Annotated in this window: 32 protein-coding genes (1 of these 32 cut by a window edge); 11 read left to right on the plus strand and 21 right to left on the minus strand. The window is 72.3% G+C overall.

Going from position 1 to position 41,326, the window contains the following annotated elements:
• From ACGFXC_RS26310 to ACGFXC_RS26340, 7 genes are all read right to left on the minus strand, one after another.
• A protein-coding gene (locus tag ACGFXC_RS26310; protein ID WP_393716686.1) for an ABC transporter ATP-binding protein crosses the window boundary here: on the minus strand, positions 1-656 show its 5' portion. Its footprint begins 391 nt before the window's first position; the window shows 656 of its 1,047 coding nt (coding positions 1-656); the start codon lies at positions 654-656; the stop codon falls past the left edge of the window.
• Positions 649-1,704, minus strand: coding sequence for an ABC transporter ATP-binding protein (locus ACGFXC_RS26315; protein ID WP_393716688.1), 1,056 nt, complete (start codon positions 1,702-1,704; stop codon positions 649-651). The genes ACGFXC_RS26310 and ACGFXC_RS26315 overlap by 8 nt, the downstream gene beginning before the upstream one ends.
• Before the next feature lie 13 nt (positions 1,705-1,717).
• A complete protein-coding gene (locus ACGFXC_RS26320) occupies positions 1,718-2,680 on the minus strand; it encodes an ABC transporter permease (RefSeq protein WP_393716690.1) in 963 nt (320 codons plus the stop codon).
• A complete protein-coding gene (locus tag ACGFXC_RS26325) occupies positions 2,673-3,617 on the minus strand; it encodes an ABC transporter permease (protein ID WP_393716692.1) in 945 nt (314 codons plus the stop codon). Before ACGFXC_RS26325 ends, ACGFXC_RS26320 begins: the two co-directional genes overlap by 8 nt.
• A gap of 96 nt (positions 3,618-3,713) precedes the next feature.
• Complete coding sequence (locus tag ACGFXC_RS26330; protein WP_393716694.1) at positions 3,714-5,336, minus strand: ABC transporter substrate-binding protein; 1,623 nt, start codon at positions 5,334-5,336, stop codon at positions 3,714-3,716.
• Between the two features lie 451 nt (positions 5,337-5,787).
• Positions 5,788-7,692: a translational GTPase TypA gene (gene typA / locus ACGFXC_RS26335; RefSeq protein WP_393716696.1), complete on the minus strand. Its 1,905-nt coding sequence runs from the start codon at positions 7,690-7,692 to the stop codon at positions 5,788-5,790.
• A 345-nt stretch (positions 7,693-8,037) separates the two neighbouring features.
• The gene (locus tag ACGFXC_RS26340; RefSeq protein WP_393716697.1) at positions 8,038-10,446 is read right to left on the minus strand and encodes an ABC transporter family substrate-binding protein; all 2,409 of its coding nucleotides are present in this window, start codon (positions 10,444-10,446) and stop codon (positions 8,038-8,040) included.
• 354 nt (positions 10,447-10,800) lie between these two features.
• Between ACGFXC_RS26340 and ACGFXC_RS26345 the strand changes: the two genes are divergently transcribed.
• The 7 genes from ACGFXC_RS26345 (at position 10,801) to ACGFXC_RS26375 (ending at position 21,669) form a co-directional block, all read left to right on the plus strand.
• The gene (locus ACGFXC_RS26345; protein ID WP_393716699.1) at positions 10,801-11,019 is read left to right on the plus strand and encodes a hypothetical protein; all 219 of its coding nucleotides are present in this window, start codon (positions 10,801-10,803) and stop codon (positions 11,017-11,019) included.
• 93 nt (positions 11,020-11,112) lie between these two features.
• Positions 11,113-11,937, plus strand: a complete 825-nt coding sequence (locus ACGFXC_RS26350; RefSeq protein WP_393716701.1) for a hypothetical protein — start codon at positions 11,113-11,115, stop codon at positions 11,935-11,937.
• Between the two features lies 1 nt (position 11,938).
• A complete protein-coding gene (locus ACGFXC_RS26355) occupies positions 11,939-13,843 on the plus strand; it encodes a fumarate reductase/succinate dehydrogenase flavoprotein subunit (RefSeq protein WP_393716702.1) in 1,905 nt (634 codons plus the stop codon).
• Positions 13,840-14,616 carry a succinate dehydrogenase/fumarate reductase iron-sulfur subunit gene (locus ACGFXC_RS26360; RefSeq protein WP_393716704.1) on the plus strand — a complete coding sequence of 259 codons (777 nt, stop codon included), beginning with the start codon at positions 13,840-13,842 and terminating at the stop codon, positions 14,614-14,616. Before ACGFXC_RS26355 ends, ACGFXC_RS26360 begins: the two co-directional genes overlap by 4 nt.
• A 44-nt stretch (positions 14,617-14,660) precedes the next feature.
• On the plus strand, positions 14,661-18,638 hold the full coding sequence (locus ACGFXC_RS26365) for a protein kinase (protein WP_393716706.1): 3,978 nt from the start codon (positions 14,661-14,663) through the stop codon (positions 18,636-18,638).
• Positions 18,639-18,797: 159 nt separating this feature from the next.
• A complete protein-coding gene (locus ACGFXC_RS26370; RefSeq protein ID WP_393716760.1) occupies positions 18,798-20,867 on the plus strand; it encodes a TPM domain-containing protein in 2,070 nt (689 codons plus the stop codon).
• A 73-nt stretch (positions 20,868-20,940) separates the two neighbouring features.
• On the plus strand, positions 20,941-21,669 hold the full coding sequence (locus ACGFXC_RS26375) for a PspA/IM30 family protein (protein WP_393716708.1): 729 nt from the start codon (positions 20,941-20,943) through the stop codon (positions 21,667-21,669).
• Positions 21,670-21,718: 49 nt separating this feature from the next.
• Here the strand turns inward: ACGFXC_RS26375 and ACGFXC_RS26380 are convergent, their stop codons facing one another.
• From ACGFXC_RS26380 to ACGFXC_RS26415, 8 genes are all read right to left on the minus strand, one after another.
• The gene (locus tag ACGFXC_RS26380) at positions 21,719-24,307 is read right to left on the minus strand and encodes a SpoIIE family protein phosphatase (RefSeq protein WP_393716762.1); all 2,589 of its coding nucleotides are present in this window, start codon (positions 24,305-24,307) and stop codon (positions 21,719-21,721) included.
• Between the two features lie 210 nt (positions 24,308-24,517).
• A complete protein-coding gene (locus ACGFXC_RS26385; RefSeq protein WP_393716764.1) occupies positions 24,518-24,946 on the minus strand; it encodes an ATP-binding protein in 429 nt (142 codons plus the stop codon).
• A gap of 165 nt (positions 24,947-25,111) precedes the next feature.
• Positions 25,112-25,522 carry a (deoxy)nucleoside triphosphate pyrophosphohydrolase gene (locus tag ACGFXC_RS26390; RefSeq protein WP_393716710.1) on the minus strand — a complete coding sequence of 137 codons (411 nt, stop codon included), beginning with the start codon at positions 25,520-25,522 and terminating at the stop codon, positions 25,112-25,114.
• 27 nt (positions 25,523-25,549) lie between these two features.
• Complete coding sequence (locus ACGFXC_RS26395) at positions 25,550-25,744, minus strand: SPOR domain-containing protein (protein WP_266574127.1); 195 nt, start codon at positions 25,742-25,744, stop codon at positions 25,550-25,552.
• Between the two features lie 160 nt (positions 25,745-25,904).
• Positions 25,905-27,590, minus strand: coding sequence for a purine-cytosine permease family protein (locus ACGFXC_RS26400; RefSeq protein ID WP_393716712.1), 1,686 nt, complete (start codon positions 27,588-27,590; stop codon positions 25,905-25,907).
• A 159-nt stretch (positions 27,591-27,749) separates the two neighbouring features.
• A complete protein-coding gene (locus ACGFXC_RS26405) occupies positions 27,750-28,502 on the minus strand; it encodes a GntR family transcriptional regulator (RefSeq protein WP_393716714.1) in 753 nt (250 codons plus the stop codon).
• A 137-nt stretch (positions 28,503-28,639) separates the two neighbouring features.
• Positions 28,640-29,842 (minus strand): DUF4190 domain-containing protein, encoded by a 1,203-nt coding sequence (locus tag ACGFXC_RS26410; protein WP_393716716.1) that lies wholly within the window; start codon positions 29,840-29,842, stop codon positions 28,640-28,642.
• 210 nt (positions 29,843-30,052) lie between these two features.
• On the minus strand, positions 30,053-31,627 hold the full coding sequence (locus ACGFXC_RS26415) for a S8 family serine peptidase (RefSeq protein WP_393716718.1): 1,575 nt from the start codon (positions 31,625-31,627) through the stop codon (positions 30,053-30,055).
• Between the two features lie 292 nt (positions 31,628-31,919).
• Here ACGFXC_RS26415 and ACGFXC_RS26420 point away from each other — a divergent pair, with 292 nt between their 5' ends.
• The gene (locus ACGFXC_RS26420; protein ID WP_393716720.1) at positions 31,920-33,029 is read left to right on the plus strand and encodes a threonine synthase; all 1,110 of its coding nucleotides are present in this window, start codon (positions 31,920-31,922) and stop codon (positions 33,027-33,029) included.
• Between the two features lie 89 nt (positions 33,030-33,118).
• The gene (locus ACGFXC_RS26425; protein WP_393716722.1) at positions 33,119-34,054 is read left to right on the plus strand and encodes an EamA family transporter; all 936 of its coding nucleotides are present in this window, start codon (positions 33,119-33,121) and stop codon (positions 34,052-34,054) included.
• A gap of 52 nt (positions 34,055-34,106) precedes the next feature.
• On the opposite strand, the gene ACGFXC_RS26430 is transcribed toward ACGFXC_RS26425, so the two are convergent.
• From ACGFXC_RS26430 to ACGFXC_RS26440, 3 genes are all read right to left on the minus strand, one after another.
• A complete protein-coding gene (locus ACGFXC_RS26430) occupies positions 34,107-34,883 on the minus strand; it encodes a trypsin-like serine peptidase (protein WP_393716724.1) in 777 nt (258 codons plus the stop codon).
• Positions 34,884-34,891: 8 nt separating this feature from the next.
• On the minus strand, positions 34,892-35,998 hold the full coding sequence (locus ACGFXC_RS26435; protein WP_393716726.1) for an alpha/beta hydrolase: 1,107 nt from the start codon (positions 35,996-35,998) through the stop codon (positions 34,892-34,894).
• A gap of 173 nt (positions 35,999-36,171) precedes the next feature.
• On the minus strand, positions 36,172-37,317 hold the full coding sequence (locus ACGFXC_RS26440) for an alpha/beta hydrolase (protein WP_393716728.1): 1,146 nt from the start codon (positions 37,315-37,317) through the stop codon (positions 36,172-36,174).
• Positions 37,318-37,470: 153 nt separating this feature from the next.
• Between ACGFXC_RS26440 and ACGFXC_RS26445 the strand changes: the two genes are divergently transcribed.
• A complete protein-coding gene (locus ACGFXC_RS26445) occupies positions 37,471-38,124 on the plus strand; it encodes a hypothetical protein (RefSeq protein ID WP_393716730.1) in 654 nt (217 codons plus the stop codon).
• A gap of 532 nt (positions 38,125-38,656) precedes the next feature.
• On the opposite strand, the gene ACGFXC_RS26450 is transcribed toward ACGFXC_RS26445, so the two are convergent.
• The 3 genes from ACGFXC_RS26450 to ychF form a co-directional block, all read right to left on the minus strand.
• A complete protein-coding gene (locus ACGFXC_RS26450) occupies positions 38,657-39,070 on the minus strand; it encodes a PIN domain-containing protein (protein WP_037661709.1) in 414 nt (137 codons plus the stop codon).
• Positions 39,052-39,336, minus strand: coding sequence for a hypothetical protein (locus tag ACGFXC_RS26455; RefSeq protein ID WP_028438980.1), 285 nt, complete (start codon positions 39,334-39,336; stop codon positions 39,052-39,054). The genes ACGFXC_RS26450 and ACGFXC_RS26455 overlap by 19 nt, the downstream gene beginning before the upstream one ends.
• Positions 39,337-39,515: 179 nt before the next feature.
• Complete coding sequence (gene ychF, locus ACGFXC_RS26460) at positions 39,516-40,604, minus strand: redox-regulated ATPase YchF (protein ID WP_351828530.1); 1,089 nt, start codon at positions 40,602-40,604, stop codon at positions 39,516-39,518.
• 149 nt (positions 40,605-40,753) lie between these two features.
• Between ychF and ACGFXC_RS26465 the strand changes: the two genes are divergently transcribed.
• Positions 40,754-41,218, plus strand: coding sequence for a DUF6542 domain-containing protein (locus tag ACGFXC_RS26465; RefSeq protein WP_393716733.1), 465 nt, complete (start codon positions 40,754-40,756; stop codon positions 41,216-41,218).
• Positions 41,219-41,326: the final 108 nt, after the last annotated feature.

A 41,326-nucleotide genomic window follows, 5' to 3' on the forward strand; every position in this document is an offset into this window, starting at 1 on the left:
AGGTAGGAGAGGTTGAACTCGTCCTGGAGCTTCCCCATCAGGTTGATGACCTGCGCCTGCACCGACACGTCGAGCGCGGAGACCGGCTCGTCGCAGATGATGATCTCCGGGTTGAGCGCGAGGCCGCGGGCGATGCCGATGCGCTGGCGCTGGCCGCCGGAGAACTGGTGCGGGTAGCGGTTGATGTACTCGGGGTTGAGGCCCACGACGTCCAGGAGTTCCTGGACCTTGCGGCGCCGGTCGCCCTTGGGAGCCACCTCGGGGTGGATCTCGAAGGGCTCCCCGATGATGTCGCCGACCGTCATGCGCGGGTTCAGCGAGGTGTACGGGTCCTGGAAGACCATCTGGATGTTGCGGCGGACGGCCTTCAGGGCGCGGCCGGACAGCTTGGTGATGTCCTGGCCCTTGTAGAAGACCTCGCCGGCGGTGGCCCGCTCCAGGTTCATCAGCAGCTTGGCGACGGTGGACTTGCCACAGCCGGACTCGCCGACGATGCCGAGGGTCTCGCCCCGGTACAGGTCGAAGGAGATCCCGTCGACGGCCTTGACCGCGCCGACCTGCTTCTTGAACAGGATGCCCTGGGTCAGCGGGAAGTGCTTGACGAGGTTGCGGACCTGGAGGATCGGCTCGCCCTTGGGCTTGGTGACCTCAGCCATGGATCTGCTCCTTCCAGAAGTGGCACGCGCTGCTGCGGCCGGGCAGCTCGCCGCCGTCGCGCTCGGTCACCTGGTGCAGGACCGGCACGTCCGTACGGCAGATGTCCTGCGCCTTGGGGCAGCGCGGGTTGAAGGCGCAACCCGAGGGGATGTTCAGCAGGTTGGGCGGGAGGCCCTTGATCGCGTAGAGCTCCTGGCCCTTCTGGTCCAGGCGCGGGATCGAGTCCAGCAGGCCCCGCGTGTACGGGTGCGCCGGGCGCTTGTAGATCTCGTGGACCGGGGCGTTCTCGACGATCCGGCCGCCGTACATGACGGCGATCTTGTCCGCGACGTCGGCGACGACGCCGAGGTCGTGGGTGATCAGGATCAGGCCCATGTTCATCTCGCGCTGGAGCTCCGCGAGCAGGTCCATCACCTGGGCCTGGACCGTCACGTCGAGAGCCGTGGTGGGCTCGTCGGCGATGATCAGGTCCGGCTCCAGGGCCATCGCCATGGCGATCATGATGCGCTGGCGCATGCCGCCGGAGAACTGGTGCGGGTAGTCACCCACGCGCGCCTTGGCGGCGGGGATCTTCACCCGGTCCATGAGCTCGACGGCCTTGGCCGTGGCGTCCTTCTTGGACATGCCGCGGTGCACCCGGAACATCTCGCCGAGCTGGGTGCCGACGGTGTGCACCGGGTTCAGCGAGGACAGCGCGTCCTGGAAGATCATGGCGATCTTCTGGCCGCGGATCTTGCGGAAGTCCTCGGCCGGGAGCTTCAGCAGGTCCTGGCCCTGGAACAGGATCTCGCCGTGCGGGATCTTGCCGGGCGGCATGTCGAGGATGCCCATGATGGCCTGCGCCGTCACGGACTTGCCCGAGCCGGACTCGCCGAGGACGGCGAGGGTCTCGCCGGCGTTCACGGAGTACGAGACTCCGTTGACGGCCTTGGCGATTCCGTCGCGGGTGTGGAACTCGACGTGCAGGTCGCGCACTTCGAGCAGGGGGGTCCCCTCCGGCGCCGAGCGGGGCGCGGGGACGTTCGAGGTCTTGCTGATAGTGGTCAACGTACGCCCTTCCTCAGCGCAGCTTCGGGTCGAGGGCGTCGCGCACCGCGTCGCCGACCATGATGAACGCGAGCACGGTGATGCTCAGCGCGGCGGCCGGGAAGAGGAGCACGTGCGGTGCCTGGAGCCAGCGCACCGAGGCGTCGCTGACCATCAGGCCCCAGGAGATGCCGGGGGGCTGGACGCCGATGCCGAGGTACGACAGGGCCGCCTCCGCACCGATGTACACACCGAGGCTGATCGCGCCGACGACGATCACGGGGGCGATGGCGTTCGGCAGGATGTGGCGCATGGTGATGCGCATCGTGCCGGCGCCGAGGGCGCGCGCCGCGACCACGTAGTCGTTGTTCTTGTTCTGCAGGACCGAGGACCGCATGATGCGGAAGATCTGCGGCCAGCCCAGGGTGGCGAGCACGACGGACACCGTCCAGGCATTGCCCTTGCCGAGGCCCGACATGATCAGCATGCCGCCGAGGAGCAGCGGGATGGCGAAGAAGATCTCGGTGAAGCGGGACAGCAGGCTGTCGACCATGCCGCCGACCCAGCCGGCCAGCAGGCCGAGCGCGCCGCCGACGACGATCACCAGGGTGGTGGTGACGATGCCGACGATGATCGAGTTGCGGGCCGCCCACACGGTACGCGTGTAGACGTCGCAGCCCTGGACGTCGAAGCCGAACCAGTGGTCGGCGCTCGGCTTCTTCAGGGAGTCCTGGAGCTGGCAGGCGCCGGCGGTGAACGGGCTGCCCGGGGTGAACCACTGCGGAACGGCGGACAGCACGATCAGCAGCAGGACCAGGGCGGAACCGATCAGGAAGATCGGGTTGCGGCGGAGGTCCGCGACGGCGTCCGACCAGAGGCTGGCCTCGCGCTCCTTCTTGGGCTTCTTGCCGGAGGGGGCGACCGGGCCGCTGGAGGAGGGCGCGCCGGCGGTCTTGGTGTCGGTCAACTCGTCCCCCACCGTAGTTGTCTCACGCATAGCGGATCCTCGGGTCGAGCACGGCGTACAGCATGTCCACGATCAGGTTGGCGACGAGGTAGACGATGATCAGGAGCGAGACGACGCCCACGATCACGGTGCCTTCCTTGCGGTAGACCGACTCGGCCAGCAGACCGCCGACGCCGTGGATGTTGAAGATCTTCTCCGTGATGACCGCGCCACCCATCAGCGAGCCGAGGTCGGCGCCGAGGAAGGTGACGATCGGGATGAGCGCGTTGCGCAGCGCGTGACGGCCCACGACGCGACGGCGGGGCAGGCCCTTGGCCGTGGCGGTGCGGACGTAGTCGGCGCGCATCGTCTCCATGAGGCTGGTACGGGTCAGTCGCGCCACGTACGCCAGCGAGGTCGAGGCGAGCACCAGTGCCGGGAGCAGGTAGGCGCGGATGCCGTCGTTCTCGTTGAAGGAGACGGGGAAGAAGTCGATGCCCCAGCTGTTCTTCAGCTGCACGCCGAGCGTCAGCTGGAGGATGAAGCCGCTCACGAAGACCGGGATCGAGATGACCAGGAGCGTGGAGAGGAGCACGAGCTGGTCGAGGAACTTGCCGCGGCGCAGGGCGGCCATGATGCCGGCCAGGACGCCGACGACGGCCTCGATCAGGAAGGCCACGATCGCCAGGTTCATCGTGTAGGGGAAGGCTTCGGTGATCTTGTCCCAGACGGAGCGTCCGGTCAGGGTCTCGCCGAAGTTGCCCTGTACCAGGTTGGAAATGTAGTTCCAGTACTGGGACAGGAAGGAGTCGTTGAGGTGGTACTTCTCGCGAAGCATCGCCGCGACGAGCGGGTCTGCCTTCTTCTCTCCGGCCAGTGCCTGAATGGGGTCACCGGGGAGCTTGAAGGACAGCCAGTAGATGAGGAACGTTGCACCGATCAGGACAGGGATCGCCTGTATGAGTCGGCGGATGAGGTAGCGGCCCATCAGACCTCCAGCAGAAGAACAGGGGGAAGGGGACAGGCAGACGGAAACCTGATTCCGTCTGCCCGCCCCCGGGGTCCCCTACGTGAAGAGGGGGTGTTAGTTGAGCTCGACGTTCGCCAGGTCCATGCGGCCCTGGGCGTCGACCTCGACGTTCTTCACGGACTTGGAGTAGGCCGAAGAAGACATGTACGTGAACACCGGGATGTACGGAAGGTCGTGGATGACGATGTCATCGGCCTTCTGGTACAGCTTCAGGCCCTCGGCGGGGTCGGTCGCCTTGTCGGCGTCCGCCATGGCCTTCTCGAACTCTTCGTTCTTGTAGTGGCCGTAGTTGGAGCCGTTCTCGATCGCGACCTTCGAGAAGATCGGACGGAGGTAGTTCTCCGCCGCCGGGTAGTCCATGGACCACGCCATGCGGAAGGCACCCTTGTACTTCGAGGCGCCCAGGTCGTCGAGCAGCTCGCCGAACTTGGCGTACGGCTTGGCGGTGACCTCGATGCCGAGGTTCGCCTTCAGCTGGTTCGCGACGGCCTCGATCCACTCCTTGTGGCCGCCGTCGGCGTTGTAGCCGAGCTCGATCTTGTTGCCGGGGACGCCGCCGGCCTTGTCGAAGAGCTCCTTGGCCTTGGTCGGGTTGTACGTCCCGAACTCGCCGAGGGCGCCCTTGCGGTAGCCCGGGATGATCGGGCTGATGAAGTCGTCGGCCGGCTTGCGGGTGCCGTTGAAGATGGTCTTCGTGATGGCTTCCCGGTCGATGGCCATGGAGATGGCCTGACGGATCTCCAGCTTGCCGAAGGTCTCGGGGTTCTGCTCGAGCGGCAGGCCGAGGTAGCCGACGCCGGACTCGGGCTTGTAGATGTAGCGGTCGCCGAACTCCTGGGAGACGGAGGCCATCGCCGAGACGGGGAGCTTGTCGACGATCTGGATGTTGTCCGAGCGCAGGTCGTTGTACGCCGTGTCCAGGTTGTCGTAGATCTTGAAGGTGACGCCCGCGAGCTTGGCGCGACCCTCGGTCGGGTACTTGTCGTACCGCTTGACCTTGATCTGCTTGTTGTGGTCCCAGGCGCCGTCCATCTGGAAGGGGCCGTTGCCGATCGGGCTCTCGCCGAACTTCTTGGGACCGTCGGTCTCGAAGGCCTTCGGCAGCGGGTAGAAGGCGTTGTAGCCCAGCATGGTCTTGAACTGGGAGAACGGCTCCTTCAGCGTGACGGTGAAGGTGCGCTCGTCGACGACCTTGAGGCCCTTGAGCTCCTTGGCGGTGGGCTTCTTGTCCTTGCCCGGGGCCAGCTCGTCGGCGCCGTCGATCTTCGAGAAGAACGGCATGCCCTCGGCGGCGTTCTCCTGGTTGGCACCCCAGTTCCAGGCGCGGACGAAGGACTGGGCGTCGACCTTCTCACCGTTGTGGAAGGTGAGGCCGTCCTTGACCTTGATGGTCCAGGTCTTCGAGTCCGTGGTCTCGATGGACTCGGCGGCGGCGAGCTTCGGCTCGTTGGTCTTGTTGTCGTAGTCGACCAGACCGGTGAAGAGCGCGTGGAGAACCTCCGCGCCCTCCGACTCGGCGGTGTTCTGGCCGATCAGGCCGTGCTGCGGCTCGCCGAGCACCACCGTGATGTTGCCGCCCTTGCCGCCGGCGTCGTCCTTGCTGGTGCTGCAAGCCGTGGCAGCCATCGCCACGATGACGGCACCCGCGACCCACTTGGCGCTCGTTGCTCCGCGCATGGGTATTTGCCTCCTCAGGAGTCACTGTCGATTCGTGAAGGACCCGGCTCCCGCTGACACCCCTGACAGCGAAATCCGGTCCCATCGTGTGTGCTCGTGAGTCGACGCTCCCCACAGCGTGTGACCCATTGACCCGAGCTCAATGGAGCCATCCTCAGGGACTCACAGACCGTAAACCACACTTAAGTGGTCTCGTTTTCACAACATCACCGCATGGCGAAAACCCGAAATCCGGACAAACGGATAGGAGACAGACACGTGCGAAACGGACGGTTAGCTCACCTTCCGGAGTGTCACGGTCGGAATGCGGACACTTGAACGCAACAATCCGCTTGACAAAAGCGAACAGCCCCTCCCCGACACCGGCCCGGTGTGGGGAGGGGCTGTTCTCAGCCGTACGGCTCTCGGCCAGCGTACGGCCGGGGTACGACTCGCGTACCCTACTCGTCCGTTACTTGCCGGACTTGGCGCGCGACGCGGTGCGCGAGCGCTCCTTCTGGTCCAGGACGACCTTGCGGATGCGGACGGCCTCCGGGGTCACCTCGACGCACTCGTCGTCGCGGCAGAACTCCAGGGACTGCTCCAGGGAGAGCTTGCGGGGCGGCACCACGTTCTCGGTGTTGTCCGCGGAAGCCGCACGCATGTTGGTGAGCTTCTTCTCCTTGGTGATGTTCACGTCCATGTCGTCGGAGCGCGAGTTCTCGCCGACGATCATGCCCTCGTACACCTCGGTGCCGGGCTCGGTGAACAGGACGCCGCGCTCCTGCAGGTTGATCATCGCGAACGGCGTGACCGAACCGGCGCGGTCGGCGACCAGCGAACCGTTGTTACGGGTCACCAGCTGGCCGAACCACGGCTCGTGGCCCTCGTGGATCGAGTGGGCGATGCCCGTACCGCGGGTGTTCGTCAGGAACTCGGTACGGAAGCCGATGAGGCCGCGCGACGGGACGACGAACTCCATGCGGACCCAGCCGGAACCGTGGTTCGACATGTTGTCCATGCGGCCCTTGCGGACGCCCATGAGCTGCGTGACCGCGCCCATGTGCTCCTCGGGGACGTCGACCGTCATGCGCTCGACCGGCTCGTGGGTCTTGCCGTCGATCTCCTGCGTGACGACCTGCGGCTTGCCGATGGTCAGCTCGAAGCCCTCGCGGCGCATCTGCTCGACCAGGATGGCGAGCGCGAGCTCACCGCGGCCCTGGACCTCCCAGGCGTCGGGACGCTCGGTGTCGAGCACGCGGAGCGAGACGTTACCGATCAGCTCGCGGTCGAGGCGGTCCTTGACCTGGCGGGCGGTGACCTTGCGGTCCTTGACCGCGGACTTGGCGTCCGCGCCCTTGCCGCTGCCGCCGCGGCCGACCATCGGGGAGGTGTTCGTACCGATGGTCATGGAGATCGCCGGCTCGTCGACCGAGATCAGCGGGAGCGCGATCGGGTTCTCCGGGTCGGCCAGGGTCTCGCCGATCATGATGTCGGGGAAACCGGCGACCGCGCAGATGTCACCGGGGCCCGCCACCTCGGCCGGCTTGCGGGTGAGCGCCTCGGTCATCATCAGCTCGGTGATGCGGACGTTGGAGATCGTGCCGTCACGCTTGATCCACGCGACGGTCTGGCCCTTGCGCAGCTCGCCCTGCTCGACGCGGACCAGGGCGATGCGGCCCAGGAAGTTGTCGGCGTCCAGGTTGGTGACGTGGGCCTGCAGCGGCGCCTCGTCGTCGTACACCGGGGCGGGAACGTGCGCCAGGATCGTGGAGAAGAACGGCTCCAGGCTGTCGCTGTCCGCGGGGACGGTGCCGTCCTCGGGCTTGGTCAGCGAGGCGACGCCGTCACGGCCACAGGCGTAGACGATCGGGAACTCGATCTGCTCCTCGGTGGCGTCCAGGTCCAGGAACAGGTCGTACGTGTCGTTGACGACCTCGTCGATCCGGGAGTCCGGGCGGTCCGTCTTGTTGATGCAGAGAATGACCGGCATGTTCGCCTGCAGGGCCTTGCGCAGGACGAAGCGGGTCTGGGGCAGCGGACCCTCGGAGGCGTCCACCAGCAGGACGACGGCGTCCACCATCGACAGACCGCGCTCGACCTCACCACCGAAGTCGGCGTGGCCGGGGGTGTCGATGATGTTGATCGTGATGGGCGCCCCGCCGTCCTTGGGGTGGTACTTCACCGCCGTGTTCTTGGCGAGGATCGTGATGCCCTTCTCACGCTCCAGGTCGTTCGAGTCCATCATGCGGTCGTCGAGGTGCTGGTGGGCGGCGAAGGCACCGGCCTGCTTGAGCATGGCATCGACGATGGTCGTCTTGCCATGGTCGACGTGGGCGACGATGGCGACGTTACGGATGTCGTGGCGCGTGGGCACTTCGGCGCTTCTCCCGGGATCGTGGATGGCGTCGCGTACGGTCCGGCACGCGCGCCTCGACCGGGCGGAAAACCTGCCACGGCCTTACCCCATCCTACGTCGGTTGGCGGGAACCGCCTGCCGGGGGGTCTGTCAAGAGGCCGGAGGACTGAGCGGGGCCGGGTTCGGGGTGGGGTGGCCCGGCCGTGGGAGGAGCCTGTGTTCTACGGGGTTCGTGCGGGTCAATGGGTGTCCACGACCTTGCCCGCCGGGGGTCCGGCGGGCAAGGGACTTGAGTCACTTCTGAGGTAGTGACCCGCGGGTCAACCTGACAGGAGCCGCTTTTTCACCACATGTTCTCCGCGGCTACTTCTTCTTCTCGTCCTTCGCCGTGGGCGGCTTCTTCCAGCCGATGTCCTGGTAGCGGGGCGCTCCGAGACCGAAGGCCCCCGCGTTGGCCAGACCCGGCTTGGCGGCGACGAGCTCGGGGCGCTGGTAGAGCGGGATGGAGCCGGCCGCGGCCCAGATCCGGGCGTCCGCCTTGCGCATCAGCTCCCGGGCCTGCTCCTCGTCGAGCTCCCCGGCGGCCTGGTCGAAGAGCTGGTCGATGTGGTCGGTGCCGACCCGGGTGTAGTTCTGTTCGACGACGAGCGATCCGTCCGCGGCCGGCTCCGGCTTGGCGAAGATGGGGCGGGCGTCGGTGGCCGGGAAGGCCGTCGCCGGCCAGGAGTAGAGCGCGAGGTCGTACTGGCCCGAGGCGACGTGGTCCTTGAAGAAGCTCTCGTCCGCGACCTTCTTCAGCTCGGTGGCGACCCCGATCTTCTGCAGCATCCGGGAGATCCGCTCGCCGACCGTGCGCAGTGCCTCCGAGCCGGGACCGGCCGGCAGGACGAAGCGCAGGGTGAGCGGCTTGCCGTCCTTGGCGAGGACGGCGCCGGAGGTGCGGCCCGCCTGCTTGGCGGGGGCCGGGGCCGGGGTGGCGCGGGCCGGTTCCTTGTCGTCGGCGCCCTCCTCGGCCCGCTCGCCGTCGGCGACCGCGGCCGCGGCGCGCTTGCCGTCGTCCACGGCGCGGGCCTGGTCCAGCAGTACGTCCTCCTGCTGGGCGGCGAGGGAGTCCGGGGCCAGCGCCGCGGCGGGCTGCCCGGGGCGGACCGCACCGGGGGCGAAGGCGCCGGCGTCGGCGAGCTCCCCGTCGAAGCCCCGCGCGGGGCCCTCGGGCAGGCCCTCGGCCGGGAGCCCGCCGTGGTCCGCCCGGGCGCCCGGGCGGGCGGCGGTCTTGTGGGCGCCGGGGCGCAGGCCGCCGTTGCGGCCGTCGTCCTGGCCCACGATGTAGAGGCCGTCGTTGCCGGTGCCGGGCCCGGACGGGGTCTTCGAGTCGTCCTTCCTGGTGCTCTCGTCGCTCTCGGAGCCCGCCTTGGCGCCCGCCGGCTCGGTGAGCTTGCCGTTCTTGCGCCAGCCCGCGTCCGCGAGGAGGGCCTGCGCCGCCTGGGTGTCCTGGCCGCCGAGGGCGTCGCTGTTGTCCGCGTACGCCTGCTGTCCGGCCAGCGCCAGGTGGCTGCCGACCGGCAGGGCGGGCAGGCCGAGCGGCTTGAGGACGATCTCCGCCAGCTCCTTGCGGTCCAGGGCCCGGGCCACCGCGCGCCGCACCCGCTCGTCGGAGAGCGGTCCGGAGGCCCCGTTCATGGCCAGCTGCGTGTAGGCGGGCTCCAGCGACTTGCGGACGGTGAAGGAGCGCAGCGCCGACTGCTCGTCGGCGTACTTCTTCACCGCTTCCGCGTTCTTCTCGCGGCTCTCCTGCTCTTCCCTGGCCTTCGTCTCGTCGGCGCCGTGCGCCAGCGCCCAGGAGAGGGTGGCCTGCGCGGGGGTCAGCGCGGCCGCCGGTCCGTGGGCTCCGTTGACCTGTCCGGCGTCGCGGTGGGCGAGGGCGATGCGGTCGGCGCCCGCGCGGTCGATCTCGGCCAGGTCGACCTTGCCCGCGGCCAGCGCCGCCGGCCGGGCCGAGCGGGGCACCGCCGTCAGGACGAGGGTGTCGAGCTTCGCGGCCCGGCCCCACCAGCGCGGGTTGCGCGTCAGGGCCGCGGTGCCGGTCTTCTTGTCGATGGCACCGAGCCCGAAGGGACCGGCGGTGACCTTGAGGGTGCCGCGGGCGCCCTCGTTGAAGGCCTCCGGGGTGCCCATGACCTGCTTCGGGTAGAGCGGGCTGAACAGCGAGCGCCAGTCGGAGTACGGCTTGGCGAAGGTGACCTTGACCTCCAGGTCGTTCTTGCCGCGCTCGATCTTCTCGATCCGGTCGTACCCGGCGTTGCGGGCCGTCCAGTACGCCGAGTCCTTGCCGTTCAGCGCCCGCCACTGGGCGACGAAGTCGGCGGCGCCGATCTCCCGGCCGTCGCTCCACACCGCCTTCTGGTTCAGCTTGTACAGGACGACCTGCTTGGGCTCCCGCTCGACGACCTCGGCCTTCTCCAGGAAGTCGGGGTTGGCGACCGGGCGGCCCTTGCCGTCCAGGACGAACAGCTGCGGCAGGACCGCCCCCGCGATGCGGGAGGTGGTGGCGTCCGCGTCGGCCTGGAAGGTGTTCAGCGTCTCGGGGAGGGCGTCGACGGCCCAGCGCAGGACGCCGCCGTCGGCGACGCGGTCGCGGGCCGTCACCGCGATGTCCGGGCCAGCGGCGGCCGGCCCGCCCTCCTCGTCACCCGCCCCGCAGCCCGCGAGCAGCGGCAGTGCGAGGACTCCCGAGGTGAGGAGCGCCAAGGACCTGCGCGTTCTCTGGGTCATGGGTGGTACCTCCGGGGCGGGGCGTGGGCCGTGAAAGCGGGGGGACTTGATCACGTTCGGCGGTATATGGAGCTGATCACACTGGTGCCGGAACCCACTGAAATAGACAGCCCGCCGAGGGCTCCGCAGCGGGAGCGCGCCACGCCGCGAACCCCACCCGTGCGGACCAATCCGGCTTGCGGACGGGCGGCCGTTCCCCCGGACGAGGGACGCGAACGGGTCGGGAAGGGGCGCACGGTTCAAGCCCGCGCGCCCGCAATCGCTGCACGTCCCTTCACAACCGGGGACGGGAGGCGCGACACTGCCAGGCGCCCGTGAGCGTTGCCATCGCACCCGCGGAAGTGAGGTCACGTCATGTCCCTGCACGACGATCTGACGGCCGTACGACGCAATCTGAACGAGCTGGTCCGCTCGGTGGAGCGGCTGGAGCGGGACGTCGCCCGGCAGGCGCCGGCCGTCCCCGAGGCCGACCCGGCCCGGATGGTCTCCGTACCGGACACCCCGTACGACAGCTCCCTGTGGACGGACTCCGACGACGAGGGCCTCGGCGCGCGCGACCGCCGCGCCCCCTGACGCCGCACCGCCCGTCCGCGCACTCCCCATCGGGCCCGGCCGCCCCGGCCGGTCCTCCCGGGCCACCCCTCATCACTCCACCCGGAGTCCCTTTTGGCCACAGGCACGGAACCACCCCAGCAGCGGCCCGGCGGGGTCCACGGCCCTTCCCGGGCCGCCATAGCCGCCCGGCACCTGCGCACCGACCGGTGGTGGCTGTCGCCCGCCGGCACCGCGGCCGGGCTGCTCGCCTTCATCGTCTACTCGACCTGGCGGGCCTTCTCGAACGCCGACTACTACGCGGCCCCGTACGTCTCGCCGTTCTACTCGCCCTGTCTGGCGGAGAACTGCGCGACCATGCGCGGCGGCCCCAACCTCGACCTCTTCGGCAGCTGGTGGGGCCTGTCCCCCGCGCTGCTGGTCCTGGTCTTCCCGCTCGGCTTCCGGCTGACCTGCTACTACTACCGCAAGGCCTACTACCGGGGCTTCTGGGCCTCGCCGCCCGCCTGCGCCGTCGCCGAGCCGCACGCCGCGTACTCGGGCGAGACGCGGTTCCCGCTGATCCTGCAGAACGCGCACCGCTACTTCTTCTACGCGGCGCTGCCGGTCGCCGGGATCCTCACCTACGACACCGTGCTGACCTTCCGCGACGGGCACTACGCCTGGGGCCACATGGGGCTGGGCACCCTGCTCTTCCTCGTCAACATCGTGCTGATCTGGGCCTACACCCTGTCCTGCCACTCCTGCCGGCACATCATGGGCGGCCGGCTCAAGCACTTCTCCCGGCATCCGGTGCGCTACCGGCTGTGGGGCTGGGTGAGCCGGCTCAACACCCGCCACATGCAGCTGGCCTGGGCCTCCCTGATCAGCGTGGCCGCCTGCGACTTCTACGTGTACCTGCTGGCCAGCGGCACCGTCACCGACCCGAGGATCTTCTGACATGGCACAGGTGGAACGGCAGGCGTGGGACGTGGTCGTGGTCGGCGCGGGCGGCGCCGGGCTGCGGGCCGCGATCGAGGCCCGCGAGCGCGGCGCCCGTACGGCGGTGATCTGCAAGTCCCTCTTCGGCAAGGCCCACACGGTGATGGCGGAGGGCGGCATCGCCGCCTCCATGGGCAACGTGAACGGCGGCGACAACTGGCAGGTGCACTTCCGCGACACCATGCGCGGCGGGAAGTTCCTCAACCAGTGGCGGATGGCCGAACTGCACGCGAAGGAGGCCCCGGACCGGGTCTGGGAGCTGGAGACCTGGGGGGCGCTCTTCGACCGCACCCCCGACGGCAGGATCTCCCAGCGCAACTTCGGCGGGCACGAGTACCCCCGCCTGGCGCACGTCGGCGACCGTACGGGCCTGGAGCTGATCCGCACCCTCCAGCAGAAGATCGTCCAGCTCCAGCAGGAGGACTTCAAGGAGCACGGGGACCACGAGGCGCGGCTCAAGGTCTTCCAGGAGTGCACGGTGACGCGGGTCCTGAAGGACGGGGAGCGGGTCTCGGGCACCTTCTGCTACGAGCGCGAGAGCGGCCGGTTCTTCGTCCTGGAGGCCCCGGCGGTCGTGCTGGCCACCGGCGGCATCGGGAAGTCGTTCAAGACCACCTCCAACTCCTGGGAGTACACGGGCGACGGCCACGCGCTGGCCCTGCTGGCCGGGGCCCCGCTGCTGAACATGGAGTTCGTGCAGTTCCACCCGACCGGCATGGTCTGGCCGCCCTCCGTGAAGGGCATCCTGGTCACGGAGTCGGTCCGCGGCGACGGCGGGGTGCTGCGCAACTCCGAGGGCAAGCGGTTCATGTTCGACTACGTCCCGGACGTCTTCAAGGACAAGTACGCGGAGTCCGAGGAGGAGGGCGACCGCTGGTACGAGGACCCGGACCACAACCGGCGCCCGCCCGAGCTGCTGCCGCGCGACGAGGTGGCCCGCGCCATCAACTCCGAGGTCAAGGCGGGCCGCGGCTCTCCGCACGGCGGGGTGTTCCTCGACGTGTCGACCCGGATGCCCGCGGAGCGGATCAGGCGGCGGCTGCCGTCCATGTACCACCAGTTCAAGGAGCTGGCGGACGTGGACATCACCGCCGAGCCGATGGAGGTCGGCCCGACCTGCCACTACGTGATGGGCGGGATCGCCGTCGACTCGGACACCGCCGCCACGGCCGGCGTACCGGGGCTGTTCGCGGCCGGCGAGGTCGCGGGCGGGATGCACGGCTCGAACCGGCTCGGCGGCAACTCCCTCTCCGACCTGCTGGTCTTCGGCCGCCGGGCGGGGCTGCACGCGGCGGAGCACGCCGCGGCCCTCGACGTCGCGCGCCCGGCGGTGTCGCAGGGGCAGATCGACGCGGCCGCCGCCGAGGCGCTGGCCCCGTTCCACGCGGACGAGGGCGCGGAGAACCCGTACACGCTCCACCAGGAACTCCAGACCACCATGAACGACCTGGTCGGCATCATCCGCCGGGAGGGCGAGATGACCGAGGCCCTGGAGAAGCTGGCCGCCCTGCGCGTACGGGCCGCCCGGGCCGGGGTCGAGGGGCACCGGCAGTTCAACCCGGGCTGGCACCTGGCGCTGGACCTGCGCAACATGCTGCTGGTCAGCGAGTGCGTGGCCCGCGCCGCCCTGGAACGCACCGAGAGCCGGGGCGGGCACACCCGCGAGGACTGGCCGGCGATGGAGCGGGAGTGGCGGCCGGTGAACCTGCTGTGCCGTCCGGCGGAGCCGGCCCCCGCAGATCCGGCGGCCGGCCGGATCGTCCTCGTACGCACCCGTACCGAACCCATCCGCCCGGACCTGCTCGCGCTGTTCGAGAAGGACGAGCTGGCCAAGTACCTCGCCGAAGAGGAGATGTACGAGTGACGAGCTACGACGCACGCTTCCGGGTCTGGCGGGGTGACGCGGAGGGCGGATCGCTCAGGGACTTCACCGTCGAGGTGCACGAGGGCGAGGTGGTCCTGGACATCGTGCACCGGCTCCAGGCGACGCAGGCCTCCGACCTCGCGGTGCGCTGGAACTGCAAGGCGGGCAAGTGCGGTTCGTGCAGCGCGGAGGTCAACGGGCGCCCCCGGCTGATGTGCATGACGCGGATGTCCGTCTTCGCGCGGGACGAGACGGTCACGATCACTCCGCTGCGGGCCTTCCCGGTGGTCCGCGACCTGGTCACGGACGTGTCGTTCAACTACGCCAAGGCACGGGAGGTTCCGGCGTTCGTCCCGCCGCAGGGGGTCGCGGCGGGCGAGTACCGGATGCAGCAGGTGGACGTGGAGCGCTCGCAGGAGTTCCGCAAGTGCATCGAGTGCTTCCTGTGCCAGGACACCTGCCACGTGGTGCGCGACCACGAGGAGAACAAGGGCGCCTTCGCCGGCCCGCGGTTCCTGATGCGGGTCGCGGAGCTGGACATGCACCCCCTGGACGCGGCCGCCGAGACCGGCCTCGACCGGGGGCGCGCGGCCCAGGAGGAGCACGGGCTCGGCCTGTGCAACATCACCAAGTGCTGTACGGAGGTCTGCCCGGAGGGCATCAAGATCACCGACAACGCGCTGATCCCGCTGAAGGAGCGGGCCGTGGACCGCAAGTACGACCCGCTGGTGTGGCTGGGCAGCAGGATCCGGCGCCGTTCCGGCACCGAGTAGTTCCCTTCGCGGTACACAATGCCCCCTGGTGAGCGTCGACCGACGTGACGTCAGGGGGCTTCGCGGTGCGGGTGGGGGATCTACTGGCGGGCCGGTACCGGCTGGACCGGCGGCTCGGCGCGGGGGGCATGGGCGAGGTGTGGCGCGGCCACGACCTGGCCCTGGGCCGGGCGGTGGCCGTGAAGGTGCTGCTGGACGCGGTGACGAACGAGGAGGTGATCGGCCGGTTCCGGCGGGAGGCCACCATCGGGGCGCGGCTGCAGCACCCGGGCATCACCGTCGTGCACGACGTCGGGCAGCACGAGGGCCGGCTGTTCATCGTGATGGAGCTGCTGTCCGGCGAGGACCTGGCGGCCGTGCTGGAGCGGGAGCGGGGCGGGCTGGCGCCGGACGTCGCCGTGGAGCTGGCGGCGCAGACCGCCGAGGCGCTGGCCGCCGCGCACGAGCGGTCCGTGGTGCACCGGGACCTCAAGCCCCCGAACCTCTTCCTGCTGCCGGGCGGCCGCCTGAAGATCTGCGACTTCGGCATCGCGCACTCCGCCGACGCGACGGCCGCCTGGACGGTCACGGGGCGGATCTTCGGCACGCCGCCGTACATGGCGCCGGAGCAGTGGCGGGGCGAGCGGGTGGACGCCCGGTGCGATCTGTACGCGCTGGGGTGCGTGCTGTACGCCCTGCTGAGCGGGGCGCCGCCGTTCGGATCGGCCGAACCCATGTACGTACTGATGCGGCGGCACGTCGAGGACGCCCCGCTGTCGCTGCGCGAGGCGGGCGTGGCGGTGGACCCGGAGCTGGACCGGCTGGTGCTGGCGCTGCTGGCGAAGGACCCGGCGGACCGGCCGCGGTCGGCGGGAGCCGTCGCGGCCGCGCTCCGCGCCCTGGCGTCCGCGCCGGCCGGCCCGCGGGGCCGCGGGCCGGCGGGCCGCGACGGGGCCCCGGCCGCTGCGGAGCACCCGGAACGCGTCGCGGCGGGCCGCAACGGCCCCGCGGCGTCCGGCCGGCACGACCCGCGCCCCGCGTCGGGCGCCCGCCCTGAACCGGACGCGGTTGCGGGTGACCCGGCGGGCGGGTACGGGGCCGCGGCGGCCGGGCGGCAGGTACCGGACCCGGAACAGGCCCCGGCCACCCCGGCGGACGGCCAGCCCACCCCGGCCGCTCCGGCGCCAGGGGGACACGCCCCCGCCGCTCCGGCGCCAGGGAGACAGACACCCGCCGCGCCGGGAGACGGACAGCAAGGCCCGGCCGCTCCGGCGCCGGGGGGACACTCCCCGGCCGCTCCGGCGGGCGGACAGCAGGGCCCCGCCGCTGCGGCGCCAGGGGGACGTGCCCCCGCCGCTGCGGCGGGCGGGGAACACGACCCGGGCGCTGCGGCGCCAGGGCGACACGACGCGGCCGCTGCGGCGGCCGGGCAGCACGAGCCGGGCGCTGCGGCGCCGGGGGGACACCACGCGGCCGCTGCGGCAGGCGGGCAGCAGGGCCCCGCTGCTGCGGCGCCGGGGGGACGCGCCCCCGCCGCTGCGGCGGGCGGGGAACACGACCCGGGCGCTCCGGCGCCAGGGCGACACGACACAGCCGCTGCGGCGGGCGGACAGCAGGGCCCCGCCGCTGCGACGCCAGGGCGACACGACGCGGGCGCTGCGGCGGCCGGGCAGGACGAGCCGGGCGCTGCGGCAGGCGGGCAACACGCCGCGGCCGCTGCGGGGGCCGGGCAGCACGGACCCGGCGCTGCGGCAGACGGGGAGCGGGGGCCGGGCGCTGCGGCGGTGGCGGAGGGCGGGGGGATCCCGGCCGGGGTGCGGGAGTTCGTGCGCGAGCTGCTGCGGGAGGCCGAGGGGGACCTGCGGGAGGCGCCCTCCCCGGCCGCCCGCGTGGAGGTGCTGGCCGTCGCCGCCGACGCCGCCGCCCGCTTCGACGCCGGCCTCGCGCGCCGGCTGCTCGCCGACGCCGAGCTGGCCGCCCACAGCGCCGGCGGCGCCGGCGACGGCACCGGCGACGGGGCCCGGGTGGCGCGGCTGCTGACCGGGCTGGCCAGGGACGCCGCCCCGCACGCCCCGGCACGGGCCGTACGCCTGCTGACCGACGCGCACCAGGCCCTGTTCACGGTGTCCCGCACCGACCGGCAGGCCCCGCTGCGGGCCGTGGCGCAGGAGCTGGCCCGGCTGGCCCCCGAGCGGGCCGCCCAGCTCACCGGCTACCACTTCGCCGACGGCCCGGCGGAGAACCGGCTCCGGGCCCTGATCGCGACGGCCGTGGCCGCGGCCCGCCCCGAGGAGGCCGAGCACCGGCTGGCCCGGATCCAGGACCCCGGGACGCGCGCCGCGGCCACCTACGACCTGGTGCTCGCCGTCGCCCCCCGGGACCTGGACGCCGCGCTGCGGCTGAGCGAGCGGACCGGCTCCGCCGGGGCCCGCCTGCTGGTGCTGTGCCAGGTGGCCGGGGACCAGGCCGCGGCCGGGAACCCGGCGGGCGGGGCCCGGGCCCTGGAGCGGGCCGAGGCCGAACTCCCCGAGGTACTGGAGGAACGGGCGGCCTGGCTGCGCGAGGAGGCCGCCCGCAGGGACTTGGCCGGGGGGCTCGGCGGGATGGAGGCGGAGCGGCTGCGCGGCCGGGCCGTCGCCCTGCTCGGCCGCCGTCCCGGGACGGCGGGCGACGAGAAGGCCGACCACGCCCTGGCTGCCCTCGCCGCCGCCCGGGACCTGGTGGAGCAGGGCGCCCGGCCCGCGCTGGACCCCGTACGGGCCCGTACGCGCGCCGGGCGGGCCCGGGAACTGCCCGATCCGGCCGACCGGGCCCTGGCGCTGGCCCGGATCGCACGGGACTGCGTGGCCGCCACGGACGCGCCCTGGCCGGCCGCGCTGGCGGACGACCCGGGCCGGGCTCCCGCCACCACGGACGCGGCGGCACCGGCCGCGGACCGCCGCCCGGCGCGGCCCCTGGTCGCGACGGCGGACGGCCGGCACTGGCGGACGGCGGCCCGCCCCGACGCGCTGCACTCCGCCGGGGACGCCGTCCTGTGGCGGGCGGCGGCCGAGGTGGGCTGCGTGGACGCGGACACCGGGGCGGCCCGCTGGAGCGCCTTCGCCGACGAGGGGGTGCCCGCGGCCCCCTTCACCGGGCGGGTCGACGTGGACTGCGCGGCCGACGCCGCGACGGTGTACGTGAGCGTGGCCGGGGCGCAGCCGCCCGCCGCCCGGCTGCTGGCGCGGGAGCCGCGCGACGGGCGGGTGCGCTGGTGGCGCCAGTGGCCCGCCGCCCCCCGGCTGTACCCGGCGGGAGAGCTGGTGCTCGCCGCGCTTCCGGACCGGCTGGCGGCCCTGCGCGCCGACAGCGGCGAGGAGTTGTGGGTGCGGCCGCTGGACGGCGACCCCGCGGACCCGGCCCGCTCCCTGACGGTGGCCGCCGACCGGCTGGTGCTCGGCCACGCGGCCGGGCGCCGGGGGCTGCGCCTGCGGGACGCGGCTCCGCTGTGGGCGTGGGCCCGCTCCGGCGACGGCTTCACCGCGCGGCAGGTGCCGGGCGGGCCGCCTCGCGGCGGCCCCGGCTTCGGCGGCGGCCTGGTCCACCTGCTGGACGCCGGGACCGTACGGGCCGTGCGCGGCGGCACCGGCGAGGAGGTCTGGAGCTTCGCGGCGGGCGTCCCCGCGCCCCGGCTGCTGGTCACGGGCGGAGCCGCGTACGTGGCCGGGCACCGCCGCGACCAGGGCGCCGACGTGGTGTGGGCGCTGGACGCGCGCAGCGGGGCGGTGCTCTGGCAGCGGCCGCTGGTGCGCCGCGAAGGGACGGACCGCGCCCTCGACCTGCTCGGCGTCCGGGCGGGCGGGCTGACCGTGCTCGCCTTCCTGGGGGGCCGGCGCGGGCTGCTGGGCAAGGCGCTCCGGCCGTACGTGGCGACCCTGGACCTGAAGACGGGCAAGGTGCGCCGGCAGTGGGAGGAGCCGGCGCTGGGGTCGGGGAGCGTCCTGCTGGCGGGGGACCTCCTGGTCCTGGCGCGCCCCGAGCTGGCGGCGTACGCCCGGCCCTGAGCCGGCGGCGCGGGCCGGCCCGGGGGCGGGGGCCGCCTCCGGGTGCGGGGCCCGGGCCGCGCCCCTACCCTCCGAAATGTGTACCCGCCGAGAAGCGAGACCACCAGCGAGACCACCAGAGGGGCCCGGGCCGCGCGCGGCGGACTGGCCCTCGCAGCCGTGCTGCTGGCGTTCGGCGGGTGGGGCGTGGCCGCCGCACCGCCCGCCCGGGCCGAGGATCCCGTCACCCTGTCGCGGCAGGGTCAGATCACCGACCGGGTGGGGGCGCTGGGCGACCGGAAGGGCGCCGTCACGGCCGCGCTGGACAAGCTCTACGCCGACCGCAGGGTCCAGCTGTTCGTCACCTACGTGAACGACTTCTCCGGCCGCTCCGCGCAGAGCTGGGCGGACGCCACCGCGCAGAAGAACGGGCTGGGGCAGAACGATGTGCTGCTGGCGGTGGCGACCGGGGCCCGCCAGTACGCCTATTCGGCCGATGTGGACTCCGGTTTCACCGAGGAGCAGCTCGCGACGGTCGCCCGGACCGCCATCGAGCCCGCCCTGAAGGAGAACGACTGGGCGGGCGCGGCGATCGGCGCGGCCGACGGCTACGACGCGGTGCTGGGCGGGCTGCCCGTCCCGGTCCCCGCGATCACTCCCGGCGCGAGCGATCCCGGCGGCGGGGGGAGCGGTCAGAGCGGGGCCGGGGACTTCGTCCTGCCGGTGGTCGTCGTCGGCGCGGCCGGGGCGATCGGGGCGTACGCGTACACCCGCCGCAAGCGCGGCCGGGGCGGTGACGGTGGCGGTGGCGGGCGGGGCACGACCACCGCCCACCCCGGCTGGGACGGGCGCAGGGCGGAGCCGGCGCCGCTGCCGGAGCTGGACGCGCGGGCCAAGGCGCTGCTGGTGGAGACCGACGACGCGGTCCGCACCAGCACCGAGGAACTCGGTTTCGCCTCGGCCCAGTTCGGCGACGAGGCCGTCGCCGGCTTCACGCAGGCCCTGGCGTCCGCCAAGGACGGACTCACCCGCGCCTTCCGGCTGCGCCAGCAGCTGGACGACGCCTACCCGGAGGACGACGCGACCCGGCGCCGGATGCTGGACGAGATCGTGGCCCGCTGCACGGAGGCCGGCCGGCGTCTGGACGCCGAGTCGGCGGGCTTCGACCGGCTGCGGGACCTGGAGAAGAACGCCCCGCAGGCCCTGGCGGCGGTGGAGGCGCAGTTCCGGACGCTGACCGGCCGGACGACGACGGCGGAGGCGACCCTGACGGCCCTGGCCGGCCGGTACGCGGACTCCGCGTCCGCGCCGGTGGCGTCCAACCCGGAACAGGCCAAGGACCGGCTCCTGTTCGCGACCACCCATCTCGGCGAGGCCCGGGCGGCGATCGACGCCGGGGACAACGGCCGGGGCGCCGTGCACGTCCGGGCCGCGGAGGGGGCGGTGGACCAGGCCGCGACCCTGGTCGACGCGGTGGAGCGGCGGGCCCGGGAGCTGGCGGAGGCCGCCGGGAAGCTGACGGGCGCCCTGAACGAGACGGAGACCGACCTCGCCGACGCCCGGGGCGTGCTCACCGGCACCGCCGAGGGCACCTCCACCGCCGACCTGCGCGGCCGGATCGGCCGGGCGGAGTCCGTACTGGCCGACGTGCGCCGCGAGGAGGCGGCCGGACGCTACGACCCGATCGACGCCCTGCGCCGCATCGAGGAGGCCGACGCCGCCCTGGACGAGGCCCTGGCCGGGGCGCGCGAGCGGGAGTCGGGGCGCCGGCGGGCGGCGGCGCTGCTGGACCAGGCCCTGCTGTCGGCCCGCAGCGCGATCGGCGCGGCGACGGACTACGTCACCACCAGCCGGGGCGCGGTCGGCAGCCAGGCCCGTACCCGGCTGGCGGAGGCGCAGCGGCACCTGGAGCGCTCGCTGTCGCTGGCGGCGGCGGATCCGCCGGGCGCGCTGACGGAGGCCCAGCAGGCCGACTCGCTCGCCCGGCAGGCGCAGCAGCTGGCGGAGCAGGACGTACGGGCGTACCAGAACCCGTACGCCGGGCAGCGCTCCGGCGGCGGCCGGGGCGGGGCGGTGCTGGGCGGGATCATCCTCGGCGAGATCCTCCGGGGCGGCGGGGGCGGCTTCGGCGGCGGCCGGGGCGGCGGCGGCGGCGGCGGCGGCGGCTTCGGGGGCGGCGGCGGCAGCGGCCCCGGCTCCTTCGGCGGCGGCGGCACCCGGGGCCGGATGGGCGGTGGCGGCCGCTTCTGAAACCGCGCCCCGCGCGCACCCGTAGACCTCGCTGACCCCCTCGACCCCGTTGACCCGTCAGGAGAGCCCCGTCATGAGCAAGCAGACCATCCTCGGCCGTGTCACCCAGCTCGCGAAGGCCAACATCAACGCGCTGCTGGACCAGGCGGAGGATCCGCAGAAGATGCTCGACCAGCTGATCCGCGACTACACCAACAACATCTCGGAGGCCGAGCAGGCGGTGGCGACCACCATCGGCAACCTGCGGATGCTGGAGGCCGACCACAAGGAGGACGTGGACGCGGCCGCCGAGTGGGGCGACAAGGCCTTCGCCGCCAGCCGGAAGGCGGACGAGCTGCGGGCGGCGGGTTCGACGGCGGACGCCGACAAGTTCGACAACCTCGCGAAGGTCGCCCTCGGACGGCAGATGCAGTCGGAGAAGGAGGCGAAGACGGCGGAGCCGACGATCGCCGCCCAGAGCGAGGTGGTGGACAAGCTCAAGTCGGGGCTGGACTCGATGCGCGGCAAGCTGACGGAGCTCCAGGGCAAACGGGACGAACTGGTCGCCCGCGCCAAGACCGCGCAGGCGCAGAACACGATGCTGGACGCGGTGAAGAACATCGACGTCCTGGATCCGACCAGCGACCTGAACCGCTTCGAGGAGAAGGTCCGCCGCGAGGAGGCCATGGCGATGGGCAAGCAGGAGCTGGCCGCCTCCTCGCTGGACGCCCAGTTCGAGTCCCTGGAGGACCTGGGCAGGAGCGCGGAGATCGAGGACCGCCTGGCCGCCCTCAAGGCGGGCAACCGGGGCCGGGCGGCGTAGCCGGCCGCCGGCCGGCCGGTGGTTCCGGTCCGGCAGGGGCCGCCCCCGGTCATCCGTACATGCTCAGCAGCTGCTCCGCCGAGAGTTCGGTGACCACCACGTCCGGGCCGCCGGGCATCGGCAGGGGCAGCTCGAACCAGACCGTCTTGCCCCGGTGGGTGCGCCGGGTGCCCCAGCCCGCCGAGAGCAGGCCCACGAGCTGGAGGCCGCGGCCGCCCTCGTCGGTGTCCCGGGCACGGCGGCGCCGGGGCTGGGCCAGGTTCGCGTCCCACACCTCGCACACCAGGGTCCGGTCCAGCAGCAGCCGCAGCCGGATCTCCCCCTCCCCGTACCGCAGGGCGTTCGTGACCAGCTCGCTGACCAGCAGTTCCGTGGTGTCGAGCAGCCCCTCCAGGCCCCACCCCGGCAGCTTCGCCCGGGCCAGTTCCCGGGCCCGGCCCACCGAGCGGGCCTCGCGCGGCAGCTGCCAGTCGCCGACGGCCTCCACGGGCAGCCCCTGCACCCGTGCCATCAGCAGGGCGATGTCGTCCTCCCCGTGCCGGGTGTGGAGGGTGTTGAGCACGTGGTCGCAGACCTCCTCCAGCGGCCGGGACGGATCGGCCACCGCCCGCCGCAGTCCGCGCAGCCCCTCCTCCAGCGGGTGGTCGCGGGATTCGACGAGGCCGTCGGTGTAGAGGGCGAGCAGCGCGCCCTCGGGCAGTTCCACCTCGACCTCCTCGAAGGGTTCGCCGCCCACCCCGAGCGGCATCCCGGTCGGGATCTCCAGCAACAGGCCGGGGCGCGGCTCGCCGCCCTCCTCCGCCGGTTCGACCAGCACGGGCGGCATGTGGCCCGCGTTGGCGATCGTGCAGCGCCGGGTGACCGGGTCGTAGACGGCGTACACGCAGGTGGCGAGGTACACCTCGGAGCGGTCGGCGTCGCGCGAGTGCAGGGCGGCGCGCGAGGCCTGCTGGGAGCCGCCGGGCGCGCCGAGGCCGCGCGCGACCTCGTCGAGGGCGGTGAGCACCTCCGCCGGTTCCAGGTCGAGCAGGGCGAGGGTCCGTACGGCGGTCCGCAGTTCGCCCATGGCGACGGCGGCCCGCAGCCCGCGGCCCATGACGTCGCCGACGACCAGGGCCGTGCGGTGGCCGGGCAGTTCGATGACGTCGAACCAGTCCCCGCCCACCTCGGTGGCCGCGTTGCCCGGCAGGTAGCGGCAGGCGATGTCGAGCCCGGCCGCCTCCGGGTCGCCGGGGGGCAGCAGGCTGCGCTGCAGGATCAGGGCCCGTTCGTGCTCGCGCCGGTAGAGGCGGGCGTTGTCGATGCAGACGGCCGCGCGGGCCGCGAGTTCCACGGCGACGGCCCGGTCGCGTTCGCCGAAGGGCTCGCTGCCCTTCGTACGGGAGAACTGGGCCAGGCCCACCACCGTGTCGTGGGCGACCATCGGCACGATCAGCGTGGACTGCACGAGCGCGTTGGGCGAGCCCCCCTCGATCAGCCGGGGCCGCGCCGTGCGCAGGGCCAGCGCCCCGGGGGAGGCGGCCGGGTACCGGTGGGTCTCCCCCACGGCGACCGGTGCGCCGGACCCCGACAGCGGGGCGTCGGAGACGGCCGAGGCGAAGGCGACCCGGCGCAGCGGGGCGGACGGCGCGCGCCCGGCCCCCTGTCCGGGCAGCGAGGGCACGCCGGGGCCCTGCGGGCGGGCCGGCCGGTCGTCGTCTCCGAGGAGGAGCCCCTGGTAGAGGTCGACGGCGGCCAGGTCGCAGAAGCCGGGGACGGTGACGTCGAGGAGTTCGCGGGCGGTGGTCTCCAGGTCGAGGGAGGTCCCGATCCGGTGCCCGGCCTCGTTGAGCAGCGCCAGGTTGCGCCGGACGCCGGCGGCCTCGCGGGCGGCGAGGTGGCGGCGGGTGACGTCGGTGCCCAGTCCGGCGATACCGATCGGGCGGCCGGTGCCGCCGTGCACGCGGTAGAGGTTGATCGACCAGTGGCGGTCCTCACGGCTGCCCGGGGCCGCTCCGGTGATCCGCAGGTCCGTGACGGAGTCGCCGGTCTCCAGGACGCGGCGCAGCGCTTCGGCCATCTTGTCGGCCTCGTGCGGCGGCAGGTAGTCGTGCACGGTCCGGCCCCGGTGCTCCTCGGCGGCGCCGCCGAAGACGGTCGCGAAGCGGCGGTTGGCGCGCTGGACGGTCAGGTCCGTACCGAAGAGCAGGAAGCCGAAGGGAGATTGGCCGAATATGGCCTGCGACGCGGCGAGATCGGACTCGATGCGGCGCAGCGCGCGCACGTCGACGACGACGCACAGCGCCGCCCGTTCGGCGGCCTCGGTCTGGGTCGGCATCACATAGATCTCGGCCACCCCGTGCGCCCCGTCCCCACCGGGGATCCGGAAGGGGATCAGGCCCGTCCATTCCTTGCCGTCGAGGATCTCGGCGACCCGGCGGTGCCCTTCGGGGCGCAGCTCGGGCGGCATGAAGGCGTCGACGGGGTCGCGCCCCACCGCCTGGGCCGCCGTGAGCCCGAACAGCTCTTCGGCGCGCAGGCTCCACTGATCGATGAGCCCGTCGGGCCCGATCGAGAACGATGCGACCTTTATGTAGTCATATATCGAGCCAGGCGGGCTGCTGTGCCACAAGGAGTCGTGCCACGTCTCCCCGGGCATCCGGGCCTGATGTGCCTGCGCAGGTATCTCGCTCACGCGACCGTCCCCTCCAGCTCACCGCAACCGGACCGGCCATGACCGAAGTATTCAGCACCACGGCCCCGTACGGCACGGCGTTCACGATCACAAAAGGGTCCCGTTGTTTTCCGGCCACGCCCGGCGGTCTCCACCGGACGCCTTCCGGGAGACCCCCTGCCACCCTTCTCCTTGTTACTCACCAGGAAGAGCCAACTCGAACCACACGGTCTTGCCCGACTTCCCGTGCCGGGTCCCCCAGCGCTGCGCCGAGACGGCGACCAGATGCAGCCCCCGCCCGCCCTCGTCGTCCGGTTGCGCGACCCGCTCGCGGGGTGGATCCGGAAGCGGATCGGAGACCTCCACCAGCAGGGCGGGGCCGCCCGCCCGGCCGTCGGCGTCCGGGTGGCGCCGTTCCAGGCGGACCCCGATGGGACCGGAGGCGTAGCGCAGGGAGTTGGTCACCAGTTCACTGACCAGCAGGACGGTCACGTCACCGACGGAGTCCAGTCCCCAGGAGCGCAGTGCGGCGCGCACGGCGTGGCGGGCGGTGCGGACGGCACCGGGCTCGGCGGGAAAGGCCCACTCGGCGCACTCACCGTCTGTGTCGATCACGCCGATCACTTCCCGGGCCACCAGCGACCCCTGTCAGGTTCGTCGGGGACGAAAGGGGGGACGAGATTGGGACTAATAGCGACATACCCCCTATATGAGGCGTCGTACCACCCGATCCGGCCCGATCCCCCACGCACCGGCGCACTGTGGCGCAGACGGCCTACCGCGTGCGCGTCACGCGCCCCGGTGCGCCCCGTCGCGCAGCCGTCGGCCGGCCTCCGCGACGGCCGGGCGGTCCTGGTCGAGCCAGTCCACCGAGTCCAGCTCGTGCGGCCCGAGCCAGCGCAGCTCGTCGTGGTCCTCCAGCGGCTCGGGCTCGCCCGAGAGCAGCCGCGCGGTCCACACGTGCAGCACGAAACCCGGCTTCAGCGGCCATTCCCCCGGGATCCGCTCCAGCGCCTCGGCCTCGACGCCGAGCTCCTCGCGCAGTTCGCGCACGAGCGCCTCGGGTACGGTTTCGCCCGGTTCGGCCTTGCCGCCCGGGAGCTCCCACCGGCCGGCCACCTCGGGGGGCGCACTGCGCCGGGCGGCCAGCAGCCGCCCGTCACGACAAAGGGCTCCGCCCACGACCACGCGTACAGTCATGGACGGAGCCTATGCCAGCGCCGGCCGTCAGTTCGTCGTGGCGGTCTGGCTTCCCTGTCCGATCCGCTCGACCCAGTACAGCTGCTTGTGTCCCCGGTCGTCGAGGCTGTCGACGACCTTCTGGGCCTCGGCCCGGGTGGAGTACCGGCCCACCCGGTAGCGGTTGCCGTTGTCGTCCTGACGTATGACCAGCCATGGGAGCAGGGCACCGCTGTCGTTCATCGCGCTCCACCCTCCGCCGATGTACCTGCCCAGGAAACCGCATTGCGCATATGCCCGAGCTTACGCCCGACCTTCACTCAGCGGATACGGTTTTTCACGAAGAGGTACCTCGGGGGCGTACGCATCCGGCCAGGCGTACGAACGGGCCGTGCGAGCCGGTTCAGGCGGGGCGCACCGAGGGCGCCGGCAGGGCCACGGGACCTGCGCCGGGGACCTTGCGGCAGGCGTCCCCGCAGGTGGCGTCGAGGGAGCAGCAGAGCGAACAGACCGGCCCGGACCGCACGGGACAGTCGGCGATGTCCGGGAGTTCGTACGCCGTCTCGCACTCGGCGCAGGTGTGGGTCGCGGTGATGTCCTCGACGTGCGCGTCCGGTCCGCTCACGGTGTTCGGCCTGGCCAGGTAGTACTTCCCGCCCGTCGCCCAGGCGATCAACGGGCACAGCAGCAGGGCGAGTCCGGCGGCGATGAAGGTGGAGAAGGCCTCGGCGTGGATGCCGAAGAGCCCGAAGAAGGCGAGGATCGAAACGATGGAGGCGATCAGCATCGCGCCGAAACCCGCCGGGTTGACGGCGTACAGGTAGGCGCGCTTGAACTCGATGGCGGGCGGGCTGAGTCCGAGCCGCTTGTTGATCACGAGGTCGGCCGCCACGGCGGCGATCCAGGCGATCCCGACGTTGGAGTAGAAGCCCAGCAGCTTGCCGAGCATCGCGAACATGTCCAGCTCCATCAGCGTGAGTGCGATGGCGAGGTTGAGGAAGATGTACCAGACCCGGCCGGGGTGGCGGTGGGTCACACGGGAGAAGAAGTTGGACCAGGACAGCGAACCGCTGTAGGCGTTGGTGACGTTGATCTTGATCTGGGAGACGATCACGAAGAGGGCGGCGGCGGGCAGGGCGAAGCCGCCGAGCCACGGGCGCAGCGCCTCGACCTGCGGGGCGATCGGCTCCAGGGCGTGGGTCTTGCCGACGGCTTCCAGGGCGACGAAGGCGAGGAAGGCGCCGCCGAGCTGTTTGGCGGCGCCGATGACCACCCAGCCGGGGCCCGCGGCGAGGACGGCCAGGGCGCGGCGGCGGCGGTTGGCGGAGGTCTCGGCCGGCATGAACCTGAGGTAGTCGGCCTGTTCGCCGATCTGGGCGATCAGCGACAGCGCGATGCCGGTCCCGAAGCCGAAGCCGAGCCAGGAGAATCCGGAGCCCGCGCCGTCGGTGCCGCCGAAGTGCGTGAAGGCGCCCCAGGCGTCGGGGGCCTCGAAGGCCAGCACCAGGAAGGGCAGCGCGAGCCCGATCAGCCAGACGGGCTGGGTCCAGGCCTGCACCTTGGCGAGGGCGCCCATCCCGCGGAAGACGACGGGGATCACGATCAGTGTGGTGAGGAGGTAGCCGGCCTGGACCGGGAGCCCGAAGGCCTGGTGCATGGCCTGCGCCATGATCGAGCCTTCGAGGGCGAAGAAGATGAAGGTGAAGGAGGCGTAGATCAGCGAGGTCAGCGTCGACCCGAAGTACCCGAAGCCGGCGCCGCGGGTCACCAGGTCCATGTCCAGTCCGTACCTGGCGCACGCGCGGGCGATGGGGATGCCGGTCAGGAAGATCACCACGGCGGCGGCGAGGATCGCGGCGGCGCCGCTGGTGAAGCCGTAGGCGAAGACGATAGAGGCGCCGATGGCGAAATCGGCGAGGTAGGCGATCCCGCCGAGCGCGGTGCCGGCGACGGCGCCGGGGCTCCAGCGGCGGAAGGCGTGCGGGGCGTACCGCAGCGAGTAGTCCTCGCGGCTCTCGTCGGCGGCGAGCTTGGCGTAGCTCCGGCGGGGGCGGGCCGGGGGCGCGGGGCTGGTGGCGGTCTCGGTCATACCGCCGCAAGGTAGGCCCGTCCCGTGACGCCCCGTCACACCACGGCGTTGCGCGCCGGTTACGCGCCCCCGCGCCACGTCACACCGGCGTGAACCGCACCGCGCACCACCCTCCGCTCACCGGTACGCCCGGCTTGCGGCGGACGGACGGCGGACGGGTCAGCGGACGGGGAGGTGGTACGAGAGCCGGTACCGGTCGGCCGGGACGACGACGTCCGCCGTTTCCACGGCGCGGCCCGACGCGAAGTACGTACGGGTCACGACGAGGACCACGTGTCCCGGGACCCCGCCCAGCGACATGATCTCCTCCGCCAGCCCCGGCCGCGCGCCGACCTCCTCGACCACGTTGTCCACGACCACGTCGATCGCCGCCATCCGGTCCACCACCCCCGAACCGCCCAGCGGCCCCTCCTCCGGCAGCATCACCGGGGTCCGGCCCGTCACGGCGAGCGGCTCCCAGGAGGTGGACAGCATCATCGCCTCGCCCGCGTCCCGGTACACGTACCGGGTGCGCATGACCCGCTCCCCCGGCTCGATGCCCAGCCGCCGCGCGATCTCGGCCGGCGCGCCGGTCTGCTCGCTGGCGGAGTCCCAGGTCCCGCGCGCCCCCGCGTCCGCCTGCTCCTGGCGGAACGGCGTCGACGCCCCGCCCGTGCGGTAGCCGGAGCGCGCGACCCGCCGCGGCACGGGCTGCTCGCGCACGTACGTACCGGATCCGGAGCGGCCCTCGACGAGGCCCTCCGCCATGAGGACCTTGCGGGCCTCCAGCGCCACGGTGTCGGAGACCCCGTACTCCTCGCGGATCCGGGCCTGTGAAGGGAGCCGGGCGTGCGGGGGCAGGGACCCATCGACGATCTTCCGTCGCAGATCCCCGGCGACGCGCAGATAGGCCGGCTGCTCACCGAAAGTCACGGGCCACTCCCATCAGGTTGACAGACAGCTACACCCTGGCAACCGACGGTTGAAGTGCGCAAGCACGGGCCAGAGTTTCACTCGAAGTGATGAAGCCTGGTCACTCAAACCCGTTACCACCCGTTACCCACAGGACCTCAGACCGACTCCGCCGACGGCCCGCCGCCGGGGCTCCCGCCGCCCCCGTCCTCGTCCCCGTCCTCGCCCTCCGACGATCCCTCCAGCCATTCCGGCACCCGGGTGGAGAGCCCGTACGCGCCCCGCAGTTGCTTCTCCGCCTCCACCGACATCGCGCCCCGCGCCGCGTCGCACGCCTGCCGGAAGTCCGCCGCCGTCGCCGCACGGGAGGCCCGCTGCCACTCCTTGCGCGCCGCCTCCACCTCGCGGAGCCGGGCGGCGGCCGCCGGGCCCACGTCCGTCCGGGCGCTCGCGTCCCGCAGCAGCCGTTCCTGCGCGCCCAGCGCCGCGTCGACCTCGCCCGCCCAGCGCCGGTACTCCGGCAGCGGTCCGCCGGGCCGGACCTCCGGGGCCTCGCCCAGCGCCTCGTCCGCCCCGTTCAGTACCTCCAGCAGCGCCGCCTGGTCGGACGTCAGCGCTCCCGCGTCCTTGCGCAGACTGCCCCGGTGCTCCCGCTCCGGCGTGCCGATGACGCACACCAGGCCGCGGTCCCCGGAGCTCCAGGTCGCGCGCGAGGGGGCGAAGTAGTACATGTCCGCGTACCCGGGCAGCGCCCAGGTGTCCCTCGCGTAGTCGTCCTGCACCTTCCAGCAGGCCGCCTCGGCGATCTGCTCGACCTTCGACGACCCCGGGAAGAATTCCAGCCCCGTGCCGACGGTGGTCACTCCCGACACCTCGGCGTCGTGCACCCGCTCGCAGCCGGTCCGGTAGATGAAGGGGTCCTCGGCCAGCAGGTCCCCGCGCCGGACGTTGAAGCAGTCCCCGGCGCGCAGTTCGTCGAGCCCCGTCAGCTCCCCCTCCACCTGCTCCAGCGGCCGGGCCGCGCCCAGCCGTTCGAGGAAGGCCCTGCCCTGGCTCGCCACGCCGAGGACGAGCACGACGCTCATCACCGCGGACACCACCAGACCGGTGATCGCGAGCGCCCTGCCGCGCCCGCCCCGGCGCCCGATCTGCACCAGCGCCACGATGCCGAAGGCGATCCCGAGCGGCGGCAGGCAGACCAGACCGACCAGCGGCGAGGCGAGGGCGAACCCGTTGAGCGGGGGCCTCGGCGTGATCCCGGGCGGCGCCCAGACCGGCCGCGCGGCCTGAGGGTACGGGTACGGCTGCGGCTGTGGTGCCCCGCCGGCGGGGGGCTGCTGCGGGGGCGGCGGGCTGCTCACGGGGGGCGTACTCCAACGGCGGGGCGGGCGACGGGGCGGGCGTGCCCCGCGGGGCACGCCCCACACGGCCCGAGAGGCGAACGATTGCGCGAATAGTACGCAGCGGGGGTGACCGAAGATCCGGTCACCCCCGCCGTTCATCGCGCGATCCAGCCCGTCATCGCGCCCCACGCCGCCCGGTCACCCGGGCGGAGGTCGGTCCGGGCCCGCTCAGAACTGCAGCGCCCAGGAGTCGATCTTCCCGGTGTCCGCTGCGGCGAGGTCGGCCACGCGCAGCTTCCAGACGCCGTTGGCGACCTCGGAGGAGGCGTTCACCGTGAACGTCTGGACGATGTTGTCCGCGCTGCCGCCGGTGCGGTTGCGCAGGTTGTAGACGCTGCCGTCGGGGGCGACGAGGTCGACCTTCAGGTCACCGACGTACGTGTGCTTGATGTCCACGGGCACGCTCAGCGTCGCCGGGGCGTTGCCGGAGATCCCGCTGACGGTGATCGGCGACTCGACGGTGGAGTTGTCGTTGACCGCGTAGTCGGCGGTGTTCTCGAAGCGGGTGCCCGGGTTCGGCGGGGTGGTGCCCGCGCCCACGTTCAGCAGACGGTTCGGGGAGCCGGTGCCGGGGCCGGTGACCACGTTCGGGGTGGCCGCCGCGACCAGGCCGTCACGGACCTGCGCCGGGGTGCTGCCCGGGTTCTGCGCCAGGTACAGGGCCGCCGCGCCCACCACGTGCGGGGTGGCCATCGAGGTGCCCGAGATGGTGTTCGTCGCCGTGTCGCCGGTGCCCCACGAGGAGGTGATGTTGGAGCCGGGGGCGAAGATGTCCAGGATGGAGCCGTAGTTGGAGTAGCCGGCCTTCGCGTCCGTGTTGGTGGTCGCACCGACCGTGATCGCCTCGGCCACCCGCGCCGGGGACTTGGACGAGGCGTCGGTGGACTCGTTGCCCGCCGCGACGCCGTAGGTGATTCCGGAGGCGATCGAGTTGCGCACGGCCGTGTCGAGCGCGGAGTCGGCGCCGCCGCCGAGCGACATGTTGGCCACGGCGGGCTTGACCGCGTTGCGGGTCACCCAGTCGATGCCGGCGACGACCTGGGCCGTCGTCCCGGATCCGTTGTTGTCGAGCACGCGGACACCGACGATCTTCGCCTTCTTGGCCACGCCGTACGCGCCGCCCGCGACCGTGCCGGCGACGTGCGTGCCGTGGCCGTGGCCGTCCTGCGCCGTGTTGTCGTTGTCGATGGCGTCGAAGCCGTAGGAGGCGCGGCCGCCGAGGTCCTGGTGGGTGATCCGGACGCCGGTGTCGATGATGTACGCCGTCACCCCCTCGCCGGCCTTGTCGGGGTAGGTGTAGCTCTGGTCGAGGGGGAGCGCCCGCTGGTCGATCCGGTCCAGGCCCCAGGACGGCGGGTTGGGTTGGGTGGCGTCGACGGTGAAGACGCGGTCCTGCACGACCGACGCCACGGCCGGGTCGGCGGCGAGCTTCCTGGCCTGCGCCTCGGAGACGCGCACGGAGTAGCCGTTGAGGGCCGCGCTGTAGGTCCGGTCGATCGTGGCGCCGTAGCGCTTGGCGACGGCCTTGCCGCTGTCGGCGGTGGACCGGGCGGCGGAGTCGCGCAGGGTCACGATGTAGCTGCCGGCGACGGTTCCGGCGGCTCCCGCGTTCTCGATGACGCCCTGCGCGCCGTGGTCGGCCGCCGAGGCGGGTAACGCGGCGGCCGCGCCGAGCGCGAGGGCCACCACGGCGGTCGCGCTGATGCCGGCGAACTTCCGGCGGGTGTGACGCATCACGGACATGTGAGGGGTCCTCCTCATAGGTGGTGCGCTGCGGGGGGTGGTACGGGGGGTGGTACGGGGGGTGGTACGGGGCGGTTCGGTGCGGGGGGGTCGAGCGGGTTCCGCGGGGTCGCGCGCCTTGCCGGGAGCCGTGCCGGGGCCTGCCGAATTGCATGCACATGACAAGACGGGGAGCCCAACGGCCCGTCGCCTCCGAAAGGTTGACCCACCCGTGCGGCATCCCACAAGAGGACAACGGACGCGTAACATCCGTGCCATACGACGGCCATGAAAGAGCAAAGGTGGTCAGCACATGACGCACGCACTGCCCGGCTACGTCTGCCCCGAGGACGGCACGCGCGCCGACGTGCGGACCGCCCCGTGGTGCTGCCCGCTCTGCGCCGGCCCGTGGGACCTCGACTTCGTCCCGGATCCGGCCACCGCCCTCGATCCGGCGGCCGGACCCAACTCCCTGTGGCGGTACGCGGCCGCACTGCCGCTGCCGGGGGCGTTCTCGGTCTCGCTCGCAGAGGGAAACACTCCGCTGGTGCCGCTCGCGGAGCGGGTTCACGCCAAACTCGACTACCTGATGCCCACCCTGTCCTTCAAGGACCGGGGTGCGGTGATGCTCGCCGAGCTGGCCCGGCGCCTGGCTCCCGAGCGGGTCGTCGCCGACAGCAGCGGCAACGCCGGAACCGCGGTGGCGGCGTACTGCGCGCGGGCCGGCCTGGATTGTGAAGTTTTCGTGCCCGAGGGCACGTCGGAGAAGAAGACCGAGCAGATGCGGGCGCACGGGGCGGCCGTACGGGTCGTCCCGGGCGGCCGCGAGGCCACCGCGGCCGCCGCCCGGACCGCGGCGGACGGCCCGGGCGTCTTCTACGCGAGCCACGTCTTCAACCCGTACTTCCTGCACGGCACGAAGACGTACGCGTACGAGATCTGGGAGGCCCTCGGCGGCCGCCTCCCCGAGGCCCTCGTCGTCCCGGTGGGCAACGGCACGCTGCTGCTGGGCGCGGCGCTGGCGGTGGAGGAGCTGGCCCGGCGCGGGGTGCGGGCACCGGCGCTGATCGCGGTGCAGTCGGCGGCGGTGGCGCCGCTGGCCGGGGCGTTCGCGGCGGGCGCGGAGGACGCGGAGCCGGTGCCGCAGCTGCCCACCGCGGCCGAGGGCATCGCGATCCCGGCGCCGCCGCGGGCCCGGCAGATCCTGGCGGCGGTGCGGAAGTCCGGCGGCACCTTCCTGACGGTGCCGGACGACCGGCTGCGCGCCGCCCAGCGGGACCTGGCCCGGCGCGGGCTGTTCGTGGAGCCGACGGCGGCCGCCTGCTGGGCGGCGGTCGGGCCGGGCGCCCCCGACGACCCGCTCCAGGGCCGCACGGCCGTCCTCCCCCTGTGCGGGGCGGGCGCGAAAGCGGGCCTGGCCTGACGCCCGGCCCGTACGGCGGGTCGTCGCGCCCCGCCCAAAGGGTGAGATACCGGGAAGCGTGCAGGGCGGGGCGACCATAGGCTCCGGCCATGAGCACCCCGACGCCCCCGGCGACCTCCGCGAACGCCCCGCAGCGCGAGGTCACCGGGGCCGTATGGCTGGCCCTCGCCCTCGTCTACGTCGTCTGGGGTTCGACCTACCTCGGCATCCGGATCGTCGTACGGACCATGCCGCCGTTCCTCTCCGCCGGGACCCGCTTCGTCACCGCCGCCCTGGTGCTCGCCGCGATCGTCGCCTGGCGCTACGGCCCCGGCGCCCTGCGGGCCACCCGGGCGCAGCTCGGCTCGGCCGTACTGGTCGGGCTGCTGCTGGTGCTCGGCGGCAACGGCCTGGTGGTGCTCGGCGAGACGTCGGTGCCCTCCGGGCTGGCGGCGCTGCTGGTGGCGGCCGTGCCGATCTGGGTGGTGGTGCTGCGCGCCGTCACCGGGGACCGGCCGCCGCTGAGCACCGTGGCCGGGGTGCTGGTGGGTCTGGCGGGGCTGGCGGTGCTGACCAGTCCGGGGCTGAGCGGCGAGGTCCGGCTGTCGGGGGTGTTGCTGGTGCTGGCGGCGTCGGTGCTGTGGTCGCTGGGCACGTTCTCGGGGTCGAAGCTGCCGCTGCCGGAGAACCCGTTCACCGGCAGCGCCTACCAGATGCTGGCGGGCGGGATCGGCGGGCTCCTCGTCGGGCTGCTGCGCGGCGAGGCGCACGGCCTGGACGTCGGCTCCTTCTCCACCGCCTCCTGGGTGGCGCTGGCCTACCTGGTGCTGATCGGGTCGGTGGTCGGGTTCACCGCGTACGCGTGGCTGCTGCGCTCCTCGGCGCCGCTCTCGCTGGTGGCGACGTACGCCTACGTCAATCCGGTCGTCGCGGTGGCCCTCGGCTCGCTGATCCTGGACGAGGCCCTGACCTGGCCGATCCTGCTGGGCGGGGCGATCGTGGTGCTGGCGGTGGGCGTGATCGTCAGCACGGAACGCAGGAAGTAGCGGGCCGGGCCGCAGCCGCACCCGGCCCCCCGCCGGGTCCGCCGCCGGGCCGTCAGCCTCCGGCGGCCCGCTCGTAGAGGGCCTTCGCCTTCTCGTCGAAGACCGCCGCGGTGGAGTCCACGTCGGTGTCTCCGCCGCTGAGCACCCCGATCAGCCGGCCCGGGCTGCCCGGACCGCCCCGGTCGGCGATCCAGGGGCTGCCGCTGGTGCCCGTCCAGAAACCCGCGCAGCTGATGTAGAGCATGTCGGGGTCGTCCGTGTCGTGGCGGGTCTGGGTGGTGCAGGAGACGGGCTTGTTCTGCGGGTTGTGCTCGGACTCCGGATAGCCGATCACGGTGACGTCCCGCTCGTACCCGGAGGTCCAGTCGGGCTTGGGCGCCTCGCCCCGTCCGACGCGCTGCTGCACGCTGCGGCCGTCCGCGTCGGGCTCGATGGTGAGGAAGGCGAAGTCGGCGGTCTCGTCGCCCCACTTCGTCCAGCGTTCGTCCACGTGGATCGAGCGGACCTTCCACACCCCGAGCGGCTGGGTGCCGGAGCCCTCGCCGCTGAAGGCCGGGGCGAAGGAGAGCTCCCCGATGGCCAGCCCGTCGTGGGCGACCTCGCCGGGACGGCCGTCCTCGCCCGCGGGGGCGACGCAGTGCGCGGCGGTCGCGACGACGTTGCCCCGGGGGCTGTCGACGACGCTCGCCGTGCACCAGTGTTCGCCGTTGGCCATGAGCACGCCGACGGTGGGGAAGGGGTGCACCGACTGGTCGCCGGACGCCCTGAAGAACACGAGCCCGCACACCGCCGCGATCCCGGCGACGGCCGCGGCCGAGGCCCCCTTCACCACCGGGCTCATCCCGCGCCGGGGCCGGGGGTCGGTCCCGGGTCGGGCGTCGGTCCCTGCATCACCTTGCTGATCCACTCCAGGGAGCCCTCCCTCATGCCACGTACGTACGACTTCCCATTGTGCTCACCATCCTGGATCACCTGGAGCCGGGTGTGCACGGGACCCTTCCCGTACTCGCGCATGAACGACTCGGCCTGCTCCCGGCCGCTCTCCTTGGTGCCGATCTGGAAGTTCACGTACACGTCGGGGCCGCCCTCCGTGATCAGCTTCGCGGCGAGCTTCTCCGGGTTGTTCGCGTCCATGGCCTGCCGGTCCCCCTTCCACAGCGGGGAGTCCGGGACGAAGTCGACACCGCTGGCGATCACCGCCTTGAAGCGGTCGGGGTACTTCAGGACGTCCTTGAAGGCGCCGAAACCGCCCGAGGAGGAGCCCATGAAGGCCCAGCCGTCGCGGGAGGTGAAGGTGCGGAAATTGGCCTTCGTGAAATCGGGGACGTCCTCGGCCATCCAGGTGCCCATCTTCGGCTGGCCGGGGATGTCCGAGCCGTCGAAGTGGTGCTTGGTGTCGGCGTTGATCACCGGCATGACGAGGATGAAGGGCAGGCTCTTGCCGGCGTTGAACCCGTCGGCAACGGCCTGCTGGAGGCCGAGGCCCGGGCCGGTGCCCCAGTAGTTCTTGGGGTAGCCGCGGCCGCCGGGCAGGGAGATCAGCACCGGGAAGGCGCTCTTGGCGTACCTCGGGTCGTCGTACTCCTTGGGCGCCCACACCCACACGTCACCGGTGAAGCCGGACTTGCGGCCGGTGAGCGTGGTCATCGCGATCTGCGTGCCGTCCGGCAGCCTGCTGGTGCGCACGAACGCGGCCTTGGGCCCGGTCGGCATCAGCACCCCCGGCCGGATGTCCTGCGCCGCGGCCGCCGACTCCTGGGTCTTCCCGAAGGACACCGGGTCGCCGAGGTCGGAGAAGAGGCCGAAGGCGTACGCCGCGCCCGCCCCGGCGGCCAGGACGAGCGCGACCGCACCGCCGATCAGGCCCTGGCGCAGGCGCTGGCGCTGGGGGCGACGGCCGCCCTTGGTCGTGGGGCCACCGTCGCCCTGCTGGTCATACTGCACGGATTTGTTCCCGTTCCTTCTCCGGCGCCCTGGTTGGGCGCGGGTCGGACCGATTGGTCCCCCTTGACACCAGTACAGAGGTGTCAACGACCGTAGGGGTTGCCTGGGACCGGGGCGACGTGGCGAGGGCCACGTGGCGGAAGGGACGGGACGCGGGGGGGGGCGGACCGGACTCAGCCGGCGGCGGGCTCCGGCTTCGGACCCTTGAGCACCTTGCTGATCCACTCCAGCGAGCCCTCGCGCATGCCGCGCACGTAGTGCCAGCCGTTGTGCTCGCCGTTCTGGATGTCGCGGATGGTGGTCTTGACCGGGCCCTTGCCGTACTCCCGCACGAACTTCGTCATGCGGTCCTTGCCGGTCTCCTTGGTGCCGACCTGGAAGTTGACGTACACCTCGGGGCCGTTGGTGTCGATCAGCCGCTGGGCGAGCTTCTCGGGGTTGTTCGCGTCCATCTCCGCCTGGTGCCCCTTCCAGAGCGGGGAGTCGGGGACGATCTCGCCGCCGCTGGCGATGACGGCCTTGAAGCGGTCCGGGTGCTGCAGGACGGTCTTCATGCCGACGAAGGCGCCGGAGGAGGAGCCCATGAAGGCCCAGCCGTCGCGGGACTTGTAGGTACGGAAATTGGCGCGGGTGAAGTCGGGGACGTCCTCGGCGATCCAGGTGCCCATCTTGGGCTGTCCGGGTATGTCCGCGCCGTCGTAGTAGTACTTGTTGTCGGGGTTGAGCACCGGCATGATCACGATGAACGGCAGGCTGGTCCCCGCCTGGACCCCGTCGGCTATGGCCTTCTGGAGCCCGAGGCTGCGGTCGGACCAGTAGTTCGCCGGAAAGCCGTTGCCGCCGGGCAGGGCGATGAGGACCGGGAAGGCGCTCTTGGCGTACTTCGGGTCGTCGTACTCCTTGGGCGCCCACACCCAGACGTCACCCTCGAAGCCGGACTTGGCGCCGGCCAGCCGGGTCTTGGCGATGACGGTGCCGTCGTCGAGCTTGGTGGTCTGCGTGAACCCCGACTTCGGGCCGGACGGCATGGACACGTCCGGATCCCCGCTGGGCGTGGGGGCTGGGGCGGAAACGGACGGCGCGGGGACGGCCGCCGCGGCACCGCTACCGCTACCGCTACCGCTACCGCTACCGCTACCGAACGAGACGGCCTCACCATTCCCGGAGAACCACTCGTTCTGCCAGGCGGCGAACCCGCCGCCGCCGAGCAGCAGCGCGCAGCCGACGCCGGCCCCGGCCCACGCGGCACGCCGGCGCCGCCCCGGGCGCCGCCCCGGCTCGGGCTCACGGCCGGACGACTGCTGCGGGTACTCGTGCACGGACTTCGCTCCGAACGCTCATGGCCGCCCCGGGCCGGGACCGTCCTGATGTGCGAGTCTCGGCGAAACCCCCGACCGAGCGCAAAACACCGGGCGAACACCCGATGACGCCCGCCCGGGCGGCCTGTCAGCGGCGGCTGCTTCCATGACGCCATGACCACCGTGTACGAGACCGCCGCCCTGCTGCCCGCCCCTCCCCGGCTCCGCGCCCTGCTGCGTGCGCTGGCCGTCCTGGACGCCACGATCGGGGACGATCCGTCGTACGCCCAGTACGCCTTCGCCCCCGCCTGGGGCCCCGGCACCGAGGCGGCCCTGATGGACAACGGCTCGGGGGACGACTTCTGCGTCCTGTTCACCCCGGCCGGCACCCTCGTACGCGGCTTCGACCACGAGTCGCGGATGAGCCCGTACGGGACGGACGACGAGCGGGTCTGGCCCGGCGTCATCGATGAGGTGCCCGCCCCGCTGAGCGCGTTCCTGCACGACCCCGCCTTCTACGACGAAGACGTCGACGCCCCCCGGGTGACCGTCTGCCTGTGGTGGGAGACCGGCGACACGGCCTGGCGCACCGGTTCGGCCATCACGTTCCCCACGGGCACCGCCGACCCGGACGGCTCCGGTCACCTCTTCCACCTCCTCACCGACCCCTCCCCCGAGGCCGTCCGGTCCCACTTCGAGGACTACTACGAGCGCCCCGTCCCCCTCGACGCCGTCCGCCACGTGCTCGCCGGACTCCCCCTGACCCCGGCCGTCACCGCGGCCCTGCGCCACGGCCCGCAACCGTCGACCCCCGGCACGGAGGCGTGAAGCTTCTACGGTCGCAACGCCATGTCCATGGACCAGCGCGACATCGGCACCCAGCCGCGCGTCCTGGTCGTCACCGCGCTGCACGGACGCGCCGGGCTGAACCTGTCCTCGTCGTGCCACTGCTGTCGCAGCTGATCGCCGGGCTCTTCCATCATCCCCGCGGTCCTCGCCGGCATCGGCATCGCAGCTCACCAAGCGACGAGCTGGGCGGCGACCGGCGCGCGACTGGGTTCGGACGAGCTGGTACCACTCCTGGAGCCGGTGTGCTTCGAGCGCGAGGCCCGGCGTCCGAGTACCCGACGCGATCCTCGGCCCCGGCACGGCCCACGGCCGCCGGATCCGCCCGGGCAGAAGCGGACCGAGGTCGAGGCGTGGCTCGCGTTCGCGGACGCGCACCTCCAAAACCTCACCGAATCGGTCTCAGCGCCGAAACTGCCCACGCCGCCGAAACCCAGTGGCAACGACCTCAAGCCCTTCCTCGGTCACTGGAGCCCCTACGGACCCCGCTCCTACTGAGCCGGACCAAGGGAAATCACACCGCCACGAGCCGGACCCGCTCGCCGCACAGCTTGGCCATGTCGTCAATATCGGAAGTCAGCATGACCACGGGGCGGTGCTGTCGCAGCGCGGCCTCGGCGACGGCCGCGTCGATCGCGTACTTGTGTCCGTGCAATCCGGCATTCATCAGCAACTTCGAGGCAGCCCTCGCCTCCTCGTCACCGACCGGGACGACCCGCAGCCCGGAAAGCACCCAGTTCAGGCGTGACTTGTTCGTACGGGCGTGGACGGCCTCGATGATGGTGAGCGCACTGATCACGACCTCCATGCCACGCGAGCGCGCCTCGGCGATCAGGGCCACCACCTGTTCTTCGTCAGCGAGCAGCTTCGAGAGTCCCTCGCTGTCGAGGACGAGCGTCCCCTCGTGACTCAGCCTGCGGCGGGCCACTCGGCCTCCTCGGCGAACACCTCGTCGAAGACCTGCCGCGCCCGCTGACGAGCTGGCTCGGAGACGGGCCCCTTGCGGCTCTCGTAGTCCGCCAGGTACTCGTCCAGGACCTGCCCGCGCAGCTCACGCTCGACCGCCTCGGCGATGAACGCGGAGAACTCCCGCTTGCCCACGCGAGCCCGGATCGCCTCCGCGGTCCCCTCCGGCAGCGACAAGCTCACCCGCGTCGCTGGCCCTTCCCCGATGCTGTACGTCGCCTCAGCCATACCCTCGATTGTGTCAAACGAGTAGGAAAAACGCCACGTCTGCACTACCTCCACAGCTCGGTCAGCGCCCCGCTCACGCAAATCCCAGCACGGGAAAAATAAAGGGCCCGACTCCGAAGAGTCGGACCCTCCCTGACCTGCACGTTTGCCAGATCAGCGACGTGGCGGTAAGTCGCCCACTACACGTTGAAGCGGAACTCCACCACGTCGCCGTCCTGCATGACGTATTCCTTGCCCTCCATGCGGGCCTTGCCCTTCGCGCGGGCTTCGGTGACCGAGCCGCATTCGACCAGGTCCGCGAAGGAGATGACCTCGGCCTTGATGAAGCCGCGCTGGAAGTCGGTGTGGATGACGCCGGCCGCCTCCGGGGCGGTGGCGCCCTGCTTGATGGTCCAGGCGCGGGTTTCCTTCGGGCCGGCCGTCAGGTAGGTCTGCAGACCCAGGGTGGCGAAGCCGACGCGGCCGAGGGTGGCGAGGCCGGGCTCCTCCTGGCCGACCGACTGGAGCAGCTCCAGGGCTTCCTCGTCGTCCAGCTCCGAGAGGTCCTGCTCCAGCTTCGCGTTCAGGAAGATGGCCTCGGCCGGGGCGACCAGCGCGGACTGCTCCGCCTTGAAGGCGTCGTCCGTCAGCTCGTCCTCGTCCACGTTGAAGACGTAGAGGAAGGGCTTCGTGGTGAGCAGGTGCAGCTCGTGGAGGAGGTCGCCCTGCTCCGTGCCCTTGGTGATGCCCTTCGAGAAGAGCGTGTCGCCCGCTTCGAGGATCTTCTTCGCCTCGACGACCGCGGCCAGGACCGCGACCTTCTCCTTCTGGAGGCGGGACTCCTTCGTCAGGCGCGGCTCCGCCTTCTCGATGGACTGGAGGTCGGCGAGGATCAGCTCGGTGTTGATCGTCTCGATGTCGTCCTTGGGCGAGACCTTGCCGTCGACGTGGACGACGTTCTCGTCCTTGAAGGCGCGGATGACCTGGCAGATCGCGTCCGACTCGCGGATGTTCGCGAGGAACTTGTTGCCGAGGCCCTCGCCCTCCGAGGCGCCGCGCACGATGCCCGCGATGTCGACGAAGTCGACCGTGGCCGGGAGGACCTTCTGCGAGCCGAAGATGCCGGCCAGGACCGCGAGGCGCGGGTCCGGGACGCCGACGACGCCGACGTTCGGCTCGATGGTGGCGAACGGGTAGTTGGCCGCCAGCACGTCGTTCTTGGTCAGGGCGTTGAACAGGGTCGACTTGCCGACATTCGGCAGGCCGACGATTCCGATCGTGAGCGACACGTTGGCGACTTCCCGTAGCTGGAGGGGGCGGCGGCCCGGAGTGGGCCACCGGACAGTTTACTTTCCGATGAGCTGCGCTCGATGTACGCGTGTCCGGGGACCGATCCGGGCGGCCGCCCGCCTAGTTTGGTGGGGTGGAGCAATACAGGATGCGTTCGGTACGTCACCCTCAGGCGCGCGGACCCCGGCCCCCCGCGGCCCGGACCGGGCGGCGCCTGCCGCGGCCCCGGCTGACCGGGCTCGGGGGCGGGCTGTTCGCGTGCGCCGCGATGCTCCTGGCCGCCGGGGTCTGCTGGCTGCTCTTCGATTCCTCGCTCTTCGCCTACGGGCTGCTCTTCCTGCCCGTGGCCGCCGCGACGGCCCTGTGGGTGCGGCCGGCGGATCTGATCACCGCGCCCGTCTCCGTGCCGATCGCCTTCGCCGCCGGAGTGTGGCCCGTCTCGGGCGGCTCCGGCGGCGTCGGCGGCCAGCTGATGGGGGTGGTGTCGGCGCTGTCCCTGCACGCCGGGTGGCTCTACGCGGGCACGCTGGCCGCCGCCCTGATCGCGCTGGTGCGGCGGGCCGCGCTGAGCGGACGCCGGCGCGCCGCCCGGCGCAGCAGCAGCACGGCCTGAGAGACGGCCTAGCTGTGTTGTCCGGGGACGTTGGTGACACGCGTGCTGGGTTCTTGAAATGGGTGAGGGCCTCCGGGTTCGGTGTGGATTGCGACATCTGCACCGAAG

Source organism: Streptomyces sp. NPDC048507 (assembly GCF_043199995.1).
In the GTDB taxonomy this organism is placed as follows: domain Bacteria; phylum Actinomycetota; class Actinomycetes; order Streptomycetales; family Streptomycetaceae; genus Streptomyces.

Excerpts from the sequence above, each read along its gene's own strand:
- ACGFXC_RS26320 (WP_393716690.1), bottom strand. The coding sequence starts at position 2,680 with ATGCGTGAGACAACTACGGTGGGGGACGAGTTGACCGACACCAAGACC.
- ACGFXC_RS26325 (WP_393716692.1), bottom strand. The coding sequence starts at position 3,617 with ATGGGCCGCTACCTCATCCGCCGACTCATACAGGCGATCCCTGTCCTG.
- ACGFXC_RS26330 (WP_393716694.1), bottom strand. The coding sequence starts at position 5,336 with ATGCGCGGAGCAACGAGCGCCAAGTGGGTCGCGGGTGCCGTCATCGTG.
- ACGFXC_RS26340 (WP_393716697.1), bottom strand. The coding sequence starts at position 10,446 with ATGACCCAGAGAACGCGCAGGTCCTTGGCGCTCCTCACCTCGGGAGTC.
- ACGFXC_RS26345 (WP_393716699.1), top strand. The coding sequence starts at position 10,801 with ATGTCCCTGCACGACGATCTGACGGCCGTACGACGCAATCTGAACGAG.
- ACGFXC_RS26355 (WP_393716702.1), top strand. The coding sequence starts at position 11,939 with ATGGCACAGGTGGAACGGCAGGCGTGGGACGTGGTCGTGGTCGGCGCG.
- ACGFXC_RS26375 (WP_393716708.1), top strand. The coding sequence starts at position 20,941 with ATGAGCAAGCAGACCATCCTCGGCCGTGTCACCCAGCTCGCGAAGGCC.
- ACGFXC_RS26380 (WP_393716762.1), bottom strand. The coding sequence starts at position 24,307 with ATGCCCGGGGAGACGTGGCACGACTCCTTGTGGCACAGCAGCCCGCCT.
- ACGFXC_RS26390 (WP_393716710.1), bottom strand. The coding sequence starts at position 25,522 with ATGACTGTACGCGTGGTCGTGGGCGGAGCCCTTTGTCGTGACGGGCGG.
- ACGFXC_RS26395 (WP_266574127.1), bottom strand. The coding sequence starts at position 25,744 with ATGAACGACAGCGGTGCCCTGCTCCCATGGCTGGTCATACGTCAGGAC.
- ACGFXC_RS26400 (WP_393716712.1), bottom strand. The coding sequence starts at position 27,590 with ATGACCGAGACCGCCACCAGCCCCGCGCCCCCGGCCCGCCCCCGCCGG.
- ACGFXC_RS26415 (WP_393716718.1), bottom strand. The coding sequence starts at position 31,627 with ATGTCCGTGATGCGTCACACCCGCCGGAAGTTCGCCGGCATCAGCGCG.
- ACGFXC_RS26420 (WP_393716720.1), top strand. The coding sequence starts at position 31,920 with ATGACGCACGCACTGCCCGGCTACGTCTGCCCCGAGGACGGCACGCGC.
- ACGFXC_RS26425 (WP_393716722.1), top strand. The coding sequence starts at position 33,119 with ATGAGCACCCCGACGCCCCCGGCGACCTCCGCGAACGCCCCGCAGCGC.
- ACGFXC_RS26445 (WP_393716730.1), top strand. The coding sequence starts at position 37,471 with ATGACCACCGTGTACGAGACCGCCGCCCTGCTGCCCGCCCCTCCCCGG.
- ACGFXC_RS26455 (WP_028438980.1), bottom strand. The coding sequence starts at position 39,336 with ATGGCTGAGGCGACGTACAGCATCGGGGAAGGGCCAGCGACGCGGGTG.
- ACGFXC_RS26465 (WP_393716733.1), top strand. The coding sequence starts at position 40,754 with ATGCGTTCGGTACGTCACCCTCAGGCGCGCGGACCCCGGCCCCCCGCG.